This is a genomic window from Streptomyces mutomycini (assembly GCF_001700505.1).
Classification (GTDB): Bacteria; Actinomycetota; Actinomycetes; order Streptomycetales; family Streptomycetaceae; genus Streptomyces; species Streptomyces mutomycini.
In genome coordinates this window covers 1-57,671 of record NZ_MAPV01000062.1, presented here as the reverse complement: position 1 = coordinate 57,671, position 57,671 = coordinate 1, and the positions used below count along the sequence as shown (strand labels likewise).

At 70.0% G+C, this 57,671-nt stretch carries 38 protein-coding genes and 2 pseudogenes (1 of these 40 running past the window's edge); 27 read left to right on the top strand and 13 right to left on the bottom strand.

The features are described 5' to 3' along the window. Nucleotides 1–239: the 5' end (the start) of a hypothetical protein gene (locus BFF76_RS33650; protein WP_244167247.1), read on the bottom strand. The gene continues 286 nt to the left of window position 1, outside the view; 239 of the gene's 525 nt are visible here — the first part of the coding sequence; the start codon lies at nucleotides 237–239; its stop codon lies off the left edge, out of view. Between the two features lie 1,115 nt (nucleotides 240–1,354). Here BFF76_RS33650 and BFF76_RS10375 point away from each other — a divergent pair. From BFF76_RS10375 to BFF76_RS10365, 3 genes are read left to right on the top strand one after another with little or no spacing between them, the layout of a single operon-like run. Then, nucleotides 1,355–2,482: an ABC transporter permease gene (locus tag BFF76_RS10375; protein WP_031089598.1), complete on the top strand. Its 1,128-nt coding sequence runs from the start codon at nucleotides 1,355–1,357 to the stop codon at nucleotides 2,480–2,482. Next, a complete protein-coding gene (locus BFF76_RS10370; protein ID WP_031089600.1) occupies nucleotides 2,479–3,195 on the top strand; it encodes an ABC transporter ATP-binding protein in 717 nt (238 codons plus the stop codon). Before BFF76_RS10375 ends, BFF76_RS10370 begins: the two co-directional genes overlap by 4 nt. A 60-nt stretch (nucleotides 3,196–3,255) precedes the next feature. Then, nucleotides 3,256–3,867 (top strand): TetR/AcrR family transcriptional regulator, encoded by a 612-nt coding sequence (locus BFF76_RS10365; RefSeq protein WP_031089602.1) that lies wholly within the window; start codon nucleotides 3,256–3,258, stop codon nucleotides 3,865–3,867. Between the two features lie 32 nt (nucleotides 3,868–3,899). Here the strand turns inward: BFF76_RS10365 and BFF76_RS10360 are convergent, their stop codons facing one another. From BFF76_RS10360 to BFF76_RS10345, 3 genes are all read right to left on the bottom strand, one after another. Then, nucleotides 3,900–5,291, bottom strand: a complete 1,392-nt coding sequence (locus BFF76_RS10360; protein WP_234316636.1) for an FAD-binding oxidoreductase — start codon at nucleotides 5,289–5,291, stop codon at nucleotides 3,900–3,902. Between the two features lie 578 nt (nucleotides 5,292–5,869). Continuing rightward, nucleotides 5,870–9,217: a hypothetical protein gene (locus BFF76_RS10350; protein WP_234316637.1), complete on the bottom strand. Its 3,348-nt coding sequence runs from the start codon at nucleotides 9,215–9,217 to the stop codon at nucleotides 5,870–5,872. A gap of 605 nt (nucleotides 9,218–9,822) precedes the next feature. After that, nucleotides 9,823–10,344 (bottom strand): YcxB family protein, encoded by a 522-nt coding sequence (locus BFF76_RS10345; protein WP_065848056.1) that lies wholly within the window; start codon nucleotides 10,342–10,344, stop codon nucleotides 9,823–9,825. 293 nt (nucleotides 10,345–10,637) lie between these two features. Here BFF76_RS10345 and BFF76_RS10340 point away from each other — a divergent pair, with 293 nt between their 5' ends. The 4 genes from BFF76_RS10340 (at nucleotide 10,638) to BFF76_RS10325 (ending at nucleotide 16,756) form a co-directional block, all read left to right on the top strand. Further along, complete coding sequence (locus tag BFF76_RS10340; protein ID WP_065848055.1) at nucleotides 10,638–11,264, top strand: RNA polymerase sigma factor; 627 nt, start codon at nucleotides 10,638–10,640, stop codon at nucleotides 11,262–11,264. Nucleotides 11,265–11,278: 14 nt separating this feature from the next. Beyond that, a complete protein-coding gene (locus BFF76_RS10335; protein ID WP_065848054.1) occupies nucleotides 11,279–11,995 on the top strand; it encodes a KAR9 family protein in 717 nt (238 codons plus the stop codon). Nucleotides 11,996–12,215: 220 nt separating this feature from the next. Further along, nucleotides 12,216–14,933 carry an N-acetylmuramoyl-L-alanine amidase gene (locus BFF76_RS10330; protein WP_065848053.1) on the top strand — a complete coding sequence of 906 codons (2,718 nt, stop codon included), beginning with the start codon at nucleotides 12,216–12,218 and terminating at the stop codon, nucleotides 14,931–14,933. 794 nt (nucleotides 14,934–15,727) lie between these two features. Beyond that, nucleotides 15,728–16,756, top strand: coding sequence for a hypothetical protein (locus BFF76_RS10325; protein ID WP_053931097.1), 1,029 nt, complete (start codon nucleotides 15,728–15,730; stop codon nucleotides 16,754–16,756). A 50-nt stretch (nucleotides 16,757–16,806) separates the two neighbouring features. Here BFF76_RS10325 and BFF76_RS10320 read toward each other — a convergent pair whose 3' ends face one another. After that, the gene (locus BFF76_RS10320; protein WP_031089613.1) at nucleotides 16,807–17,367 is read right to left on the bottom strand and encodes a hypothetical protein; all 561 of its coding nucleotides are present in this window, start codon (nucleotides 17,365–17,367) and stop codon (nucleotides 16,807–16,809) included. A 133-nt stretch (nucleotides 17,368–17,500) separates the two neighbouring features. Between BFF76_RS10320 and BFF76_RS10315 the strand changes: the two genes are divergently transcribed. Both BFF76_RS10315 and BFF76_RS10310 read left to right on the top strand, forming a co-directional pair. After that, a complete protein-coding gene (locus BFF76_RS10315) occupies nucleotides 17,501–22,219 on the top strand; it encodes a DUF6531 domain-containing protein (RefSeq protein ID WP_065848052.1) in 4,719 nt (1,572 codons plus the stop codon). 22 nt (nucleotides 22,220–22,241) lie between these two features. After that, on the top strand, nucleotides 22,242–22,778 hold the full coding sequence (locus tag BFF76_RS10310; protein WP_031089618.1) for an SMI1/KNR4 family protein: 537 nt from the start codon (nucleotides 22,242–22,244) through the stop codon (nucleotides 22,776–22,778). A gap of 103 nt (nucleotides 22,779–22,881) precedes the next feature. On the opposite strand, the gene BFF76_RS31210 is transcribed toward BFF76_RS10310, so the two are convergent. Next, complete coding sequence (locus BFF76_RS31210) at nucleotides 22,882–23,754, bottom strand: transposase (protein ID WP_079122356.1); 873 nt, start codon at nucleotides 23,752–23,754, stop codon at nucleotides 22,882–22,884. A gap of 311 nt (nucleotides 23,755–24,065) precedes the next feature. Here BFF76_RS31210 and BFF76_RS10305 point away from each other — a divergent pair. Continuing rightward, nucleotides 24,066–24,679 (top strand): annotated as a pseudogene (locus BFF76_RS10305) (IS110 family transposase); the annotation flags it as partial. A 53-nt stretch (nucleotides 24,680–24,732) separates the two neighbouring features. Here BFF76_RS10305 and BFF76_RS31205 read toward each other — a convergent pair. Further along, nucleotides 24,733–25,269: pseudogene (locus BFF76_RS31205) on the bottom strand (GNAT family N-acetyltransferase); the annotation flags it as partial. 142 nt (nucleotides 25,270–25,411) lie between these two features. After that, nucleotides 25,412–25,984 carry an ArsR/SmtB family transcription factor gene (locus tag BFF76_RS10300; protein ID WP_053931099.1) on the bottom strand — a complete coding sequence of 191 codons (573 nt, stop codon included), beginning with the start codon at nucleotides 25,982–25,984 and terminating at the stop codon, nucleotides 25,412–25,414. Between the two features lie 77 nt (nucleotides 25,985–26,061). On the opposite strand from BFF76_RS10300, the gene BFF76_RS10295 reads away from it, so the two are divergent. Continuing rightward, nucleotides 26,062–26,796: a hypothetical protein gene (locus BFF76_RS10295; protein WP_053931100.1), complete on the top strand. Its 735-nt coding sequence runs from the start codon at nucleotides 26,062–26,064 to the stop codon at nucleotides 26,794–26,796. Nucleotides 26,797–26,949: 153 nt separating this feature from the next. Beyond that, nucleotides 26,950–27,489 (top strand): SMI1/KNR4 family protein, encoded by a 540-nt coding sequence (locus BFF76_RS10290; protein ID WP_065848051.1) that lies wholly within the window; start codon nucleotides 26,950–26,952, stop codon nucleotides 27,487–27,489. Here BFF76_RS10290 and BFF76_RS10285 read toward each other — a convergent pair. Together BFF76_RS10285 and BFF76_RS10280 are read right to left on the bottom strand one after the other, a co-directional pair. After that, nucleotides 27,483–27,710 (bottom strand): hypothetical protein, encoded by a 228-nt coding sequence (locus tag BFF76_RS10285; RefSeq protein ID WP_053931102.1) that lies wholly within the window; start codon nucleotides 27,708–27,710, stop codon nucleotides 27,483–27,485. The two genes, BFF76_RS10290 and BFF76_RS10285, sit on opposite strands and share 7 nt — an antisense overlap. Beyond that, nucleotides 27,707–28,057: a hypothetical protein gene (locus BFF76_RS10280; protein ID WP_053931103.1), complete on the bottom strand. Its 351-nt coding sequence runs from the start codon at nucleotides 28,055–28,057 to the stop codon at nucleotides 27,707–27,709. Before BFF76_RS10280 ends, BFF76_RS10285 begins: the two co-directional genes overlap by 4 nt. 177 nt (nucleotides 28,058–28,234) lie before the next feature. Between BFF76_RS10280 and BFF76_RS10275 the strand changes: the two genes are divergently transcribed. Together BFF76_RS10275 and BFF76_RS10270 are read left to right on the top strand one after the other, a co-directional pair. Next, entirely contained in the window at nucleotides 28,235–29,077 is an 843-nt protein-coding gene (locus BFF76_RS10275; RefSeq protein WP_053931104.1) for a helix-turn-helix domain-containing protein, read from the top strand. Next, entirely contained in the window at nucleotides 29,059–29,274 is a 216-nt protein-coding gene (locus BFF76_RS10270; protein ID WP_053931105.1) for a DUF397 domain-containing protein, read from the top strand. The genes BFF76_RS10275 and BFF76_RS10270 overlap by 19 nt, the downstream gene beginning before the upstream one ends. A gap of 49 nt (nucleotides 29,275–29,323) precedes the next feature. Here the strand turns inward: BFF76_RS10270 and BFF76_RS10265 are convergent, their stop codons facing one another. Beyond that, complete coding sequence (locus BFF76_RS10265; RefSeq protein WP_244167246.1) at nucleotides 29,324–31,300, bottom strand: glycoside hydrolase family 84 protein; 1,977 nt, start codon at nucleotides 31,298–31,300, stop codon at nucleotides 29,324–29,326. Between the two features lie 314 nt (nucleotides 31,301–31,614). Further along, entirely contained in the window at nucleotides 31,615–32,604 is a 990-nt protein-coding gene (locus BFF76_RS10260) for a mannose-binding protein (protein WP_053931107.1), read from the bottom strand. A 523-nt stretch (nucleotides 32,605–33,127) separates the two neighbouring features. Between BFF76_RS10260 and BFF76_RS10255 the strand changes: the two genes are divergently transcribed. The 4 genes from BFF76_RS10255 to BFF76_RS10240 all read left to right on the top strand — a co-directional run bounded on the left by BFF76_RS10255 (nucleotide 33,128) and on the right by BFF76_RS10240 (nucleotide 39,844). Then, complete coding sequence (locus BFF76_RS10255; RefSeq protein ID WP_065848057.1) at nucleotides 33,128–33,928, top strand: type VII secretion system-associated protein; 801 nt, start codon at nucleotides 33,128–33,130, stop codon at nucleotides 33,926–33,928. Next, the gene (locus tag BFF76_RS10250) at nucleotides 33,925–35,139 is read left to right on the top strand and encodes a ricin-type beta-trefoil lectin domain protein (RefSeq protein WP_031098272.1); all 1,215 of its coding nucleotides are present in this window, start codon (nucleotides 33,925–33,927) and stop codon (nucleotides 35,137–35,139) included. Before BFF76_RS10255 ends, BFF76_RS10250 begins: the two co-directional genes overlap by 4 nt. Nucleotides 35,140–35,288: 149 nt before the next feature. Beyond that, nucleotides 35,289–38,600 carry a right-handed parallel beta-helix repeat-containing protein gene (locus BFF76_RS10245; protein WP_065848049.1) on the top strand — a complete coding sequence of 1,104 codons (3,312 nt, stop codon included), beginning with the start codon at nucleotides 35,289–35,291 and terminating at the stop codon, nucleotides 38,598–38,600. After that, a complete protein-coding gene (locus BFF76_RS10240; protein ID WP_053931109.1) occupies nucleotides 38,597–39,844 on the top strand; it encodes a S8 family serine peptidase in 1,248 nt (415 codons plus the stop codon). Before BFF76_RS10245 ends, BFF76_RS10240 begins: the two co-directional genes overlap by 4 nt. A gap of 66 nt (nucleotides 39,845–39,910) precedes the next feature. Here BFF76_RS10240 and eccCa read toward each other — a convergent pair whose 3' ends face one another. Further along, nucleotides 39,911–43,921, bottom strand: coding sequence for a type VII secretion protein EccCa (gene eccCa / locus BFF76_RS10235; RefSeq protein ID WP_053931110.1), 4,011 nt, complete (start codon nucleotides 43,919–43,921; stop codon nucleotides 39,911–39,913). 458 nt (nucleotides 43,922–44,379) lie between these two features. Here eccCa and eccD point away from each other — a divergent pair, with 458 nt between their 5' ends. The 9 genes from eccD to BFF76_RS10190 form a co-directional block, all read left to right on the top strand. Then, nucleotides 44,380–45,789 (top strand): type VII secretion integral membrane protein EccD, encoded by a 1,410-nt coding sequence (eccD, locus tag BFF76_RS10230; RefSeq protein ID WP_031098262.1) that lies wholly within the window; start codon nucleotides 44,380–44,382, stop codon nucleotides 45,787–45,789. Nucleotides 45,790–45,835: 46 nt separating this feature from the next. Continuing rightward, a complete protein-coding gene (gene eccB / locus BFF76_RS10225) occupies nucleotides 45,836–47,446 on the top strand; it encodes a type VII secretion protein EccB (protein WP_065848048.1) in 1,611 nt (536 codons plus the stop codon). A gap of 469 nt (nucleotides 47,447–47,915) precedes the next feature. Continuing rightward, nucleotides 47,916–48,251: a hypothetical protein gene (locus tag BFF76_RS10220; RefSeq protein ID WP_031098256.1), complete on the top strand. Its 336-nt coding sequence runs from the start codon at nucleotides 47,916–47,918 to the stop codon at nucleotides 48,249–48,251. 91 nt (nucleotides 48,252–48,342) lie between these two features. Beyond that, entirely contained in the window at nucleotides 48,343–48,651 is a 309-nt protein-coding gene (locus tag BFF76_RS10215) for a WXG100 family type VII secretion target (RefSeq protein WP_031098253.1), read from the top strand. 131 nt (nucleotides 48,652–48,782) lie between these two features. Further along, a complete protein-coding gene (locus tag BFF76_RS10210) occupies nucleotides 48,783–49,247 on the top strand; it encodes a type VII secretion system-associated protein (RefSeq protein WP_031098251.1) in 465 nt (154 codons plus the stop codon). A 121-nt stretch (nucleotides 49,248–49,368) separates the two neighbouring features. Next, nucleotides 49,369–53,178 (top strand): AAWKG family protein, encoded by a 3,810-nt coding sequence (locus BFF76_RS10205; RefSeq protein WP_065848047.1) that lies wholly within the window; start codon nucleotides 49,369–49,371, stop codon nucleotides 53,176–53,178. Between the two features lie 157 nt (nucleotides 53,179–53,335). After that, the gene (locus tag BFF76_RS10200; protein ID WP_065848046.1) at nucleotides 53,336–53,791 is read left to right on the top strand and encodes a YbaB/EbfC family nucleoid-associated protein; all 456 of its coding nucleotides are present in this window, start codon (nucleotides 53,336–53,338) and stop codon (nucleotides 53,789–53,791) included. 2 nt (nucleotides 53,792–53,793) lie between these two features. Next, entirely contained in the window at nucleotides 53,794–54,162 is a 369-nt protein-coding gene (locus BFF76_RS10195) for a hypothetical protein (RefSeq protein ID WP_031098241.1), read from the top strand. Nucleotides 54,163–54,243: 81 nt separating this feature from the next. Next, nucleotides 54,244–57,671: WXG100-like domain-containing protein (locus BFF76_RS10190; RefSeq protein WP_478077015.1), on the top strand; the 3,428-nt coding region annotated here is incomplete at its 3' end.

The following is a 57,671-nucleotide window of genomic DNA, read 5'->3' as shown; positions in this document are numbered from 1 at the left end:
ACCGTGCCCGAACCGCGGACCTCGTAGCTGACGGCGGCGGTCGGCACCGGCTGCCCGGGTTCCGGCCCGTCGGGGGAGGCGAGGATGCCGTAGGTGACCACGCCCCCGGCGAGCAGGAGGGCGGCGGCCGCGCCGATGAGGGCGCGGCGGCCGGTTCCGACGCTCCTGGATCGGAGTTCCGCCGGTTGCGTCCCGGAGGGGTCCTCAGCGGTTTCGGTGTTCAGGGTGTCGGTGTTCATGGGACGGGAGATGTCTCCGATCGAGAGGCGGCCAGGGCGGGAATTGCTCGACCGGTCGCACGCGGAGCCCCGCATTCGAAGGGACGGGCCGACGATCCGAGTTCCGGGTGTCTTCCCACGGTGGGTCCGTTCAGGAGCGAATGAGGGCTAAATCCGGCTGGTTATACCTCACGCCGCGCACTGAATGAAACCGCACGGACAATTCGCCCATCGCGGGCCGTGATATTGCGGTGAACTGGGGGACTTCGGGTCGCGCTCGGTGAATAGTCCTGATCGTCCGCCCTGTTGACGCCGCGTCATCGATGCGTGTAGGGCCCGCCTGGATTCATCGGCGGCGCTCCGATCCGCACCCGATTGCGTGATGGGTGCGCCCGAAAGAAAGTTCGAGCGTCCGGAAAATGAGTAGCGGTGTTCTTTGGCCCGCTGCGCCCGGGGTGCCCGCCCCTGGCACCCCGTCCCGAACGCGCTTCTTCGGAGGGTGAGAACTGATGGGATTCCATTGCGCATGCGCCGCGTTGGCGCGGAACCTTTTGAGAATGGCGTGCTCGAAGCAGGGTTCGAGGCAACTCTCGGCAATGACGTCTGCGGCGCCGGGATCTCTGTCGGGGTGTTCTGCGGCCTTGCGATGAATGGCGGGCGGTCGGGACCGTGCTGACCGGCCGGGCCGGTGTGCAGGATCTCGTCGGGGACCTGCCTGTCATGGGCGGCGCGTTGCCGGGGCACGTGGGCAGACCGCCGGATTCCGGCCCAGGGACAAGGCTGAGCGGCGAAGCCGAGCGGGGCAGGGAGCCGCCCCGGCGGAGAGCCGGGGGCGACCCGCGCCCGCCGGGGCGGCCTCGACACGGACGATCGTCGACCGAGCCTTCGGCCGGCTGATGACCCACCGCCCCTTGGGCCGGGACCACGAAACCCTCGGCCCGCTCCGAAGCCGTGATCGACGGCTCGATCACCAACCTCGTGACCCGCCGACCGGTCGGCGGAACCGCCACGCGCGATGTGCCGACAGTCGCGTCGGTAACATTCGATAGGATGCCGACACGCACGTCGTCAAGTTTGAGTAAAGGGCCGTGCGGCCAGTCGTCGTGCTCCCATCACCCTCATCGCTCGGAGATTCCGTGTTCCTTGCCCTACGCGATCTGCGCTTCGCCCGCGGTCGCTTCGCCCTGATGGGTGCGGTGGTCGCGCTCATCGCCGTACTCGGCGTACTCCTGTCCGGACTCGCTTCCGGCCTGGCGGATGCCGGTATATCCGGTCTGCGCGCGCTGCCCATGACCCACATGGCTTTCGACGAGAAGGCGACCAGCGAGCAGTTCTCCCGTTCGACCGTGGAGCAGGAGGACTGGCAGGAGTGGTCCAAGGCCCCGGGCGTGGAGCGGGCGGAGCCCTTCGGGAACACCCTGGCCAACGCCCAGGTGACCCAGGGCGCCGAGAAGGGCGAGCAGGTCAACCTCGCCGTCTTCGGCATGGCGCCCGATTCCCCCCTGGCCCCCGACCCCGCCAGGGGTGAGAGTCTGAGGGAGAGCGGCGCGGGGATCGTCATCACCCGGGAGATCGCCGACCTGGGCGTGGAGATCGGCGACATCCTGACCGCGGACAGGAGCGAAGTGCGGCTGGAGGTCGTCGGCCTGGTCGACGAGACCATCTCCTACGGCCACATCGGCGTCTCCTACACCGACCTCGACACCTGGCGTCACCTGCACTACGGCCTGCCGGGCGACCTGCCCGAGGCCGCACGCCAGCAGGCCACGGCCGTCGCCCTGACTCTGGAGCCGGGTGCCGACGTCGCCGCCGTGGAGAAGGCGACCGCCACCCGCGCCGACGCAAAGCAGGCCACCTTCGACGCGTCCCCGGGCTACGCGGCCGAGTCGAGCACCATGGCCCTGATCAAGGGCTTCCTGTATGCCATCTCCGCCCTCGTCGTCGGTGCCTTCTTCACGGTCTGGACCGTGCAGCGAAAGGCCGAGATCGCCCTGCTGAAGGCGCTCGGCGCTCCCACCGGATACATCCTGCGCGACGCACTGGCTCAGGTCGTCGCCGTGCTCGTCGGCGCGACGGCTGTCGGCACCGCCGCCGGCCTGGCCCTGGGGAGCGCAATGATCGGCAAGGCCCCGTTCTCCCTCTCCGCCCCCGCCATCGCCACCTCCTCCGGTCTCCTCATCGGGCTCGGAACCGTGGGCGCCATCGTCGCCGTCCGCCGCATCACCGCCGTCGACCCCCTGACCGCTCTGGGAGCCACCCGATGACCACGCCAGCCACCGACCACCGGGTCGCCTCGGACGCCGCAGGCTCCGGTGGTCTGCGACTGCTCGACATCACCCTGACCCTGGGAGACGGCGACACCGCCGTCACCGCCCTCGACGACGTCGGCCTGACCGTCGCCGCTGGAGAGTTCGTCGCCGTCGTCGGCCCCTCGGGCTCCGGCAAATCCAGCCTCCTCGCCGTGGCCGGCGGCCTTCTGAAGCCCACCTCGGGCACGGTCCACATTGCCGGCGCCGAGCTGACCGCTCTGTCGGACAAGGAGCGCACCGCGGCCCGACGTCGCCATATCGGCTTCGTGTTCCAGCAGTCGAATCTGCTGGCCTCCCTGACCGTCCGGGAACAGCTCCTGCTTCCCCTGCACATCGACGGCCGCCTCGACGCCGCAGCCCGGACCCGGGCCGACGAGCTCATCGATGCGGTCGGGCTCTCGCACCGCGCCGGGTCCCGCCCACACCAGCTTTCCGGTGGCGAACGCCAGCGCGCAGGTCTGGCCCGCGCACTCATGACGTCCCCCGCCGTCCTGCTGGTGGACGAACCCACCTCCGCGCTGGACCGGGTACGTTCGGCCGAGGCGGTACAGCTGATCGCCGAGCAGACCCATGAGCGCGGCACAGCCACGGTCATGGTCACCCATGACACGGCGATAATGGATGCTGCCGACCGGGTGTACGAGATGGTCGACGGCCGCCTGACCTGACCGGGGTCGCAGGCCGGCGCCTCACTCCCGGCCCCGTCGCCACCCAGGAGTTTGTCCCGCATGCCGAAGATCAACGCCTCCACCGTCGCCGAACACCGCGCCCAGCAGCGCGAGGCGCTGATCGGGGCAGCGATCGACATCCTGGTGAGCGAGGGCGCCACCGCCGTCACACCCGCGGCGGTCGGCGCCCGTGCGGGCCTGGCCCGCTCCAGCGTGTACCAGTACTTCGACTCTTCGGCGGCCCTGCTGGCCACCATCACCGAGGAAGCCTTCCGGCGCTCCAACCAGGCACTCACCAACGCCATGGCTGCCGCGAAGGGCCCGGTGGAACGCGTCGAGGCGTTCTTCAGGGAAAGCCTCCGCCTCGGCGCCGAAGGCGCACACCGGCCCGCCGCCGCCCTCATGAGCGCCGGTCTCCCTCCCGCCTGTCAGGAACGGCTGATGGAACTCCATCTGGAACAGGTCGAGCCGTTCCGTGCGGCTGTCCGGCAGATCGGTGCTCCCGACCCCGCGCTCACGGCGGACCTGATCGCCGGAATGCTGCACACGGCCCTTGCCGCCGTCGACCGCGGTGCCCCGCTCGATACGGTCACGGAGCGCACTCTCGTACTGGTGCGCCGCTGTCTTACTCCGGCCGACCGTGTGCTCCATGAGCCGGAGGAAGGTACGTAGGGTGCCTCAGGGTTCTGCGCCAACAATGCATGTCACACCCGGGTGAGTCCCTGCGCGAAGTCGAACACCTTGTCCGGGTCGTAGTCGTGTGCGATGGAGCGCAGCCGCCCCAGATTCGGCCCGTAGTAGGACTCCTGCCAGTCGGGGAGGGCCGGGTCGATGTAGTTGATGTACCCGCCACCCACACCCTGGGCCGCCAGCCCGTCCACCACCGCGGCAACGCTCCGCCTCGCCTCGGCTTCGGACGCCGCAGTCGCAGAGGCGTAGACCTGCGCGGTGGCGAAGGCGTTCCGGTGAGGGAACGCGGTCTGCTGGACGCCGACATCGGCCACCGCACCCCCGAGGGGATCGAGGATGAGCGCCATGCCCGTGCGCCCGGTGAGCAAGGCCGTCACGGCGGCGGGGCCGGTGACGGGCGTGTTCAGCACGCGCGAGGAGGCGACGAACGACTCCCGGTCGGGACGGCCCGCGAAGAAGCGCATGGCGCCGAAGAAGTCGCGGTCCTGCACCGTCCTGCGACTGGGCAGGACACCGCTCCGCGAGACCAGGTCGTCCAGCAGGGGGTGGCAGGCGCTGCTCGGTCCGACGAAGCAGCCGGCAACCCGGCAGCCCGGCGGATCGCCGCCAGAGATGTTCAGGTTCGCCCACAGCTCCCGGGGCGCGGCCGAGATCCACTGCTGCCATGCGCTCAGCACCTCGGTCACCTTTCCCGCCGGGAAGCCCACCACGAACACGGTCGGAGCCGGAGCCGGATCGGTCGCGAAGGTGAACTGCGTGACGATCCCGAAGTTGCCGCCGCCGCCCCCACGCAGTGCCCAGAACAGGTCCGGGGTGCGTGCGGCGGAGGCCGTGAGCCTCCGCCCGTCCGCCGTGACGACCTCGGCGGCCACGAGGTGGTCGGCGGTGAGCCCGAACCGGCGCTGGAGTACGCCGATTCCGCCGCCCAGGGTCACCCCGGCCACGCCGACGGTGAAGCAGGACCCGGCGGGCAGGCAGCGGTTGGCCTGTCCGAGTGCGCCGTAGACGTCCCGCAGCGCCGCACCGGCGCCGACGGTCGCGGTCCCGTCCGCCTGGACGGCCACCGCCGACATGCGGCGCAGGTCCACGACGAGTCCGTCACGCGGCGCCGAGTAACCGGGGTAGGAGTGTCCACCGCTGCGAGCGGCCAGCGGAACCCGGTTCGCGGCCGCCAGTACCGCCTCGCTGACGTCCGACGCCGACTCGCACTGCGCGACCGCGGCAGGTATCCGGTCGTCATTGAGCGGGTTGAACAGCTTCCGGGCATCTTCGAATCCAGGATTCCCCGGACGCAACAGCGGTCCGCGCAACGCTCGGCGCAGACCCTCCCAATCCACCTGTTCGCTGCCTGAACCAGTGGCTGGTTGCGCGGCCCGAGAGGCGTGGAAGAGGGATTCCCGCGCCATGCTCACCATCTCCTCGGGGAGATCGAGGACGGGGTGGTGCGGACGAATGAACGCTGGGGCGCGACTCCTGGGTCATGCGCCGCACGTCGCCCCTGTGTCCGCGTTACGTCGGACCGTCATCCGGGCGGGGCCGCCTCACCAGACGTCGTGCACGCCCATGCGATGGCCGCATTCGCACCGGAGTGCGGTGTCGAATGTGTAGGCCCGGCAATCGCACCGGAGGCAACGGCTGCTCGCCTCTTCTCCGTCGAATCTCATACCGGCAGCCAGCAGGTCCGCCCGGCTCTCTGTAAACGCCTGGTCAAGTTTCTTTCCCGCGTCTTCCAGAGCTTCCTGCTGCGTTCTCGAGAGTTCCTTCTGCGACTGCATCTCCGGTACCTCCTCGACCGTGCGACGACGCCGCACGCGTGGGAATGGCACTCCGTCCCCCCACTCCCTCCTCTATCCATGAGACCACCAACCGAGTTCCGCGCAACTGCCGAAACCGCGCGCCACGCGTGGACGGCGTGTACCCCCGGATCGGACGTCAGCCGGGTGTAGCGCCCGGCAGGCGGAGAACAGCGCAGGGGGCAGCCGTGTCAGTGGCGTGAGTCGCTCTGTGCCCGCCGCCCCATCTCCTCCCAGAAGGCGCGCAGTCCGGTGATCCCGGTCCGTCTCTGCCAGGCGGCCTTACGGAAGTACCTGGACAGCGAAGGCGACAGCAGTGCGGACTGCGCTCTGCAGAAGGCCTCGCTCAGCTCCACCCGGTGCCCGTCGACCCCCTTCGGCGGATAGGGGCACAGCCCGAAGGCGCAGTCGTCCCGGCAGTTCGAGCCGGCCTGGGAAGCCGCCATCCGCACCACGGTGCGGCTGGGGTCCAGAGGGCTGCGGTCCCGGGTGAGGCAGGGAGGCAGATCGGGCCGGTCGGTGTGCTGGAGGCGACGGATCCGGTCCTTGGGCCAGTCCCCCCGCTCGGCGAGATTGAGCAGCAGGAGCACGTCGCCCAGGAGCTGTTGAGCATGCGGATGCAGGGCGCTCCAGCCGGTCGAGGGCGGAACCCACAGATTGTGCTTACGCGACTCTCCCCGCGCTGCCGTCTGCGAGCCGACGTGGGCGGCGACCCCGGACTCGTCGATCCACAGGAACCGCTCGGGCCGCTGCGTCTCCATGGCCCGCACCGACAGCTTCGCAGCCGCCACCACGAAGGGGTGCTCCCGCTCACCGGCGGGAAGGACCAGCCACTGACGTACCTGCTCCGCCGGGTCCGAGCCGGGGCCGCGCCGGGGGTGGACCGCGCGGACGTCGTCGGTCAGCGCCCACAGGGTCAGCGCGTGCAGCAACGTGAGGCGGGAGAACCAGAACCGGGTGCGCCGAAGCATGTACCAGGCTTGCTCGCTGAGGTACTCCCTGGCCTCCGGGCGGGCGTGCGGATGGCGGCGTCTGCGGTTGGCCGCGTATTTGAATCCCTGGGCCAGGGCCACTTCCAGTGCCAGGTCCAGAGGCGGTACGTCGGGCTGCTCCTGGGGGCCGACCCGGCGAACCCACCCTTCCAGGAACGCGTACGGAGTGTCCTGGTGGCGCTGGGTGGTGACCGAGCCGACGAGGAGGGGAAGCAGCCAGGCGCAGAGAACGTTGTCCCGCCAGTCCTGTTCCGCGCTCTCCCGTTCCCGTCTCTCCCGGTTGCACTCGTCGCGGCGATGCTGCTCCCGCTCATCGTGCTCCCTCTGCAGCCGGCCGACCCCGCCCTCCGCGTGGTGGTGCTGCGTGCCTTCCCGCTCGCCGATCTCCTCAGGCTGCTGATCACTCCACAGCTGTTCCCGCCAGTCGGGCTCACGCTCCATCAGCCGGTCACCCTGCAGGGCCCTAGGCACACGCAGGCGGGGATGCAGCTCCTCGAACGCGGTGTCGCCGCCCGCCCCGATCTCCTGTGCGATCGCCAGCCGGACGGGGTAGGAGGGTTCCAGGCGAGCGATCTCGAAGAGTTCGAGGTAGGCGGGCCTCAGGGTCTGTCTGCGGGCCACGCCACGCATCGCGTCCCCGAAACGCGACACCAGTTGCGTCTTCGCCGCGCGCATGGCCAGCGGATCCCGTGCGCGCAGGTCCGGCCAGGACGTGCACAGCTGCATCGCGATCAGATGCTGCTTCGGTTCCTGCTCCACGCTGTCGATCTCCATGGCGGCCGCATACAGGTCCAGGGCCTTGGTGTGCAGGCTGCGGCCCAGGAGGAGGTGACCGTCGTACCGTGGCGCACCAGGTGTCCGCGACCGGCTCCCTCGCGTGTTCTCCGCCCGGCTGGCGGCGTTGAGCAGCAGATCGCGCGCGGCGGCGACAGGGCACCAGATGCCCTCGTCGCCGGCGTGGTCCGCGTGGAGGCATGATCCGCGGGGTGTTCGGGAGTAGAGCACCATGGCGATGAGCAGCTCCCTCCCGGGGCGTCGCAGAGCGGCCGGGAAATAGACGCCCTCCGCGGGCTTCGAGGGGATGCCCGGGTGGATCACGGCGTTCATGAAGCGAGCCCCGAGATGCGCCTGGACCACACTGTGCTGGAAGCGGACGCGGTCACCGCCGATCTCCACCAGCCCCAGGCGGGACCCCCAGTAGGCAGCCAGACGGATGTCGAGCCGGCTTCCCTCGACCCGCCGGGCCAGTTCGCGTACGAGCTCCGGATAGCGCGGCCGCGCCGGGTCCTGCTCGTCGACGAGGTCGGCGAACCGCACTTCGGCGGAGTCCGCCGCCAGCCCGACACAGGCCAGGGCGGAGAGGTGGTCGACGGTCGCCCGCCGCTCCTCCTGACTGAGCGGCAACCCGGGATAGAAGCGCCCACTGACGAGTGCGCCGATATAGGTGTCGAGCAGGTGGAAGCGCAGTGCCGCCCGGTCCCCGCCCCGTGTCTCCACGGTCTCCTCGTCGGAGTGTCCGGTCATGGCCCGTTCCAGCAGCCCCGCCCTGTGGAGTTCGGCGGCGATCTGCAGATACGTCGGCGCCTCGGTGATACCGGCCATCTCGACGATCCAGTCGAGCCGTTGGCGGTCCTCCCAGTCTTCGCCGGAGGAGATGTACGCGAGCGCGGCCTCCTCACTCAGCGGCTCCAGATCGGAGAGGGAGACCTCCATCCCCCTGAGCGAGTCGTGCGGGCGTGAGGTGATGATCAGAGGCAGTCCCTGTTCGTTGGCCCGTCGGATGGCAAGCCCGATGATGGTGTCGCGCTCCTCCATCAGGCCTTCGCCCGTCAGGGCCTCCTCCAGGCCGTCCGCCAGCACGACGATCCGTCCCTGCTTGCCCAGGCGCCGCCACACCTTCTCCGCTTCGGCGTCGGAGCGGAGGTTTCCCTGCACCTCCTGGGAGAACCGGGCGAAGGCGAGCTGCCGGAAATCCAGATCCTTGTCCGCGTTGCGCAGGCGCAGCGGTACGGGGACCGCCTTCTGCCGGGCGAGGGTCGCCGTCAGCAGCACGATCAGAGCCGTCTTGCCCGTTCCCACCCCGCCGACGACGACGTGGGTGCGCCGGGTCCGGCAGTCCCGGAGGTCCTCCATGAGGACGGTGGACAGCTGATCACGGCCCACTACCGTGCCGAAGATACTGCCCGCGGTCTCCACCAGTGCGTGCGGTGTCTGCCTGGCCTTCCTCTGATACGTCCTGCGGACGCGGCTGAACCGGAAGAAGAGGTAGGCGACGGTCGCGAGGGAGAGGGTGAGCAGCGGCATGAGAATCGTCTGGAGGATTCCGCACGAGAGCGAGTGGTTACTGCACCGCTTCTCCGCCTGGTGGATCAGCGACCAGAAGCCGTCGTGCGGCGACTTCGCCAGGGTGACGACGGCCAGCAGGGCCAGGAGGACCAGGACAACCGCGCCGAGAAGCGTGAGAACGAGTGCGGGCACGTACCAGCCCGTCTTGCGGACCCGCCAGATGCGGGGGTCGCGTGTCGCACCCTCAGGCTTGCGGCGCACGCCGATCCGTCGACGGAGCCGCTGCGACGACCGCCTCAGCCATGACCCCGTCCCTCCTGCACGCAACCGGCTCCGATCGCCGGAAGCACCCGTGTCCCCGCTCACACACATCCTCCTCCGGACATCACGCAGTCGCCTTCGCCCGCCCTTACCTGATTCCGCGGCGGGACGGCTTTGCGCGCATGCGCCCCGGCAACCACCTCATCGGCCCAGCGGCCCGGTACGCCGACCGCGGCGTCCGGTCGCCCGGACAGGGGATGGCCGGCCGGCGGTTCTCCACGAGGGGCCATGGACCGCATGCCGGCGGGGAGCATCTCGCGGGTGACACCAACGGTCTGTCCGCGCAACCGGCGACGAGAGCGCTGCTACGCCGAGCCGGCCGACGGTGGAGACCGGGATCACGCGACGTCTGCGGACAGCCGTCCAACGGGCCCTTCCCGACGACCAGTTGTCCTGTCGCCGATTCGGGAGCGACGACGACGTCCTGCGCACCGTGTGGCTTTGTCAGTGGGCCAGGACCGTCTCGACGGACGACAGGGGAAAGGCGAAGCCGGGGCTCCGGAGTCCCGCCCGGGGTCTCGGGAGCCGAGAGCCGAGCCCCGCGCTCACGCGTCTGCGAGGTGCCTGGTGATCAGCGACCGCAGTCGCTCCGAGTCCTGCGGATCTGCCAGACCCCGCTTCGGGAGGAGCAGCACTCCGGTGCCCCACACGTCCGGGGTGAGGAGCACGAACACTCGCCGGCCCTCGACGCTGCGCCCGTAGAACTTCCAGTCGATCTGAAGCGTGTGCCGGTCGGAAACGACGCTGATCCCGTCCTCATCGACCGTCACGCGATGTTCACCCAGATGCCGGGCGTAGGCGAGCAGGGCCAGAGCCATCAGCCAGCGGGCGACCACCATGAAGCAGAAGACGATCAGAACGAGCTTCCACGCCGCCAGGCCAACGAAATCAAAGCCCCTGAGCAGCAGGTTGGTCGCGCTCACCAGAGCGAGCAGGGCGACGAGTCCCAACAGGATGCGATAACACCACCGCCCGACCGGACTGTGTCGCGCCTGCATCTTCAATCCGTCAGATATCTCCCGCCATGTCACCACGTACGTCAGCTGCACCGGCACGTCAACGGCCATGCGTCCTCCCCGGATCCGAACAGCGGGGACTGTACCGGTAGGTGATCGACTCAGCGGACGCCCGCTGCGCGCACGCGTGATTCGCTTGCTCGGTGGCTGTCGGGCCGGCGTGGTCCGCGCAACTTCCAACTGCACGGCCGTGTGCCGGTGAAGGCGTCATGAGAAGGCGATCTCGCATGTGCAGGGGAGCGGCGAAGCGAGGGTCCGCTCGCTGTGACATTCCTGTGTGACATTTCCGTGTGTCGTGGCGCAGATGGAGGGGGGAAGAAGGTTGGACGACCGAAGAGGCATGTGTGGTCAGGGGCGGGGATCAGCAGCGTGTGCAGGCCGACTTGGAGCTCGGGAAGGCTGTATCGCTTGCTCAGCAGGGGGACGAGGGTGCTTTCGAGACGGCGTACCGACTCGTCCATCCAGGGCTCCTCGGATATCTGCGTGGCCTGGTGGGGGCCGACGCGGATGATGTCGCCTCGGATACCTGGCTGGAGATCGCCCGGGACCTGAGGAGATTCCGGGGCGACGGCACGGGATTCCGCGGCTGGACGGCGACCATCGCACGGCACCGGGCGCTGGATCACCTGCGGAAGCAGAAGCGAAGACCCCGCACGTCGCTGATCGAGGAGAGTGTCCTGGACCTGCCCGGCTCGGCGGACACGGTTGAGGCTGTGCTGGAATCGGTGTCGACGAAGTGGGCGGTCGCGCAGATATCCGGGCTGCCGCCGGACCAGGCGGAGGCTGTGTTGCTGCGGGTGGTGGTGGGGCTGGACGGACCCGCCGCGGCACGAGTGCTGGGCAAGCGTCCGGGCGCTGTGCGGACGGCTGCCCATCGAGGGCTGAAACGGCTGGCCGAGCAGCTGACTTCCGCAAGCAGGGGGAAGAACGCGGTAGGTGCGGCGCAGGGCACGTTGAAGGATGAGGCATGAGGCGCAAGGCGCAAGTGACTGACGCGGCATTCGTCACGCCTGAGATCGAGAGGCTCGCAGAGGCCGTCCGCGGCGGTGCCGAGCCCGAGGGAGCCGAGCGGGCGCGCACGGCGTTCCGGGAGGCGTTCAGCGCCCCCGAAGCCGTCGGCTCGCAGCGTCCCCGCAGGCGCGACGACTGGCGTCCGGTCCGCGTCCGGTCCTCCGCCCGAGTTCCGCTGAAGGTGGCGCTCGGTGCCGCTCTCGCGAGCATGACGCTCGGTGGTGTGGCGCTGGCGGCCGGCACCGGGATCCTCCCGGGGCCGTTCGACGACGCCGACACCCCGGAACGGAGGCCGGAGCCCTCTCCGGTCGTGGACGCTCCTCGCGCCCCCGCCGGGACAGCCCCCGCCGGGACAGCTACCGGTGGGACGTCCGAACCGACCGGCCGGAGCCTCCCGTCTCCCACATCCTCGGCGTCCGGGACGGCCCACGATGCTCTGCCCGTCCAGCACGTGGCGCTGTGCCGTGTGTGGAGCAAGGAGGACCACCGGCACCAGGGTGCCGCCTTCCGGAAACTGGCGGACGCCGCAGGAGGAGAGGGTGCTGTGGACGCCTACTGCGCGACGCTGGATCCTCCCAGGCCCGCGAAGACGACCAGATCGGCCCCCGACCGGTCGAGGGAGCGCCCGGTGGCTTCCCCGTCGAAGGGCCGTAGCGCGGAGCACGCCAACGGTGGGAACGGGCAGTCCTGAGCCGCCCGGTAGCGCGGCAAGGAGGGGCAGGGCAGGCCGCGGCCGCTCACGCACTACGTGCTGAACTCTGATGGCCGGGCGTGATCCACCTGGCACAGCGTTACTCCGCTGACGAGATATTCAGGGGCGGTGTGACGTTTGAGGCAGGGCGTGCGCTGGGTATGTGACGGCCCTTGCGCGAACGGTGGGCCGGTAGCGAACTTCGTGAGAGGTAGCCCACTTGAGCACCCGCAGAACACACGCATACACGCCCCTGAGCCTGAAGCGAAGAGCCTGGCTGACGGTCGCCACGTTGGTTGTCGGCGGGGCGGGCGTGGTGACCTATGCCGTGGCCGTTCCGGGAGAGGCGCCCGGCAATCGCGCTGAGGTACGGGAACCGTCGGTACGCAGTCTCAAGGTCACTGACCGGTCCGCCACCCGCAAGGCGACCGACCGGCAGAACACCGAACGTTTCAGCGGTCTGATGCTGACGTGGCGCGATCCGAAGGCAGTGCTGGACGGCACGGCACAGGCCCGTGCGCGCAGTGTCGAGACCGGGCAGTGGTCGGAGTGGACCCCGCTGGCCGTCGAGCAGGCGGCCGACGGCGCGGAGGCGCGGCGCCCGGGCGTGCTGGGCGGCACCGAGGTGCTGTGGACGGGCGGCTCCGACGCCGTCGAGGTACGGGTGACGGCCGAGGACGGAACGGTCAAGGACCTGCCCGCGGGCATCAGCGTGAAGCTGATCGACCCCGGCACCGACCCCGAGCGCAACCGCCACCTGGTCACGGAGCCTGCGGCGTACGCCGCCGAGACCGTCACCCCGGCCCCCAGCGGCTCCGGGTCCGAAACGACCGACCCCGCGGCGACGCCTTCGTCCTCGGACGACTCCTCGCCGAGCGGCACCGCAGCGCCCACCGACCCGTCGCCGACCCTGCCGGTGCCGGAAACGACCGCACCGGCCACGGAAACGACCTCGCCGACCCCGAGTCCCGAGCCCACGCCCACCGTTCCCACGGCCCCGCCGTCCACCGTGGTCGCGCCGCCGGTGCTCTCCCAGGCGCAGTGGGGCGCGTCGACCACGTACAACGGCACCCCCGAGTACGCCGAGAAGGTCGACGCTATCGTCGTCCACCACACGGGCGTGGACCTGGACAACTCCAAGTCCTGCACGGACTCGGCCGAGCGCATCCGCACCATCCAGCAGGGGCATCTCGCCAAGGGCTGGTTCGACATCGGCTACAACTTCCTCGTCGACCGCTGTGGGCGCATCTTCGAGGGCCGCAGCGGCGGCACCGACCTCCCGGTCCGCGGAGCGCACGACTACGGCTTCAACACGAACACCATCGGTGTCTCCTACCTCGGTAACTTCGAGAGCGCCAAGCCCACCAGGCTCGCCCTCGAGGCCATCGCGCGGATCGCGGCCTGGCGGCTCGGCCAGTACGGGGTCAGCCCCGCGGCCCAGGTCACGCTGACCTCGGCCGGGGACGCGGGCGTCGACGGGAACAAGATCGCCAAGGGCACGCAGGTGACCCTGCCGGCCGTCTTCGGACACCGCGACACCAACAACACCGCCTGCCCGGGCAGGAACCTCTACTCCCAGCTGCCGCTCATCCGGAAGCTGGCCGCGACCCCCGGCATCTCGCACGCCCTCAGCACCACCGACCTCGACCGCAACGGTGTGACCGATCTGGTCACCGGTACGCCCCGGGCCCTTTCCGGCGCCGGCTCGGTCACCGTCGTACCGGGCGCCTCCGACGGCCCGGTGGGCACCTCGAAGAAGAGCGTCAACCAGAACAGTGCCGGCGTCCCCGGCTCCTCGGAGTCCGGCGACGGTTTCGGTACGACCACCGCGTACGGCGACCTCAACGCCGACGGTCACGCCGACCTCGTGGTCGGTGCCCCCGGCGAGGACGACACCAGCGGTGCCGCCGACCGCGGATCGGTGACCCTGCTTTACGGCCCCGGCCTCTCCACGGGCACGTCCTACACCACCGGTGCGGTCACCAGGGCGGGAGCCAAGCTCGGTTCGGCCCTGGCCGTCGGCGACTTCAACGCCGATGGTCAAGCGGACGTCTTCAGCGCCGGAGTGGGCAAGGGCGGAAGCTGGAACGTCCGCCTGACCGGCGGCGCCACCACCGCCGGCACTCTGAGCACGGCGACCGGAGCCATCGCCTACACCGATGCGGCGGCCGGTGACTTCAACCGCGACGGCTACGGCGACATCGCCCTCAACTGGCGCGACACCGGCGGCACGGCCCGCATCACCTGGTTCAAGGGCGCCAAGACCGGCCTCACCAAGGTCGGGAACCTCTCGGTGAAGGGTGGCCGCAGTATCGCGTCCGGCGACCTCAACGGTGACGGCTACGCGGACATCGTCGTCGGCCAGCCCGACAGCAAGGAGGCCGGCACCACCGTCCCCGGCGGCTCCATCATGGCCGTCTATGGTGCCGCCACCGGATTCTCCGGCGTCACCCGCCTCCACCAGGACTCCACCGGCGTCCCGGGCGGAGCCGAGTCGGGAGACGGCATGGGCACCGCGGTCTCCATCGGGGACTACAACCTCGACGGTTACGCGGATGTCGTGGCCGGAGCGCCGGGCGAGGACCTCACCCGGGACGGCGTCGCACGCAATGACGCCGGATCGGCAGTGCTCTTCGCGTCGACGGCGTCCGGGCTCTCAGGCAGCGGCTCGGTGGCCTACTCGCAGGACACCGCTCAGCTCGCCGGATCCACCGAGTCCGGAGACCGGTTCGGTTCCTCCGTCAGCCTCACCGACCTGTCGGGCTGGGGCCGTGCGGACCTGACCGTCGGCGTGGACGGCGAGGACACCGGTAACGGCGTCCTGCTGCACATGCCCAGCGGCAGCGCCGGCATCAGCGTCGGAGCGAGCTTCTACCTCAGCCGTACTGTCCTCGGAACGGAGAGCGGCGGCCGCCTGGGCCACAGCTTGACGCCCTGACACCTGGGGCGGAGGGGGTGGCCGAGCGCGCTGCGCTCGGCCACCCCCTCACCCATGTCGCGCACGTTCGTCTACCGGCTGGCCGGCCGCGACCGCCAGACCTCCGCCTCGTAGTACACGCCGAACTCGCTGACCGAGGTCACGGTCGAGCTCGAGTCGACAGGGAGGAGTACCTCCGGACGGCCCTGGCCCGTCATTGCTCGGAGGCTCAAGACGCCCCTCTCCGGCCTGGAACTCGCAAAGCCGGTCGGGGGCCAGGTCATCACCGGTGAAGTCATCCAGGACGAGGACCGCCCGGCCGCGGACGAGGCGAAGATCCCCGAAGCCGGGCCGTGAATGGCGTGCCTCGAAGCGTCGGCAGGCCGCGGCTCAGGCCCTGGATGAGGACGGTCAGGCGTCGTCGAGTTCACCGCGACGCCGTCGTGGTGGTGCGGTCGTCCTTCCGGCGCTCGGGTCTCGAATCTCGGGGTTCGAGCGTCGTGGAACCCTCATTCACTCGTTCGGGGGACCGGTGAGGGGTCCCGGGCCGACGCTTGAGCTTCGAGTCCCGAGGGCCGAGCTTCGGGCTCCGGGATTCGAGCCGTGTCGTTCATCCGGGAGGTAGGTAAGGGATTTTGGGGAAACCTCCCCTCCCTCCCCACCCCGCCACGGGCCGCAAGTATGACTAATCGTGATCGAGTTGCAGCGGAGAGTCGCGACTGCTTACGGTGCCCACAACGAGACGACCCCGACACGGTGTTAGGCGCACCGGCCGGGGTCTGACCCAAGATCGAACACTTAGAAAGACCGATCTCGTGGCTATCCAGCACCCTAACTCCGCGCTGCCCGCCCCCGCAGCCTCGCGCCCCTACCGCAAGGCCGGCACCGGCTACGGCAAGCAGTCCGTCCCCGGCCAACACCAAGCGCATCGCGCCGACTTCGCCCTCCTGCCGGAGCGCGAACGGTATGTCGCCGGGTATGTCGACCACCTGCCCGACGGTGCCGCCATGGACATCAAGTCGCTGGCCAAGGACCTGCCCCTGTACGGGCAGATGGCCATCGGCACCGCGCTGCGCGCCCTTGCCGTGGCCGGACATCTGCGCCGTGTGCGCTGCCGGGTCGAAGGGGACGGCCAGTGCCGGTGGGTGACGCTCACCTACTGGTCGCGCGCCGCCCACGACAACGAGTGGTGGACGGCCAGGCTCGCAGAGGGAGCCGCCGCCCCGGAGCAGGCACCCGCACCCTCCGCCCAGCCGGTCGTCCCCCGACAGCGCACCGCACAGGCGGGCATCACCGTCCTGCCCTCTCCGAACCCGCCGCAGTCGTCTCCGGCACCGGAAGGCGAGCCGGGCACAGACACCCCACACCCCGCCGAGGCGCCTTCCCCCGCCTACCGCGCCCTCGCCGAGCTGGGCCGCCGCGAACCCCGCCTGGCACTCTCCGCCGCCGACTGTGGCGCGCTGGAGCCACTCGCCGCCGCCTGGTTCACGCGCGGTGTGAGCGCCGCCTACCTGACCTCGGCGCTCTCCGCCGGGCTTCCCGAGCAGGTCGGATCACCCGTCGGCCTGGTACGCCGCCGCCTCACCGACAAGATGCCGCCCTGCCTCCCCGCCGCACCCTCACCGATCCAGGGCCTGCCCGGCACTCCCGTCCGCGGTCTCATGGTCGAGTGCACCGAATGCGGACGCCCCGGCCCGGCCGAGGCGCTCCCGGACGGTCTCTGCAGCCACTGCCGCACCTCGCACCAGCCCCCGGTGTCGCCCGAAGGCGCAATCCGGGACGAGGCCGAACGCGACGTGCCGGCCCTCGTCGCAAGCCTCCGCAACCTGATGCGCACTCCCTGAGCGGTACCGTGGCCGGAGTCCTCAAGTCGCTGCGACAGAGGGCAGGCGGATCAGTAATCGGCGAAATTCCAGAAAATGCCCACCTCGGTGCCCGTGACGACGATGAGGCCGTAGTCCTCCGTGTAGACGCTGAGCGGGCTGTAGGCCCAGTCCGACGTCGTGAAATCGAGTGAGCCGCACACGTGGCCAGGCCTGTTGACGTTGGTCTGATAGCTGGCGCAGTCCCCGAAACGCGCGAGGATCGTCTGTGCCATCATCCTTAGCTCCTCCCGGCTCTCCGCGAAGCGCCCCAGGTGGGAGTGGGTGCACCCATCGTCCGTGAGGGCCAGGAGCAACTTCTCGGCACTGTTCCGGTCGATCTCCTGGAGGCGCCGCGCGACGTACTCGGGCGGGTGGGCGACGAAGGGATACATGGGGGACGCCTCGCGCTCCGGGTTCTGGGCCGCGTCGTCGAGACCGGCCCAGCCGCGTGGGTCCGTTACCCGCGCCATCAGCGCGAGGACGTCGAGGACCCAGTCCTCGTGGCGGCATGGGCCCGTGGCGTCGTACGGGTACGCGTCCTCGAACAGGTGGCGCACCGCGCTTTCCCAGGACGTTTGGGTGACGGACATGGGGCCGGCCTTTCCCGGAGAGCTGGTGGGTGCATCGGCGGGCAATTCTGTCCGTCTCTCCGGTCGCGCAGGGACATGGCAGCCAATCGTATGGTGGGACGAGCTGATGATCCGTTAACCGGGGGGTTGCATCGTGGGGTACACGATTCCTGAGGGCGTCGACACGATGCTCGATGTGGTCGGTGTGGGCTGGCCGAACGTGGACGAGGACGCGTACCGCGATATGGCGGACGCGTTGCGGGAGTTCGGGGACGACGCGGACGACGACGCGTACGCCGCCTACCAGCACATTCAGAAGCTGCTCGCGACCGGGCAGAGCGAGTCGCTGACTGCTCTGGACGCGCACTGGTCGAAGGTGCAGGGCAAGCACAAGGACCTGGCGAAGGCTGCACGGCTCGTCGCGGGCGCGCTGGACCGGGTTGCGGACATCATTGTGGCCCGGAAGATAGCCGCTGTTGCCGAACTGGCTGACCTGTGCGCGACGGTGGGAATCACCCTGGCCTTCGCCCCGGTGACGGCCGGTCTGTCGGCGCTCCTGGCAGGGGCGAAGATCGCGGCGACCCGTATCGCCTTCAAGCGGATCCTGAAGGAGATGGCCGAGGCGGCCGTCAGTGAGATCGTCGCGACGCTCACCGAGCCGGCAGTCGCCGCGATCGAGAACATAGTGGCGGACCTGGCGGTCCAGACGGCGCTGAACGTCGCGGGTGTGCAGGACGGCTACAACACCGGCCAGGCGGCACAGGCAGGCAAGGACGCGCTGCAGATCAACTCTGCGGGCGGGCCCGGAGGCCCAGGTCCCGGGGGCGGCCCCGTGATCGACCACGACGCTCACAACAAGGCGGGGATGCACCTGGCTGGTGTGCAGATCACCATGCGCGAGAAGACGGGCGGCAAGCTCGGCAAGGCCAAGGGGCACCATGGCCGGGCCAAGGGGAAGGACTCTTTGACCGCTGTACTCGACACCACGATCGAGGGGGTGGTGGAGAAGCTCGGCAAGGCGCTCGGTGACCTCGGCGACCACGTGGGCAAGACGGTACCCGACCGCATCACCCAGAGCTCCAAGATCCACAAGGACACCGATCACGATATTCGTGATCAGGTGCATCGAGTCAACGCCGGCAAGGACTCCGAGCCGGGGGACCGGCGATCGGACCGGGACGGTGCCGGACGAGACCGTCGATCCCCTCCGAAGCGGACTGAGGGGCGGGACAACCTCAGAATCAACTCGGCACAGCTGTCCAAGCGGGCTCGGCCGTTGGACGTCAAAGAGACCTGCGGCGATCCGGTCGACATGGCCAGCGGACAGATGATCCTCGCCCAGACCGATGTGCGCCTGCCCGGCTCCCTCCCGCTGACGCTGCGCCGCACCCATCTGTCGGGCTACGAAGCCGGAGCTTCCTTCGGTTCCTCGTGGGCCTCCACCATCGACGAACGCCTGGAGGAGGACGCGCAGTCGGGCGGGGTGTCGTGGTACCGGGAGGACGGCTCTGTCCTCGTCTATCCGCGCCTGCCTGACATAGTCGGCGACCGGGTCCAGCCGGCCGAAGGCATGCTTCTGCCGCTGACCTACATGTCTCGTGACGGGGCCTATGCCCTGACTGTGCAGGACCCCTGCACGGGGCTGATCCGGCACTTCGAAACTGCCCCGCTGCGCTCCGGAGTGTGGTGGCTGACCGAGATCGAAGACCGCAACGGCAACACCCTCACCATCGAACGAAGCGAGGCCGGCACCGCTGCCGAGGTCATCCACAGTGGCGGCTACCGAGTCCAGGTCGAATCCGACCCCGAGCTCGGCCGCGTGCGCGCTCTGCACGTGCTCGCCGACGACGGACCCGTCCGGATACGAAGTTTCCGATACGACGACTCGGCCGCCCTTGTCGAGGTCCGTAACGCTGTCAATGCCCCCTTGCATCTGACATACGACATCGCGCAGCGCATCACCGGCTGGCGGGACAGCACCGATACCGAGTTCGTGTACATCTACGACGCATCCGGACGCGTCGTAGAGACCAGGGGCACCGACGGCATCCTCAATTCCCGCATCACATACGGAGTCCCGGACGAGAGCGGCACCAGGACCGTCTCCTACACGGACTCCCTCGGCCATACCACTGTCTACCGTTCCGACCGCCACGGACAGATCATTGCGATCACCGATCCCCTGGGCCACATCACCACCCAGACCTGGGATCGTCACGACCACCTGCTGACCCGCACCGACCCTCTGAGCCGTACCACACGCTGGGACTGGAACGACTCGGGTGACCTGGTCGCCTTCACCACACCCGACGGGGCCTGTACCCGCATCGCCTACAACGACTCGCACCTGCCGGTAGAGCTCACGAACCCCGACGGGACACAAACGCTTCAGGAGTTCGACGGCTGCGGTAACCGCACCCGTCTCACCACAGCCGACGGTGCGGTGCACCACTTCACTTACCACTCCACCGGCGCCGTCGCCACCGCCACCGATCCTCTCGGCTTCATCACCACCATCGAGTGTGACGCGGCAGGCATGCCGACTGCGGTCATCGACCCGCGCGGCGCACGGATGCAGGGCCGTTACGACATGTTCGGCCGCCTTGTGCGGCGCACCAACGCGCTGGGAGACACGACCACCCTGGCCCGGAACGGCGAAGGGCACCTTGAGCGCCGTACGGCTCCAGACGGCACGGCCGAGACATGGACGTGGGACGGGGAGGGCAACTGCACCAGTTACACCGACCCGCTTGGCGGCGCTACCTGCCTCAGCTACGGAGCCTTCGGTCTACTCCGAGCCCGAACCTCGCCGGACGGTTCCTCACACCGCTACCGTCATGACACCGAGGAGCGTCTCACCCACGTAACCAACGCGCTGGGGCAGACCTGGCACTACGCCTACGACAGCGCAGGCCGGCTCGCCGCCGAGACCGACTTCGACGGCCGTACCACTGCCTACACCTACGACGCCGCCGGGCAACCCGCCGCGCGTACCGCCGCAGGCGAGACTGTCGCCTACGAGTTCGACGTAGCAGGCCGTCTCAGTTGCAAGACAGTAGATGGTGCACGAACCGAGTACCGCTACGACGAGGCGTCTCGCCTGACCACCGCCACCTCCCCGTCCAGCTCGCTGGGGTTCTCCTACGACGCGGCCGGACGTCTGCTGACCCAACACACGGACGGTGCCGCGCTGAGTCTCGCCTACGACCTCGCCGGCCGGCGCACCAGCCGCACCACGTCTTCCGGTGCCGTGACCACTTGGGCACATGACGAAGGGCACCGCCCGGCAAGCATGGCAGTGTCCGGTCACACTGTCGCCTTCGATTACGACGCCTCGGGGCGAGAGCTCACCAGGGATGTCGACGACTTCGTCTCGCTGTCCCACATCTACGACACCTCCGGCCGCTTGACCGCACAGTTCGTGACAGATGGCGTCGGCCGTGACCCCCTTCAGCATCGATCCTTCATTTACCGCGCCGACGGGCATCTGACGGGAGTCGAGGACCAACTCGCCGGAACCCGACGCTTCGATCTCGACGCGGCCGGCCGCGTCACCGCCGTCCATGCGGGGAAGCGGAGCGAAAGCTACGCCTACGACGCCATGGGGAACCAGACCTCAGCGTCCTGGGCGAGAGGCTTTCCGGGCCATGATGCGACCGGTCCACGCGACTACGTCGGCACCCGTATCACCCGTGCGGGCAACGTCCGCTACGAACACGATGCCCGCGGGCGCATCACCGTACGTCAGAAGACGCGCCTGTCCCGGAATCCGGACACCTGGCGCTACGAATGGGACGCAGAAGACAAGCTGACCGCCGTCACCGCCCCCGACGGGACCCGCTGGTGCTATCTCTACGACCCTCTCGGACGCCGGACAGCGAAGCTCCGCATGGCTGACGACGGCATGACAGTCCTCGAACGAACCGACTTCACCTGGGACGGTGTCACCCTGTGCGAGCAGACCACGCGCGTCGCAGGTGCACCGGAACTTGTCACTCTCACCTGGGACCACGACGGCCTCACCCCCCTGACGCAAACAGAGACCAAGCACCTCGCTGACGCCCCCCAGGAGGTCATCGACCGACGTTTCTTCGTGATCGTCACCGACCAGATCGGCACCCCCACGGAGTTGGTTGACGAGGCCGGGCACATCACGTGGCGCGCCCGAGCCAGTCTCTGGGGTGCAACTTCCTGGAACCGTGACGCGACCGCCTACACACCCTTGCGGTTCTCCGGCCAGTACCACGACCTCGAGACGGAACTCAACTACAACTACTTCCGTCATTACGATTCCGAGACCGCCCGATACGCCACACTCGACCCACTCGGGTTGGTTCCGGCGCCCAACCCCGCCGCCTACGTCGACAATCCGCACGCCTTGACCGACCCCCTCGGTCTCAAACCCTGTGACGAGAACGATGTCACCTGGGGTGGACGGGTCCGCTACGGCGCGCCGGGGCCGCACGGTCGTGCCACCAGCATGCACGCCACCATCAGCGGAGACATGCTCGGGGGAAAGACCAAGGCGCAGGTGGACCCAGCCGGCTGGCAGTCCGGTATGGGATACAACCGAGCGCACCTCCTCGCCGCGATGATCGGCGGATCCAACAAGGACTCGCGCAACTTCGTGACCATGCACAGCTATGCCAACTCGCCGATCATGCGGCAGGTCGAACTGCAAGTACGCAACGCCGTCCGTGACGACGGCGAGACCATCCAGTACAGCGTCACGCCCATCTACGCGGACAACAATGCCAAGATTCCTCTCGGCGTGACGATCGAGGCCCACGGTGACAATGGGTTTCAGATGCATCCCCACGGAAGTACCGAAGGCGGAACCAACGCCCTTACCATCTGGAACCGCAAGCGATGACCAGTGCAAGGAGTGACAGTCAATGAGTCCAGAACTGAATCAGCTCGCCGAGCTCCTGCCCAGGCCTCAGACGCAGCAGGCTGTCCCGGACTGGGACGCGACCGAGGCCGCACTGCAAGCTGTCCTGCCGACCGACTACCGCAACCTCATCGAGGCATTCGGCGCCGGTCTGATCGATGACTACTTCCTCCTGCTGGAACCCGGGTGCAGCAATGACGTCTACGATCTGATCAAGATCAGTGGCGAGCGCGAACACGCCAATGAAGCCCTCTGGAAGTTCGAGGACAAGCCGGTCGAGATGGAGCCCGCGGCCAACCGTCTGATCTGCTGGGCAACCACCGACAACGGTGAATACCTCTACTGGCTCGTCCAGGATGCCGATGTCCCCGATTCCCGCCCCATCCTGCTGAATAGTGAGTCCGGAGAGGAGTGGGAGCGGTACGACATGACCGTGACACGCTTCCTTACCCTCGTGCTCCGGGGAGAGATCCGGTCACATGTGTTCTGGGACCGGTTCCCTCTGCCGGTACACGAATTTCGCCCGGCCCAGGACATGTGACTCCTGCCCGGGATGACAGTTGCTGCCTTGACGTGCCACGGCTGGTTTGGGGCGCTATTGAGTGGGCTGCCGCTGCGGAGGTCATTCACGGGCTACGCCGGAGTCATGCCGGGATGAAGCTCGGCCACCAGGGTGGGACGTTGCCCGGGCACAACGGGGCGGGGTAGGAGTCCGGCATGCCGAGCCATGTGACAAGGAACCAGGTGAACCACAGGGTGAAGATGAGCCCTGCAGTAAGGGCTGTCCCGCGATGACGTCTTCCGAGGGTGCTGTGCAGGATCACACACGAAACCGCAGCGGCGATCCATATGAGAGGGACAAGAAACAGCAAAGTCGTGCCATTGGTTACGCCGTTGCCGATGTCACAAACAGCCCATACATTCCCAATGGCAGCAGTGGACACCACTGCGGTCAGTCCACCGAAGAGGACACCAAGGCCAGTTCCCCTGAACCAGCGGCTCGGAGGACTCGACGGCTCAGTTCCCACGATCATCTCCCCTCCTCGCTGTAGGTTCGGAGAGTACCAACGTTCTGAAGTAGCCCGCTGGGGCCCTGGCCTGCCCTGACACCGGTCAGTCGTTTTGTGCTTCCGAAGCCGTCGCCAGCAGATGAGACTGCAGGCCAGGGAGACGAAGGCGTCGTGGAGTTCGGTGCGGCGTTCCCAGCGGACCGCGAGGCGTTTGAAGTGGTGGAGCAGGGCGAAAGTCTGCTCGACGACGTAGCGGAGCTTGCCCATGCCCTGAATGTTCGGTGATCCCTTGCGGGAGATGACGGGCAGGATTTGTCGGCGACGCAACTCGTCGCGGTGGGCGTTGGCCTCGTAGTCCTTGTCGCCGAGCAGGGCTTCGGGCCTGCGGCGGGGCCGGCCGGGGTGGCCCGCGACCGGCGGGATGTCGTCGACCAGGGCGAGGGTCTTGGTGACGTCGTTGACGTTGGCCGCAGTCGTGATGACTTTGAGCGGGGGTGCCGCGTCCATCGCAGATCAGGTGGTGTTTGCTGCCCGTTTTCCCCCGGTCGACCGGCGGCGGACCCGTGTCGGCCCCCCCGTTACTGTTTTCGTGGCCCTGCAACGGGGCTCCCGGCCTTCGGGCCCGGCATGACTGAGCCCCCTTGTCGATCATGATCGAAAAAGTGGTGTCACCGGGCGCGGAGGCATTGGCAGACCGCTGATTAGGGGCACGAGCGCTGATCCCGAGCTTGGGTGAGGCAGTCTCTTCGTAACGTGGATGCCGGCACGCTGATGCCGCAGGTAGGGCCGGGGAGAAGTTCGAGCACTGGAGCTGGGACGTGACCAACGACGGCATCGACGTCTACCTCGGCCTGGACGTGGGTAAAGGCGAACACCACGCCACCGCGCTCACCCTCGCGGGCAAGACAGTCCTGGACAAGCGCCTGCCCAACACCGAGCCGAAACTGCGCGAGGTGTTCGCGAAGCTGCAGGCCAAGCACGGCACCGTGCTGGTGGTCGTCGACCAGCCCGCCTCCATGGGCGCGCTGCCGCTGGCCGTGGCCCGCGCGTTAGGCTGTCACGTCGCCTACCTGCCGGGCCTGACGATGCGCCGCATCGCAGACCTCTACCCAGGAGAGGCGAAGACCGATGCCCGCGACGCGTTCATCATCGCCGACGCCGCCCGCACCATGCCGCACACCCTGCGGGCCGTCGAGGCCGCCGACGAGACAGTCGCTGAACTGGAGATGATCGCGGGCTTCGACGACGACCTCGCCACCGAGTCCACCCGGACCAAGAATCGGCTCCGCGGCCTGCTCACACAGATCCACCCCTCGCTGGAGAAGGTCCTGGGCCCGCGGCTAGACCACCCGCAGTCCTGGCCCTGCTCGAACGCTTCGGCTCTCCCGCCCAGCTCAGGAAGGCCGGCCGCCGTCGACTGGTCACACTGCTGCGACCCCAAGACAGCTGGCACACCGCCCCTCTCCAGCACGGGCTCAAGCGCGGTGTGACCAGGGGCCACACACCGAACCACTGTTCGACACCCCACTCCTCGAACCGTTGCACCTCGGTGAACCCCAGCTTCGCCGCGAGGCGCATCGAGCGGTCGTTGGCAGTCTGGGTGCAGAGCACCACAGGCTCGCCGGGAAGCGCATCGGCGAACCAGCCGAGCGCCGCCGCGCACGCCTCGGCGGCATACCCGCATCCCCACGCCTCCGGCAGGAACATGTAGCCGAGCTCCGCCTCCCCGGCATCCGGAAGTACGTGCCCCGGACGCTCCGCGTCGCGCCGATCGAGCGTAGTCATGCCGATCATCACGCCGTCGAGCTCGACCACGAAAAGGCCAGGGCGCCGCCCAGGCAGGTCAGGCACCGCGCGTTCGAGCTCGTCACGGGGTCGAGGGCCACCGAGATAGGTGCGCACCTCCGGCGAGGCGAACAACTCGATGAACGCCGCGCGGTCCCGGGCCTCGGACTCACGGAGCACGAGCCGCTCTGTCGTGATCGGGGCAGGTGGCCAGGTGACGGGCCCGAGTTCAGTCATGGCGGGCAACCTATCGCGCGCCCCCAAACGTGCTTTAGCAACTCAGGCTCTGGCTCATCGCCCGTGAACGGCTGACTGCGCGTGACGGCATCGACCCGTACGGCAAGCCGGCCGATCAGGCGGTTCGCCGGCGGGCTGCCGGTCAGTCGGCGGGCAGGCCGAACCAGCGGAGGAGTACGGGTCGTGCGTCGTCGGGGGCGTCCTCGGGCCCGCGGGCATAGCGCGCGAGCAGGGCCAGATAGTCGTCATGGAATGCGTCCAGCTCACGCCTCGTAAGGTGGATGAGGCTGCGGGAACCCCGCATCCAGCCTTCGGACTCCGCCTGTTCGGCGGTGAACTGCCGCGCGAGCTCGACGTCCTCCTCCATCCTCATCCGGTCCAGCTCGGCTGACAGGGCACGCTCGGCCTCCGTCAGCTCACCCTGCGGCGGTCTGCGGATGTCGAGCCCACGCACCCCGCGCCACCAGCGCTCCCGCCCGGTGGAGCGCTCGGGGATGTCCTCGATGAGGCCACTGCGCTCCAGCATGCGCAGGTGGTAGCTGAGCGTCCCGGTGTTCTCGCCGAGGGCGGCGGCCAGCGTGGTCGAGGTGGCCGGGCCTGCCGCGCCGAGGTGGCGCAGGATACGCAGGCGCAGGGGGTGCGAGAGGGCCTTGAGTACCTCGGGGCTTTCGACGGTGCGCCGCCCTGCGGCTTCCGCTCTCCGCTCTTTCGTCATGGCAGCAGTCTATCCGGATAGCAGCCATTTCTCTGCAGACCTTCCTCTGCAGAGAAATCTCTGCAATGCTGAGGTGTATGACGCCGAACCGAGTGACCTGGAATCGCACAGTCCGCCGCTTCCCAAGTGCTGCTGCGGGGGCCCTGATTGTCGGACTCGCCCTGGGTGCCGCACCCGCGCATGGAGCTGAACGGGGCGCAGATCTGCCCGAGTTCGATTTCTCCACCTGCCCGACCGTCGATGAGCTGCCCGCGGGGGCGGACCCCGGTACCTGGCGCTGCGAGGTCATGCACGCCACGGGGCATCTGCGCATGGGCGCCGTCGACGAGCCGCTCACCGAACCCATGGGGATCACCTTTGCGGAAGGCCGTGTGGACGGTGAGTTCCGCCAGGTCTTCGGTGAGATGACCGCTGTGCCCATCCGGGTGGGAGGCACTCCGCTGACCCTGACTCCGCAGTACGGCGGCTACTCGGACTTCCTGTCCGACGACACCCGCCGCGGCGAGTTCGACATCAAGTTCGCCATAGGCTCGGCACACGGGCTGCCGGCCCGGCCGTCGTCGGGCTGCTCGGTGGGCAGCGATGAGGATGCGGTCCACCTGGTGCTCAAGGACACCGATCCCACCCGGGTGATATCCAGGGACCCCCTGGTCGTCGCCTTCGGTGCCCAGGACGCGGAGTTCGCCGCCCCGGGCACTGGTGGCTGCGGCCCCCTGAGTCGCGTGCTCGACCGGGCCCTGGGCCTGCCGTCCGCGGCGGGGGCGAACACCTTCAACATGGATGTCACGGTGGCCATCCGGTCCTACACGTAGACCCGTTTCACGGCCGGTTGCGGGACCACCGACCTGACCGACGTGGAAGCCATTCACCTGACGGCAGGGCCCCAAGGTGGCCTGCTTTTCACTGCACCCCCACGAAGACGGCAGTAACTGCAGCGCCCCGCCCCGGAAGGAAGAGGCAATACCATGCACCCCGCGGTGGAACGCCTCACCGAACTCGTCGCGCCCGGTCCGCCACGCTTCCGGGACTGGCCGGCTGCCGAGCGGGAACTCGGTACCACGCTGCCAACGGACTACCGGCAGCTCGTCGAGACGTATGGAGGTGGCATCTTCGACGAAACCCTCTGGCTCCTGGATCCTGCCTGTCCCGATGACGATTACCACCTCCTGGCCCAAGCCGTGCGAAGGGCCGAGATCCTCGAGAGGCTGTGGGAGTTCGAGGCCAGGCCTGTCCAGCTCGAAGAGCCCGGCACCAAGGTCCTGCCTTGGGCTTACATCGAGGGCACTGGAGCGATGCTGTACTGGCTGGTGAAACCGGAGCAGGAGCCCGATGAATGGACAGTCATGTTCAACGAGGGCAGGGGTCCCTTGTGGGAACATCACCACGCCCATTGCGCATCCTTTCTCCTGGCTGTCCTCACCGGGCAGGGGGGAACCGAGTACTTTCCGGAACTCCCGGCCGCACAGCACCAGTTCGATTCCAACGACGCGATCCTGGGTCAGTAGCCCTTGTGTCGACTGCGCGCGTTCACTTCGGCGAGCTGAGCGCTCAGGAACTCATCCCGTGTGGCCGGTCGTACGTGGGCCGGGTTCGCGTCCCACTCCCGGCCTCCGCCGAGCGGGCGGAGCTGGAGGTAAGGACCCTGGCGGCCCATCACCAGCCCCACCCGGCAGCTCCCGCTGTCGTATACGGCCGCCCCGGTGTCGGGGACGCCCGCATCGGTCACTTGCCCGTTCCGTTCCTGATCGCCGCTGCCAGGGCCAGCGCGACGGGGGCGGAGCAGATGCCGAGGTGGACCAGGGCGTAACGCTGCGGCTGGGCGTTTTCACCGTCGCCCGGCCCGGAGTTCGGCTCCGGCCACGGCGTGCGGATATCCATCGCGGGCAACTGGACGCCCGCGGCGGTCAGCGCGGCGGCGAGAGCGTCCCGTGCTTCGACGGCCTCCTGGACCTTGGTCGTTCCGTTGGGCGGCACCGACTGCGGGAGATCGGTAGAGGCCGGGTGGACGGTGCTGTGCCGAGGTGTTCGGCGGGGGAGGGGCGGCTTCTGCTCCGATGGCGGCGGTGGGGTCATTGGCATGTTCCTTCGGGTCGTTCTTCGTGAACTTCCTGGGCGTGACCACACGCGCTGGATTACGTTGCGTGATGGGCTCGTTACGAGAATGGCCCTGGTCGGGGGTGCCGCACACCGAGTGCTGGTGGTGCCTCCCCGGCAGGTCACGCAAGTTCCACACGTTCCACGGAGGGCGAGATGCCGACGAGGCGCGCGGTCACAGGCCGCAGCAGAGAACCACGGGCACGGTTCGCGGAGGAGCTGCGCCTGCTGCGCACCGCGCGCGGCGACAGCCTGCGGCAGCTCGGTGAACGGCTGGGCTGGGACTGGTCGCTGTTCGGCAAGATGGAGAAGGGTGAGACTGTCGGCGGCCCCGAGGTGGTGCAGGCACTGGACCACTACTACGGGACGCCGGGGCTGCTGCTGGCGTTGTGGGAGCTGGCGATCAGCGATCAGACACAGTTCAAGGAGCGGTACCGGCGGTACATGGCGCTGGAGGCGGAGGCGACGAGCCTGTGGCACTTCGCGGTGAGCGTGCTGCCGGGGCTGTTGCAGACGGCAGGGTACGCACGGGAGCTGTTGGCAGCGGGCGGTCTCAGGGGTGAGGCCCTGAAGCAACAGATTGAGGCGCGGATGGGGCGACGCGAACTGCTGGCTGGTACGGAGTCACCTCAGTTCAGAACAATCCTGTCGGAAGCAGTGCTGAGGACACCGCTGCGCGATGCGGGCGAGTGGCGTCGGCAGTTGGAGTATCTCCGGGAGATTGGAGAGCGGCACGATGTGGTATTGCAGGTAGCACCGTTCAGCGCGGGGTTGCACGGCCTTACCAATGCTGACGTGATGTTTCTCCGAATGCCCGAAGGGCGTACCGTTGCTTATGCCGAGAACGGGTACAGGGGCGAACTCGTCGAGGAAACTGCATCGGTTGAGCGGCTGCAACGTGCGTACGATTCGGTGCGCGACCTGGCGCTCTCACCAGCCGAGTCGCGGAAGTTCATTCTGCGCATCCTGGAGGAAGTACCGTGCGATCTCTCGACCTGACCGCAGTGACTTGGCACAAGAGCAGCTACAGCAACCAGGACGGCGGCCAGTGCCTTGAGGTCGCCGACGGCTTCACCGCCGTGGTTCCCGTGCGGGACAGCAAGTACACGCACAACAGCAGCCCCACGCTGATGTTCACGGCAGACGGTTGGTCATCGTTCGTGTCCGCCCTGAAATGCGGTGTGATGGGTTCCTGAGTCACCGAGGAGCCACCCGGGCGCCGTCTCCCGGCGCCCGGGGCTCGTGTTACATCTTCGGTGCCTGCTCGATGAACGTGTCCAGCACCCCGTCCGCCACCTTGATCCTGCCCTGCGGCCGGGTCGTGCCCGGGATGGTGGTGAACGCGGCGGCCTGCTTCGCCAGCTCGGCTGCCTTGGCGAAGTCCTCCGGCCCACTGCCCGAGTGGAGTTGGGCCTGTAGTCCGTCCAGGGTGGCGTTCAGGGCGTCGCCCCATACGTCGAGGGCGTCCAGCCAGGGCTTCGTCTGCGCAAGGAAAGCCGGGTCCCGCACCCCGGCGCGGATCTGCTCGGGAGCGCCGGCCAGTACGTCGGCGTAGGCACCGAGCTCGCGCAGTGCGGCTTGGCGGCGGGCAGGGGATCCGCTGTTCCAGGCGTCTGTGAACTTCGCCAGGCGCGCATTCAGTTCGGGAGCCTGCGGCTGCCAGTTCGTGTCGCCGAAGGTCGGCGCGAGGTGTTCCGTGTCGAAGAAGGCCAGCAGGGCCCGGGTGGTGGCGGGGTCACCTCCGGCCAGGTAGTCGGCCGCCGCGCGCCAGGTGCGGTCCGGGTCGTAGTTCTCGTCGTTCCAGGCGAACGAGGCCCCGCCGAAGAGGGCGACCTTGCTTGCCGCGGCCTGGTTCATCGGGTTGAGCACGATGCCGCTCAGTGCCTCGTGCAGTCCGGCCTCCCGCTTGTCGTAAGGGGCCATCAGCAGCCGGCCCGTCGTCTGCCCGTAGTCGTTGACCGGGTAGTTGTCCCAGAGGAACACCTTGCGTCCCCACACCGTCGAGGCGGCCTGGGCGTCCGCCACGCTGATCGAGGGAGGCACGACGTCCGTGCCCGTCCACTGCACGACCACCTTCGGGTCCAGTTGCTCGCGCAGCACGGACTTGTAGGCGGAGTCGGCCGTGTCGGAGTACTCCGTGGGCACGAACTGGAGCGGCTCGGCGCCCGGGTGGGTGTCGATGAAGTCGTGCTGCACTGCGTTGAGCAGGTCGGCCTGGGCCTGTCCCGCGCTGCCCCTGCCCGGGGCGCCGTACTTCTCCTGGTCCGCGTCGCAGTTCCACTCGGTGTAGCTGATGTCGTCCAGTGCCACGTAGAAGCTGCGGGCGCCCTGGTCGTAGAGGGTGCCCAGCTTCGTCTTCAGGGCGCTCACGTCGTCGGGGTCGCTGTAACAGACGGACAGGCCGGGGGAGAGGGCGTACGTGAAGTCGACGTGGTGGGTCGCGGCCTGCTCGATCAGTTCACGCAGGTCGGCCAGTTTGTCGGCGGGGTAGGGCTCGCGCCACTCCTCCCGCAGATACGCGTCGTCCTTCGGCGTGTAGATGTAGGTGTTGGCCTTGATGTCGCCGTAGAAGGCGAGCTGGTCGAGTCTGTCGGTGTGCGACCAGGGGGCGCCGTAGAAGCCTTCGATGCTGCCGCGGAGCGGCATGGAGGGATGGTCGGTGATCGACACGGACGCCATGGTGTGCTTTCCGGTCACCAACTGTCGCAGCGTCTGTGCGGCGTAGTAGATGCCGTCCCCGTCGTTGCCGGCGAGCACGATGCTGTCGCCGCGGGAGGCGAGGGAGTAGCCCTCCGCGACCGGAGTGCCGGGCACGGTGCCGCCTGCGGCGCGCAGGGCGTCGGCCACCGCCTTGTTCCTGACCGAACCGGCCACGACCGTCAGCTCCGCTCCGTGGGCGAGCGGCGCCGGGCCGGAGTCCCCGGCCGTGGTCGTGTCGATGTGACTGGCACCGGCAGCGGTCAGTGTCTGCTTGATGTCATCGGCGCTCCGGTCGTCGACGTCGTCACCGAGGACGAGCCGTACGCGGGCGGGAACCCGGATGTCCCGTCCCGCCGACTTCATCCGCTGCGGGGTGGGGGTGACCACGGGTGGGGACGCGGACGGGGCTGCGGACGGCCCCGGCGCCGCCGCCGCGGACGACTCCCCGGCCGCCCACGCGGGAGCGGAAAGCGTACCGAGGGACAACAGGACGGCGGTGCTGAGAAGCGAGAGTCGGGACATGCGGGGAAGACAGTACGGATGACTTTCAGACATACGGGACACTGCGCCTCCACGGAAGTGGACTGCCACATTCAGGTGCTGGAGTGGTCTAAACCACCACTCGTGGGCGCCGGTGTCAAGGTCGAGCCGTCAGAAAGATGGAGCACTCGTGTGGCGACCGGACGGCATCGGTCCGCCACTCTCCCTTCCGGCGGGACCGTGGACTTCCGGAAGCACCCCCCCCGGGCGGACGTACGGTGCCCGCTCGCTGATCCGGTGGCCATGAGGGGACGTGACCGCCCCCCGGAGGCGGTCCGGCGCACCGCCCCTCGATGTCAGGTCGACCAGACGACCCGGCCGTTGTGCACGATGACCACCTTGGAGTCGGCCCGGAAGACCAGCTGGGCGCCGGCGTAGTCGTGGGTCTTGGAGGCCCAGATCGGGCGGTCGTCGCCGTTGTGGATGACGAGGTTGCCGTCGGGCTGGAAGATCGCCCGGTGGTTGGGGCCGAAGGTCATGGCCGCCCAGATCGGCTTGCCGTGCTCGTTGAGGACCACGAGGTTGCCGTCGGTCTGCATGACCATCTTGATGCGGTTGGTCGTCCAGGCCTGGTTGACCTCCAGGACGCTGGGCGCGGAGACGGTCACCGTGCTCCAGCTGGGCTTCGGGGCCGGCTTGGGCTTCGGCTTGGCCGTGGCCTTCTTCGTGGACGGGCTGGGCGTCGGCTTCGGAGCGGGGGCGACGGGCGGGGGCACGACTGCCTTGGGGGTCTCCACCGCCTTCGGCTTCTCCTTGCTCGGGGAGGCGCTGGGCTTCCCGGCCACGTAGTCCCCGAGACTCGCGGGGGCGGAGCCCGGGTTGAGTACGGTGTCGGCCCCCTCCGCTGCCGGCCTCATGGCAGAGGTGTCGTGTTCCTTGTCGTTCGCGCTTCCGACCAGCAGCAGGGGTATGGCGATCAAGGCTGCGCCCAGGAAGGCGGCTCCCGCCAGGACCGGGGTGCGGGGACGTCCGGCGTTGACTCCGGTGGCGGTACTGGTGCCCGGCGCCGTCGCGGCTGCCGCCGCCACGCCGATGCCCTCCTCGGGTGCCTCGGCGGTCGTCGTCGCAGCCGCGGGCGGGGCGGCTGCGGTGTCTCCGGCAGGGCGCTCTCCGGCAGGGGCGTCTCCGGCAGGGGCGGTGCCGGACTCCGCCTCGGGCTTGGCCGCGGAGGCCACCGGCGTCTCCTCGGCCGGCGCAGGTGACGGGGGCTGGGACCCGGCCTCCTTCACGTCGGGGGCGGCGGCCGCCGTCGTGTTCGCGTCGGGGGCTGGGTGCTGGGAGGGCATGCGATTACTCCTTCACGGTGGCGGAGCTGTCGGTGGGCAGCGGTGGGGCCGGATGAACACCTGCGAGCCCTGCAGGCGTTGGCGGATCTCGCACCGAGGGGGTCGGGTCGCCCCGGTCCTCGCCGTCGAATTCCGGGTGCCCCGGCGCGGTGGCGGCCGCTGGTCCGACGCCTTTCCGAGCTGTGAGGTACTGCCGTGCGGCCCCGGTCCGGACGTCCGGACCGTGAGGCGCTGCACGCCGAAGAGGCCGATGGCGTACACAACGTAGCCCGTCGTGGGGGCAAGGGCCGCTCCCTCCCTCGGACACTCCCTTCACTTTGTCCTCCTGTGCCTCACTGCTCCCGGAAAGTTCTCCATTCGGACAGTAAACGGGCACATCAGCGATCCAAACGGACCCCCTCCGAACTCCCATGGACAGAAGTCGTATGACATCCTGTTGGCTCCCCGATCTGATCAATGTCGGCGTGCGCGCATGGCGTTTCAGCACCCGAGAATTCGTACAGACCCAAGAGTTCAGGTGGAGATGCGGCCCGGAGAGCGACAAGAGGGCGCGAACGGCGCCCCGTTGGTCATGCCCGAAGCCTCGGATCCGCTCGCCGAACCCGAGGCGCCCGTCACCGGTGACACCGTCGCCTCCTACATCCCCGAGGTACCCGAGGCCGTGAAGGCCGCAGCCCGCAGGGCGCCGGGGCACTGGGTCGGGGTGGTGGACCCGGAGTGGACCGAGGAACGGACGCCGGCCGAGTGGGCGGTGCTGGGGGAGTGGCAGTCGGACGAGAGCGGGAGCGTGGGGGAGTACCGCGCCAATCCGGCGTACCGGCCCTCGGCGCGCATGCTCGGCTGGCCGGACCCCACCGACCCGGTGGACGCTGCGGCGCAGCGGGCCGCCACCGGCTACGGCTCGGTGGAAGCGGCACTCGCGGCGCTCGCGGAGGCGGACGTCACCGTGGTCCGCGGACCGGACGGCGGGCCGCTCACGGCCGCCGGGCTGGACGGGGCGCCGGTGGTCCTGTTGTTCACCTCGCCCGCACACGAGTTCATGTCGGCGGCACTTCACCATGACACCCTGCCGGTACGGGAACTGGCCCGCTCACTGGAGGGTGCCGGCACCATGCTGATGGTCAACGCAGGCGCCGCGGCCCCGCTGCTCGTCCCGGCGGACGGCCTTCCCGGCCCGGCGGGCGACGCATGGGCGTCCGCGGCGGAGTACGGCCCCGGCGCCGGTACCGCGGGTCCTGCCGGGGCCACGTCGGCGGCCCCGGCCGCGGTCCGGACCGACAGCTCACCCGAACACAGGCCCCACACCACCGGGAGGACCCCGTGACGAGTTCGTCCCAGCAACCCCCCGCCTCCTCGAAGGCGCGCGTCGAGTCCACATCCGGGGGCGAGGAGCCGGCTGCGAGCACCGCACCCGGCACCACGACCGCGCCCGGGAGTGCCACGGCACCCGCCACCCCCGCCGAGCCCGGATCCGAGCCCGCAGAGGTGAGGACGGGGACGGCCGCAGGAAAGGCCGGCACACAGGCCCCGGAGGCCGCGGAGGAATCCGGAGCGGCCGGGAAGACACCCGAGGCCGGGAAGGAACCCGCAGAGGGCGGGACTGCCGGGCCCCAGGCCGGTCCGGGCGCCCGGACCGAACCCGAGGCCGACCCCGGCGCCGCCGCCGCCGCGCAGAGCCGGCTTCCCGCGCTCGTACGGACCATGACCGCGACCGCGATCGGCAGGCCGGAGCACGAGGCCGGGCCGGTGGGCAGGCCCGGCAAGGCGGTACTGGCCGGGGCGGCGGTCGCCGGGGCACTGCTCGTGTCGGTGCCGTTCCTGATACTCGTCGGGAACGACGACAAGGGCCCCGAGCAGCCGTCGGTGGCCGCGGCAGGGACCGTGCTCGACGGGAGTGGGCAGGAGGCGCCGGGTGATTTCGCGGTGACCCCGGCCGAGACATCCGGTTCCCCGGCTGCCGAAAAGAAGAAGAAGAACACCGAAGCGCCGGCGCCCGAGAAGCCGGTGCAGAAGGCCCCGGCGCCGGACAAGTCGAAGGACGTGCCGAAGAAGGCCGCCGAACCGGAGGACCGGCCGAAGAAGGAGAGCGAGGAGCAGAAGCCCGACGGCGCCAGGAAGCAGCCGGCGAAGGCCGCTCCGGCCGTCACCCTCAGCGGCCCCGTCTCCTTCCGCAGTCATCTCTCTGGCCGTTGCATCGACGTACCGGGCCACGACTTCAGCGACGGCAAGGCACTGCACGTGTGGGACTGCAACGGCGCCCCCGCGCAGAAGTGGCAGTTCGCCTCCGACGGCACCATCCGCATCCAGGGCAAGTGCCTGGACGTGGCCAACGCGAACTTCAGCGACGGCACCCCCATCCAGATCGCCTGGTGCAACGGCAACGCCGCCCAGAAGTTCGCTCTGAACGGCGCCCACGATCTGGTCAACACCGTCGTCGGCATGTGCGTCGACATCGCGGGCGCCAACCGGAACAGCGGGGCATCGCTGCAGTTGCTGCACTGCTCTGGCAACGCCGCCCAGAAGTGGAGCACCTGACCGCAACGCCCCGACGCCGGGAGCGCCGCTCCCAAAACCCCTCGCGCCCCCGGGGACGAGGCATGATGACATCGTCGGCTCGCCGACACGCGCCCCCGGCGAACGGGGGCGTCCGTTTGCAGACGCCGTCGTAGCAAGGAGGTTGGTGCGTGTCGCGCCAGGTACTGTCGGTCGGCCCCGCGGACCGCTATTCGACGATCGGTGAGGCACTCGCCGCAGCCCGCACGGGGGCGCTCATCAGCGTCCGGCCCGGGACGTACGCCGAGAACCTGGTGATCCACACCAGGGTCACCCTCACCGCCGCCGAAGGCCGCGGCACGGTGGAGATCCGGCCGCGCACGGGCAGCGTGGTCGCGCTGCGTGCCGACGCCGTGATGCTCTCGGAGCTGACCCTGCGGGGTGGCGACGCCGAGCTCCCGGCCGTGGACGTACGGCGCGGGCAGGCCGCGTTCGACGGCTGCGAGGTCATCGGCGCCGCATGGACCGCGATGCTCGCCGGCGGGACGGGTTCCCTCGCACTGCGGGACTGCCGGGTGAGCAACCCGCAGGGCGCGGGCATCGTGGTGACCTCCACGACGCCCACCACCGTGGAGTCCTGCACGCTCGAACACCTGGGCACCAGCGGCCTGGTCCTCGCCGAGCAGGGCGAGGCGCGCATGCGTGACTGCACGGTGCGCGACGCCCGCGGCAACGGCCTGCTCGCCAACGGCGAGACCCGCGGCAGCGTCGAGGACTGCGACATCTCCTCCACCGACAAGCCCTCCATCGCCCTGGAAGGGAACTGCGCCGTCTCGGTGGTCCGCACCGTGGTGCACGACACCAGCACGGGCGTGCACCTGAGCAGTTCGGGCCGTACGACGCTGGAGGACGTCCGCGTCACCGGCGCCTCCGGGAACGGGATCGCACTGGCCGGGGGCACCGACCCGGTGCTGCGCCGCTGCCGTGTCTCGCGCGCCCGCGGCCACGGCGTCCTGGTCACCGACCGGGCGCGCGGCACCTTCGAGGACTGCTGGGTGGACGGCGCGCAGGGTGCGGCGCTGCGGGTCGCCGGGGCCGCCTCCCCGGCGCTGACCGGCCTGACCATCCGTGACTGCGACGGGGCCGGGCTGCTCCTGGAGGAGGACTCGGCGGCGGAACTGGACCGCCTGGAGGTGATCGGCGGCTCGCCCGCGGTCGCGATCCTCGCCGGTGCCAACCCGCTGCTGCGCCGGGCCCGGCTGGTGGAGCCGAACGGCGACGGCATCGCCGCCGGCAGGGACGCCAGGGGCCGCGTCGAGGACTGCGAGATCGTGCGGCCGAAGGGCGCGGGTGTACGCGTGGCCTCCGGCAGCACCCTCTACGTGGCCGGTGGCGGTGTCTCCGACACGGCCACCAGCGGTCTGATCGTGGAGGACGGCGGCAACGTCACCGTCCGCGACTTCCGCGTCGAGATATCCGGCGAGGAGGGTGTGGTGGTCGCCGCGGGCGGCGAACTGACGGCCAACCGCACTGCCGTGCACGCCCCCAAGGGTCACGGCTACCTGATCCGTGAGGGCGCGCTCGCCTCGCTCAGCGGATGCGAGGCCACCGGTGGTGCGCAGGACGGCTTCCGGGTGGAGTCCACCGCGCCGGTCTCGCTCGTCAACTGCCACGCCCGGGAGAACGAGGGCGCCGGCCTGGTGCAGACCGCGCCCGGCGAACGGCTCGCCGTGGACGGCCTGAACAGCGTGGGCAACGGCAAGCGGGACGCCTGGGGCACCGGCAGCGCCGAGAACACCGACCCGGCCGGCTCCGGCGCCGCGGACGCGCCCCCGCCGGACCGCGCGGACGGCCCGCTCGGCGCCCTCAACGCGCTGATCGGCCTGGAGAACGTCAAGCAGCAGGTGCGTACCCTGGTCAACCTGACCCAGCTCGCCCAGCGCCGCGAACAGCTCGGCATGTCCGCGCCGCCGATGAGCAGACATCTGATCTTCGCCGGCCCGCCCGGCACCGGCAAGACCACCGTCGCCCGCCTCTTCGGCGCGATCCTGGCCGAGCTGGGCTCCCTGCGCAGCGGGCACCTGGTGGAGGTCTCGCGCGCCGACCTGGTCGCCCAGGTCGTCGGCGGCACCGCGATCAAGACCACCGAGACCTTCCAACGGGCACTCGGTGGCGTGCTGTTCGTCGACGAGGCGTACACCCTCACCTCCGACAGCGGCAACGGCGGAGCCGACTTCGGCCGTGAGGCCGTGGACACGCTGCTGAAGCTGATGGAGGACCACCGTGACGACGTGGTGGTGGTCGCGGCCGGCTACTCCCGCGAGATGGACTCCTTCCTCGCCTCCAACCCGGGCCTCGCCTCCCGCTTCTCGCGGACCGTAGAGTTCGAGAACTACTCCGTGCCCGACCTGGTCGCGATCATGGAGAGCATGTGCACCCAGCACCAGTACGAGCTGGGCGAGGGCACCGCGGAGGCTCTGGCCGCACACTTCGGCGCGATGCCACGGGACGCCGGCTTCGGCAACGGCCGCGCGGCGCGCGGGGTGTTCGAGGAGATGGTGGACAGACAGGCGGTCCGGCTCTCCGCGCAGCCCCAGGTCAGTGAGCGCGATCTCCGGCTGCTGCTGCCGGACGACGTCTCCGCCACCGCAGCGGCGGCGGCCACCGACACCGCCGCACCGGCCGACGACCCGCTGACCCGCCTCGGCGACATGATCGGCCTGGCCGGGGTGAAGCGCGAGGTCGCGGACCTCGTCAACCTCATCACCACGGCCCGCCACCGTGCGGCGGCCGGGCTGCCGGTCCCCTCGCTCAGCAACCACCTGGTCTTCACGGGCCCGCCCGGTACCGGCAAGACCACCGTGGCCCGCCTCTACGGGGAGGTCCTCACCCAGCTCGGGGTCCTCGACCGGGGCCAGTTGGTCGAGGCGGCCCGCGCCGACCTGGTCGGCCGCTACATCGGGCACACCGCACAGCTCACCCGCGAGGTCTTCGAACGGGCCCGCGGCGGCGTCCTGTTCATCGACGAGGCGTACACCCTCACCCCGCGCGGCGGCGGCGCCGACTTCGGCCAGGAGGCGGTGGACACGCTGCTGAAGCTGATGGAGGACCACCGCGACGAGGTGGTCGTGATCGTCGCCGGCTACACCGACGAGATGGAGCGCTTCCTCGGCTCCAACCCGGGCCTCTCCTCACGCTTCCCGCGCCGGATCGCCTTCGCCGACTACTCCTCGGAGGAACTGGTCACCATCGTGCGCGCGCAGGCCGCGAACATGGGGTACGAGTGCGGACCCGGCACCGGCCCGCTGCTCAAGGAGTACTTCGACGCGATGCCGAGGGACCGCTCCTTCGGCAACGCCCGGCTGGCCCGTCAGGTGGTCGAATCGATGGTCACCCGCCAGGCGGGACGGCTCAGCGCGGTGCCCGCGCCCACCCTGGACGACCTGCGCGTCCTCCTCCCCGCCGACGTCACGGCCGCGGCACCGAAGGTGGCACCCCGATGAGGACGCCCGCCCTCGGGGCCGCCCGGCTGCTGTCCGGTGCGGGCCTCGCCGCCGCACTGATGCTGCCCACGGCCGTCCCGGCCCAGGCGGCGCCCCCCTCGCGGGCCCCCGCGGCCGACGGGAAGAAGGGCCAGGAACTGCCCGGCATGCCCTCCGCCCTCGACCCCGAGGCCGCCGAGGTGATCTGTACGCCCGCCTCGCGTGAGAAGGCGAAGAAGCAGGACTGGTCGCGCCAGCGCCTCGACCTGGACCGGCTGCACCGGCACAGCACCGGAGAGGGCGTCACCGTCGCGCTGATCGGCACCGGCGTCGATCCGGACGCGGCCGGGCTCGGCGGCCGGGTCACCGCCCCGGGCACGGCCGGTGACGACTGCGTCGGGCACGGTACGTTCCTGGCCGGGCTGATCGCCGGGACCGGCGGCAACAGCCCACGTCTGGCCGGGGTCGCCCCGGCCGCGCGGATCCTGGCCCTGCGCGGCACCGACCGGCGCGGGCAGGCGGACACGGCCCTGGTCGTGAACGCGCTGCGCGAGGCGACCGAGGCCCAGGCCGAAGTGATCGCCGTCGCGGTGGCCCTGCCCCGCAAGGACCCGGCGCTGAGCGGTGCGGTGGCCGAGGCGCGCCGCGCGGGCGCCGTCGTGGTCGCCGCGGCGGCCCCGGACCCGCCGTCCCGGGGCGGAACCGACGAGGTGCCGTCCCGCACCTACTGGCCGGCCGGTGAACCCGGCGTCCTCTCCGTCGCCGACATGCTTCCCGGCGGCGCACGCCCGGACGGCTCGCTGCCCACCGACGGCATCGACCTGGCCGCCCCCGGCGCCGGGGTGGTCTCCGGCGGCCCGCGCGGCGACGGCCACTACCTCGGCGGCGGCGTCCCGGTGGCCACCGCCTACGCCGCGGGGGCCGCCGCGGCCGTCCGCGCCGCCCACCCCGACGACTCGCCCGACGACGTCGTCCGCCGGCTGACAACCACCGCCTACCCCGCCGACATCCCCCAGCTGGACGCCTACGCCGCCGTCACCACGGTCCTCGGCGATCCCGCCGCGGCGGGCGGACCCGAGCGTGCCGCGGAACCCGTGACCGTCCGCGACACCTCCGCCGCCGAGCGCGCCACCGGCCGGGCCACCCTCTTCGTCCTTCTCGGCTCCGCCGGCGTCCTCGCCGTCCTGTGGGCGGGCTTCGCCCTCTCCCGGGCGCGCGCCCGGGGGTGGCGTCCGGCGGGTACGGCCGGAACAGCGAACCAATGAGCTGACGTGGTGACGACGACACCCTCCTGAGGAGTACCTCAGGAGGGTGTCGTCGTAGTCGTCCTCTCAGTCCTGCTGCACCGGGCTCTCCTCCACCAGCGCCGTCTGTATCAACCGCGGCCGGCGGCGGGCGATGTGCAGGGCACGCCCCGGCGGAAGGTTGAGCGGCTTTGCGTCGCCGAAGAGGCGGCCCTCCGTGGGCGGGCAGGAGAGCAGCACGGCGGGATTGTTGGCCTCGTCGAGACGGCGGACGAGCCCGTCGCTGAGGCCGCGGCCGGCCCCCATGGCACTGCGGGCGACGACCAGGTGCAGACCCATCTCGAAGCCGAGGGTCAGACTCTCGAAGAGCGGCTCGAACGGACTCTGGAAGGAGTTGCCGGAGACCATGTCGTAGTCGTCGACCAGGATGAACAGACGCGGGCCGGTCCACCAGTCGCACCGGCGCATGCGGGCAGGGGCGATGTCGGCGCCCGGCACACGGTTCTTCATCGCGCGGGCCGCGCCCTCGATGGTCTCCTTCAGGTTGTCCAGGGAGATCACGTGCCCGATGCGGTACTCCTCCGGGATGGCGCCCACCAGGGTGCGGCGGTAGTCCACCGCGATGATCTTCGCCTCTTCCGGGGTGTAGCGGGCGGTGATGTTCCTGGTGATGCCGCGCAGCAGGTTGGTCTTGCCGCTCTCGGTGTCGCCGACCACGATCAGGTGCGGCGTACGGCTGAAGTCGTGCCAGACCGGTTCCAGGGCGTCCTGGTCGATGCCGAGCGGGATACGCATCCCGCCGCCCTCGGTGGGCTCGGGCGCGGGCAGTTCGGAGACCGGCAGCCGGTGCGGCAGCATCCGGACCTGCGGGGCGGATGCGCCCGTCCAGTGCCGGGATATCTCCGCGACCAGGTGCGTGACGCCGTCGCCGAGGTCGTCGAGGGAGCCACTGCCGTCCAGCCGCGGCAGGCCGGCGAGGAAGTGCATCTTGCTGTCCGCGGTGATGCCGCGGCCACCGCTGCGCGGCACCGCCCGGGCCTTGCGGGTGTCGATCTCGGAGTCCATCGGGTCACCCATCCGCAGTTCGAGGCGGGTGGCCGCCTGGTCACGGACCTGGGCGGACAGCTCCACCCAGCGCGTGGTGGTGATGATCAGGTGGATTCCGTAGTTGAGCCCCCGGGCCGCGAGTTCGTTGAACTTCGGGATCAGGTCGTCGTAGTCCTGACGGACCGTGGACCAGCCGTCGACCACCATGAACACGTCGCCGAAGGGCTCGTCGGGGAACTCCCCGGCGGCCCGGCGGCGGCGGTAGGACTGCATGGAGTCGAGGGTGTGGTCCACGAAGAACTGCTCGCGGCGGGCGAGCAGCGTCATCACCTCGGCGACGGCCCGGTGCACCCGCTCCGGGTTGAGCCGTGCCGCGACCCCGCCGACGTGCGGAAGGGCGGCGAGCTGGGAGAGGCCGCCGCCGCCGAAGTCGAGGCAGTAGAACTGGATCTCCGCCGGGGTGTGGGTGAGGGCGAGGGCGGCGATCAGCGTCCGGGCGAGTGTGGACTTGCCGCTCTGCGAACCACCCGCGACGGCGACGTGACCGCCGGCCCCGGAGAGGTCCACGACCAGCGGGTCGCGGCGCTGCTCGAAGGGCTTGTCCACGAGGCCGACCGGGACCCGCAGCCTGCCGGTGCCGGGCCACCCGGCGGCGGTGAGACCGCGCTCCGGATCGGGGGCGATACCGGGCAGCAGGACGTCCAGCGGAGAAGGTTCGTCCAGCGGCGGCAGCCACACCCGGTGGGCGGCGGGGCCGGAGCCGCGCAGCCGGTCGAGGGCCACGTCGAGCAGGGCCTCCTCCTCACCGGCCTCCTCGGTCTCCGGCTCCGGCTCGGTAGCGGGGTCCAAGGTGCGCGGCACCACCCAGCCGCTGGTCCACGGCACCACCTGGCTGGCCACCCGGGCCTGGACCACCGCGCCGGTACGGCGCCGGTACGTGCCGGAGGAGTAGGCGGCGCGGAACCGGGTCAGGGACTCCACGCCGGACTTCAGGTAGCCGCTGCCGGGCTGCGCCGGCAGCTCGTAGGCGTCCGGGACACCGAGCACGCCGCGGCTCTCCATGGCGGAGAAGGTCCGCAGGCCGATGCGGTACGAAAGATGGCTCTCGAGCTGGTGCATCCGGCCCTCGTCCAGCCGCTGCGAGGCGAGCAGCAGGTGCACCCCGAGGGAGCGGCCGAGGCGGCCGATCATCACGAACAGGTCCATGAACTCCCGGTGCGCGGAGAGTAGCTCGCTGAACTCGTCGACCACCACGAAGAGGCTGGGCAGCGGGGTGAGGTCCGTGCCCCCGGCGCGGGCGCGCTCGTACTCCAGGGCGGAGGTGTAGTTGCCGGCCGAGCGCAGCAGCTCCTGGCGGCGGATGAGTTCACCGTGCAGGGCGTCCTGCATACGCTCGACCAGGGCGACTTCGTCGGCGAGGTTGGTGATGACGGCGGAGGTGTGCGGGAGTTCCTCCAGGCCGAGGAAGGTCGCGCCGCCCTTGAAGTCGACCAGGATGAAGTTGAGGGTCTCGGAGGAGTTGGTCAGGGCGAGACCCAGGACGAGGGTGCGCAGGAGCTCGCTCTTGCCGGAGCCGGTGGCACCGATGAGCATGCCGTGCGGGCCCATCCCGCCCTGCGCGGACTCCTTGATGTCGAGGTCCACCGGGCGGCCGTCCACACCGACCGCGATCGGCACCCGCAGCCGGGTGGAGCCGGTGTGCCGGTTGAACAGGGTGTGCGGGTCGTGCCGGTGCAGGTCCGGGATGCCGAGCAGCGTGGTCAGCTCGACGTCGGTGTCCATCGGCTGCGCGATGTCGGTGCCCAGGCTCATCCGGCGGGGGGTGAGCAGCCGGGCCAGTGACTCCGCGCCGAGGAGGCCGAGCCGGTCGGGCCGGCCGAGCGGCACGGAGCGCTCCTTGCGGCTGCGGTCGGTGCGCACCAGGTTCACCTGGTCGGTGCCGACTGTCAGCCTCAGGGTGTTGCGGCCGGGGCGCCAGCGCAGCGCCCCCGATATGTCGAGGGCCAGGGCGTTGCGGTAGCCGTGCCCTTCCCACCGGTGGCCCTCGGGCACGGTGACGCCGTCCAGGACGACGATCGTGTAGGGCTCGTCGCGGCCGGGGCGCGCTTCAGGGTCGAAGCCGGGGCGTTCGGCGAACTCGGCGCCGAGCAGGTCGTCGAGCTCGGTGAGGTCGGCGGTGATCCTGCGTGCCTGGCCCGCACCGTCCTCCTCGTACGGATCCAGCGTGTGGGGGAGCCACTTGGCCCACTCCCAGTCGGGCCGCCGCTCGTCGCTGACGCAGAGGGCGATCCACAGCTCCTCCGGCGCGTGGAACACCGCGAGCTGCCCGAGCACGGCGCGCACCAGGGCGCGCACCGCTTCGGTGCCGGGGTCCTCGCCGCCGCTCTCCCCGGGCGGCGGGACGACCGGTTCGGCGGCGTCCTGATCCGGTGTCTCCTCGGGACGCAGCAGGATCCGGGCCGAGGAACGCAGATAGAGGCCGAGGGGCTGTCCGGGGATGGTGGAGTAGGCGCGGACGAAGCGGCGCAGGGCGTGCGCGCAGAGGGGTTCGAGGTCCTCGACCGGGCGGGTGGAGACGGGGTTCAGGGTGAGGGCGAGCTGCTGCTCGCCGACCGCGAGCCGGACCTCCCCGAAGTCCTCGTCGGCCGGGCGGCGTTCCCACAGCCGCGAGGTACGGGCCAGTGAGCGGAGCGAAGCGGGCTCCGGGTGGCGCCAGGCAAGCGCCCGCTGCTGCTCCGCGATGGTGGTGCGGACCCGCTTGCGGATCTGCGCCAGGTAGCGCAGGTAGTCGCGGCGTTCCCCCTTCAGGCGCTGCTTGCGCTCGCTGGAGCGGCGCATCAGCTGCCCGAGCAGCATGGCACCGGCGGAGAGCGCCATGACGCCCATCGCCAGATACATGAAGACGCCGTTCCCACCGCCGGGACGCAGGAACATCAGCATCATCGACACGGACATCAGCGCCATCGGCAGATAGGTCCATATCGCCGAGGTGTCGGGCACCGTCTCGGCGAGGACCGGCGGCTCCTGGAGGGTCAATTGCCCTTCGGGCATCTCCGGCCCGCGCCGGCGGGCCGGGCGGCGAAACAGCACGACACTCAAGGGAAGAGAACCTCCGGTTCACTGACTTCCGGTCCACGCCGCAATTCCGGCGCACCCGGTGGTGGAAAAGGCCGCACCGCGCCGATTCTCCGGGTGCCGCGTGACACGCGGTGAACGCCGAATGAATGTTTCGAGCGGATGGCGGGGGGCGGTCAATTTCCTTGCTGGCCAACCACATACCGGATATATGGACTCCGGTCCGCAGCACGACCCGGTGGTCGTAGGCAGTAGTGTGCATTCACGGAACGCGACCTGTCCACGCGGGAGGGGTCGTTGCCGGGCCCGCGGACGCAAATTCCGCGCCCGGCCCCCCGGTTCGCGGCCGGACGGACCTTCCGTACTCTTCGCACATCCCCCCTCGCGGGGGAAGTCCTCCTGTCAGAGCCTTCCGGAAGACGAGAGTTCAGCTGATGACCGACAGCGCGGTGGCCGAATCGTGCCGCCTGACCGTACGTGCACCGAGCGTCAGTATCGATCTGGCGGTGCCCGCCGACGTGCCGGTCGCCGATCTGCTGCCCACACTTCTGCGTTACGTCGGCGAGGAGGCCGAGGAGGCCGGACTCGACCACGCCGGCTGGGTACTCCAGCGACTGGGTGACGCCCCGCTCGACGAGGAGACCACCCTGGCCCGGGCCGGGCTGGCCGACGGTGCCGTGCTCTACCTGCGCCCGCACACCGAGGCACTGCCCGAGGCACGCCTCGACGACCTGGTGGACGGGATAGCCGAGACCGTGGGCAGACGCCTGTACACCTGGTCACCCGCGGCGGCCCGCGGGCTGCTGGTGGGCACCGCGGTGGCGACCGTGGTGGCCGCCCTCGTGCTCGTGTTCTGGCCTGGGGTGACGACCAGCTCCGGGGCCTCCCGGGCGGCCTGTGCGGCCGTGGTCGGGCTGCTCCTGCTCGCGGGTGCGGGCTCCGCCAGCCGAGCGGTCGGCGACCGCCTCTCCGCGACCGCGCTCGGCCTGCTGGTCGCACCGTGTCTGGCGGTGGTCGGCTGGGTGCTGCCCGGCGGCGACCTGACCGGCCCCGACGCGGGGCAGGTCGCGGGTGCCCGGCTGCTGGCGGCGGGCGCCGCGGGTGCGGGCGGCGCGGTCCTCGCGCTCGCCGCCACCGCGGTCGGCGCCCCGGCCCTGCTGGCCACCGCGATGGTCTCGGTGGCCGCCGCGATCGCCGGGGCCCTGATGGGGTACTCCGGCCTGGGCGTGCCGGCCGCCGTGGCGCTGGTGTCCACGGTGGTGACGCTCGCCGCCGGGGCGGTGGCGCCGTTCGCCTTCAAGCTGGCCGGGATGCGGATGCCGGCGCTGCCGTCGACCGCCGGCCAGCTCCAGGAGGGCATCGACCCCTACGCGGGCGACGAGGTCGCCGAACGCACCGAACTGGCCGGGCGCTGGGTCACCGCGCTCTTCGCCGCCACCGGCACCGTCGCCTCCGCCGCCCTCGTCGTCCTCGCCGAGAACGCGGACCTGCCCGAGGTGCTGACCGGGCTCGCGCTGAGCCTCCTGCTGCTCCTGCACTGCAGGGGCCTGGTGCACATCGGCCAGCGGCTCACCCTCGCGGTGCCCGGCGTCCTGGGGCTGCTGCTGATGGCCCGGGCCTGGGCCGTGGACAGCGACGCGGACGGTCGCGTGGTGGTTTTCGGGGTGCTGCTCGCCGCGGCGGCCGCACTGGTGACCGCCTCCTGGACGGTGCCCGGCCGCCGGGTGCTGCCGTACTGGGGCCGGGCGGCGGAGCTGGCGCACACCGGCCTCGCCGTCGCGCTGCTGCCGCTCACCCTGTGGGTGGTGGGCCTCTTCGGCTGGCTGCGCGGCCTGTTCGGCTGAGCACAGCCGTACGCCGGGTCCATGGAGAACGAGTTGAGGAGAGGCTGTGCAGTCCAAGCGCGACCAGGTACAGGCCCACGGATTCATGATGGGCAGGCTCAGCTCGGGCCTGCTGACGGCCGACCCCGACGCCCCGGAGAGCCCGCTCGGACGCACCACCCGAGGTGTGGTCTTCGGCGTGCTGGTGACCGTCCTGATCGGCGCGGGCGCCACCGTGTACGGGCTCCTGCGCCCCGGCGGCAACGACGGCTGGCGTGACGCGAGGAACCTGGTGGTCAACAGGGACACCGGTGCCCGGTACCTGTGGACCGGTACCGACGGCGTGCTGCACCCGGTACGCAACTACGCCTCGGCGCGCCTGATCGGCGGCTCCGACCTTCCCACCGTGGACGTCGCCACCGCCTCGCTGCAGGACATCCCGGTGGGGTCCCCGGCCGGTATCCCCGGAGCGCCGGACACCCTGCCTGCGTCCGGCCAGCTCGACGAGGGTGCCTGGCACATGTGCGTCACGGGACCGGACGGTGCGGTGGCCAGCACCTCCGGTGCGGTGACGGGCACGGGGGTCGAGAAGCCGGGGGCCACCACCCTGGTCACCGGGGCGCCCCTGGACTCCCGCGGCGTCGGCGCCGACCGCGGGGTGCTCGTCAGCGGCCCGGACCGCACCGAGTACCTGGTGTGGCGGGGCAGCAGGCTGCCGCTGGACCGCACCTCCGACGCCCGTAACGCCCTCGGGTACGGCTCCGAGCAGCCCATGCCCGTCTCGGCGGCCTTCCTCGACGCCCTGGCCCCCGGCCCCGCTCTGAAGCCGCCCGCGGTCCCGGGGCGCGGCAAGGAGGGCCCGGTGCTCGGTGGTGAAGCCAGCCGGATCGGCCAGCTGTTCAAGGTCGGCGTGCCCGGCGCGGGCAGCACGTACCACCTGCTGCGCGAGGACGGCCTGATGCCACTGACCCGGCTCGGCGCCGCGCTGGTGCTGGGCGACCCGGCCACCCAGAAGGACGCCTACCAGGGGAAGTCGCCCGAGGTGCGTGCGGTCGGCGCGGACGCGCTGCGCGAGCACCGGGCAGAGGACTCGGGCGCCGCAGGGTCCGCGGAGCTGCCGGAGACCCCGCCGGTCCCGCAGTCGGCGCAGCGCGGCACCGCGCTCTGCGCGCAGGTGGACGGCGACAACGGTGGCGCGCGGATCAAGTCCGTGCTGGTGCCCCTGACCGAGCTCGCCCCGGTCGCCGTGTCGGAGGGAACCGCCCAGCCGCTGAAGGCGGCCTGTGTCAGGACGGACGCCACGGTGGTGCGTCCCGGGCACGGAGCCCTCGTCCGCGCCCTGCACGCGAGCGGTGCCGCGCACGCCGGCACCACCTACCTGGTGGCGGAGAACGGCGTGAAGTACCGGGTTTCGGCCAAGGACTCCCTGGCGGCGCTCGGCTACGCGGAGGGAGACATCAGCTCGGTCCCCGCACCCCTGCTGGCAGCCCTCCCGACCGGCGCCGACCTGGACCCGGCAGCCGCGTCCGGTGCCGCGCAGACCAAGGTCACAGCGCCGCGGTGCGGTGGCGGCGAACCGGAGGAACAGGGCGGCGAGAGGGCCGAGGAGAGCGAAGCGGAGCGGGTGGACCAGGCTGCCGCGGAGGGTGCGTCCGGGGCGGCCGGCTCCACGTCCTGAACACCCCGGCAACCAGCTCCTGCGGCGTCGAAGAATGAGACGGGGTGGGCAGTTGTGACTTTATGCTGTGTTCCCGTCGCTCTGAGGTGGATTGGCCGCGCATCGAGCGCGGCGGGAAAGCTCAGAATTTGCTCAAACTTTTTCGATCGCCGCGCTCTCGGAGGCCCGGTCCGGAGCCCCGCCCGCTTCACCGGAAACGGGCGGCTCCGATGACCGTTCACGGCGTGGGCGCGCCCGTTTCCTGACCGCATGATTCGGAACGGGGCGTTGACGGCCCGTCGCTCCGGTCGGCCGGGCAACTCTGGTTCATTTTGCGGAAACATTTCGACAACTCCATTGCCGTGCAAGGATTCCGGCGAGCTGACCTATGCTCAAATCTTGCCTGCATCCGTTGCGCCGGGTGGTGGATTCTCTTTAGCCTCAGCGGGCAACGGTGCGAGGAGACTCGCCTGAACGAAGGGAGCGTGACATGGCGGACGGTTCCGGCAGGAAAGCGGAATATGCCAAGGGCTTGGGAGGTGTCTCCTCCCTGGAGTCGGCCCGGGCCGCGGTCGAGAAGATCCAGAACAACGTGGCCGAGGTCGCGGCGCGTTCGGGCGTCGGCGGTGACGAGGGCCAGGCTCTGCTGAAGCTCTTCCGCAGCTGGAACTCGGAGGCGCAGAAGGTCGTCGTCCAGATCAGCAAGATGATCGACGCGCTCCAGGAGAACGTGACCTCGGCCAACCGCCTGGCGAAGGAGAACCAGGACCTGACCGAGGTGCTCAACAGCAAGACCAGCCAGGGTGTCTTCGAAGCGCTGCGCTGACCCACCCCCCTGCGGCACCCGGCCCCCTTCGGGGAGCCGGCACCCGTGAGCTTCCCGGGCCTTGGCGCCCGGACACCCGAGAGGAGATGTCATGGCCGACGGCATCATCGATGTGCAGTACTCCACGGTCCGGAACGCGATTGAGGAGCTGAAGGGCCAGACCCAGCAGATCATCACGACCCTCAACAACCTGGAGGACGAGCTGAAGCCGCTCGTGCTGTCCTGGGAGGGTGAGGACCAGCAGATGTACCGCGGAGTCCAGGCGGAGTGGGACCAGGCCACCAAGAACATGGCCCTGCTCCTGGGCGACAGCGGTGACCTGGTCCAGAGCATCCACGACAACCACTCCCGTGACGAGCGCAGGAGCGCCGACAACTGGGGCAATGTGCGGGCTCGCTGAGGTCCGCCGTGCGGGTCGTGCCGGGGCGTTCCCCGGCGCGATCCGCACGGCAGGTCCCCCGGGCCGGCCGGACTCCTCTTCGTCCGGCCGGCCCGCGTTCCGTCCGGTACCGAACGGCAGGAGGACGTCCCATGGCCGGTGAGAAGGCCGACGTCAAGCATTTCGACCTCAAGCAGATGGAGAACTTCCGGGACAACGAGGTGCAGCCTGTGTACACCAAGGCGAAGAAGCACCGGGAGGACGGCGAGGCGCCCAACATCCGGCCGCTCGGTGACCTCATCGACGGGCACACCAGCCCGGACAACCTCGTACAGGGCCAGCAGCTTCTGCGTATCGGCAAGATGGCCACCGAGGCCCTGGTCTCGGGCCCCAAGCTGATCGAAGGTGTCCGGACGGCGGCCGAGGCCATCGACAAGCTGCTCGGCGACCAGATGGAGCTCTTCAAGGAGCTGCAGGAAGCGCTCACCGACACCATCGAAGAGGCCAACAAGACCAAGAACAAGAACCTGGACGCGATCGACGCCCAGACGCTGCTGCAGACCTTCGACGAGGTCGACACGCTCACCAGCGGGTCCTCGGAGACGAACGAGACCTGATCCCGTGCCGTGCGAGGCATCGGCGCCCGCCCGGCACACGCTGTGAGAGAGACCCGGCTGCACGTCCACACGACGGGGCGGCGCGCCGGCGCGGACGACAACAGACCAGAAAGGGTCCCCGGTGCCCGATAGGTACGATCCCACATCCGTCGGCAACGTCGACAAGTACGAGGACGTCGGTGGAGCATCGTCCGACACCTGGGCCGGCCTGGTCACCCACATCACCGGCTATCCGGTACCCGACCGCGCCACCATCTTCGACAAGCTCCGCTCCGACCACGGCGGCAAGCTCTTCCGGATGGACATCAAGGAGCGCAGCCTCGGCCTGCTCGTCAAGGACTCCGGCTTCCTGCAGAACAAGGGCGAGGACTACGACATATGGTTCTTCGACAGCGGCAAGAAGCGCTCCATCATGCAGGCCCGCATCGTCTTCGAGGGGCGGGTGAAGGCCGGTGAGGAGATCATCTTCGCCGGGACCGACTCCGACGACGTGAACAACGTCCAGGTCCGTGAGGGAAACGAGTTCACGGACTACAACAAGGACAAGATGAGCACCATCCCGCTCGCCCAGTACATGAACGGGCCGCGGGCGGCGCTTCTCGAACTGCTGACGGGCGACACGAAGAACGCCCGGTTCAGCAACCTCGGTGTGGCCGACGAAGCCGTGGTGGACCTGAACTCCTTCAACCGCACGGGGGAGTCCTTCGACTTCGCGGCCAAGTTCTTCAAGGACCAGGCGCCGCTGCTCAAGGACTGGGAGGACCGCTTCGGCCGGGAGGACGCCAGCTGGAAGGGCGAGGCCGCGGAGGTCTTCCGCAGCCTGCTGAAGAAGGTCCGCGAGAACTACGACAGCTACGTCGAGACCTTCAACTCCTCGCCCGGCACGGGGGACGAGGCCGGAACGGGTAACACGCTCTACTCGCGGGCGCTGTCGCTGGGACGCTCGTACCTGGTGGACGCCGCCAACACGCTGTTGGCGGCGTGGCTGAAGTGGGCGAAGTCCCCCTACTACGACCCGCACCGGGTGCTGCGCTACGTCCTGGACGACCTCGCCCAGTGGGTGGACACCGAGAACGTGGCCAAGACGGAGATCAAGTCCTACACCAGCCGTTACTCGACGACCGTCAGCCACAGTCCGAAGGCCGGGTTCTCCCAGGTGCACCCCGACTACGGGGACCTCACCGACATCGCCAACTGGGCCAAGGTCGGTGACAAGGCGGTCGAGATCTGGAACAAGGGCGTCGACGATCTGCTGATCACCCCCGCCCGTCAGGTGCAGTCGACTCTGAACAACCATTTCCTCGACCTGGGCAAGGACTTCGCCGAGAGCGTGCCCAAGCCCAAGTCGACCAGCACGGCCTCCGAGGAGTACGAGAAGAAGAAGCTCGAGGAGGAGAAGGAGGAGATCAAGAAGGAGAACGAGGAGAACAAGAAGTACCAGGACGAGCTGCGCGAGGAGCAGAGGCTTCAGCGCGAGGAGGACAAGAAGTACCAGGACGAGCTGCGCGAGGAGCAGAGGCTTCAGCGCGAAGAGGACAAGAAGCTCCAGGACGAGCTGCGGAACGAGCAGAACCAGCAGCGCGAGGAGGACAAGAAGTACCAGGACGAGCTGCGCGAGGAACAGAAGCGCGAACAGGAGGAGGCCAAGAGGCTCCAGGACGACCTGCGGAACGAGCAGAACCAGCAGCGCGAGGAGGACAAGAAGTACCAGGACGAGCTGCGCGAGGAACAGAAGCGCGAACAGGAGGAGGCCAAGCGGGAGGCCGAGGAGCAGCAGAAGATCGTGGAGGAGAGCCTCGGCGGCCTCAACGATCCGAACGCGGTCAACACGCAGAACCTCGACGAGTTGTTCAACGTGCCGGTCACCGAGAGCAACGGTGATCTCGGCAACCTGAACAATCCGGGTGGTCCCGACGACCTCAACAACACGATCACCGAGGAGCTCGGCAACCTCGGCGACGTGAACAACCCCGGTGGCGACAACCAGACGCCTCTGGGTGTCACGCCGCCCGTGTCCCAGAACCTCGGCAGTCTCGGCAACCTCAACAACGGCCCGGGCGGGACGAAGAACGCCACCGACGCGGCCAACGAGGCGATCAGCCAGAACCTGGGCAACCTCGGCGATCTGAACAGTGGTGCCGGCGGCTCCCTGGACACGCCGACCGGGGGCAGCACCCAGCTCAACGACGCCGGACTGACAACGGACTTCCCGGACGGCAGCACCACGCAGTTCGACCCGGACAGCGGTGTGCTGACCACCACGCACCCGGACGGCAGTGTCACCACGCAGAATCTGGGCGACGGCGCACGGGTGACCAACCCGGACGGGTCGGTGACCGCGCTCGGTGACGACGGCAAGCTGACCACCACGTTCCCGGACGGAACCGAGCAGGTCGTGGACCCGGCGACCGGGCAGGCCGTCTCCACCGCCCCCGACGGCACCGTCACGACCGAGAACCTCGGTAGCCTCGGCAACCTGAACGGTGGGAACGGCGGCCTCGGAGATCTCGGAGACATCAACTCCTCGCTGCCCACCGACTCGATCGGCGACCTGGGCAACCTCGGCGACCTGAACAGCGGTAACGGCGGTTCCCTGGAGACGCCGACCGGCGGCAGCACTCAGCTCGGTGACAGTGGACTGACAACGGACTTCCCGGATGGCAGCAGTTCGAAGTTCGACCCGGACAGCGGTGTGCTGACCACCACGCATCCAGACGGCAGTGTCACCACGCAGGACCTGGGCGACCTCGGGCAGGTGACCAATCCGGACGGGTCGGTGACCTCGCTGGGTGACGACGGCAAGCTGACCACCACGTTCCCCGACGGGACCGAGCAGGTCGTTGATCCGGCGACCGGGCAGGCCGTCTCCACCGCCCCCGACGGCACTGTCACGACCGAGAACCTCGGCAACCTCGGCAATCTGAACAGTGGGAACGGCGGCCTGGGAGACCTGGGTGGCCTGGGGAACCTGGACGGCCTGGAGACCCCGACGGGCGGGCAGACCGGGCTCGTCGACGGCGACTTCGCCACGATGTTCGCGGACGGTGGCTCGGCGCGCTTCGATCCGGAGAGCGGGATGCTCACCAGCACCGGCCCGGACGGCGCCACCGTGGAGACCGACCTCACCCACGGGGCGAGGGTGAACAACCCCGACGGCTCCACGACCTTTCTGGACGACGGCCAGCTGACCACCACCTTCCCGGACGGCAGCAAGCAGGTCATCAACCCGGACACCGGCGTCGCCACGGTCACCGATGCCCAGGGCAGGACCGAGACGGTGGACCTGAAGGACCTCAACTCGTCCATTCCCACCAACAGTTCGGGCATCTTCGACGAGCTGGGCGGACTCGGTGACCTTGGTGGCGGTGGCGGTGGCGGCGGTGGCGGCACCACCAGCCGGGACGTACCACTCTCCGAACTGGGGCTCAGCGGTGGCCAGGTGACCGCCGGTGCGTCAGGCGGCGGCATCCCGGGAGCCTCTGTGGACGGCATCGGGACGGGCCAGGTCGCGCCCCTCTCCGACAGTGTCACCGCCGGCGCGGGAACCCCACTCACCGCCGCCGGGGGCGCCGGAGGAGCCCCCGGTGCCCCCGGCACGCCCGGCACGCCCGGCATGCCGATGGGCGGAGGCATGGGCGGCATGGGCGCCGGCGGAGAGAAGGGCAACGGCGAGCGGGTGCGTTCCGTCCTGGTCGACGCGGCCGAGGAGAGCGAGCGCCGCACCCGCCGCCGGCGCAGCCCGTGGAACCGGCAGGAGGACACCGACACCTTCCTGGCCCCGGCCTCCCGCGTGACGACCACCGGCGGAGACACCCCCGCGGAGGAGACGGAGCAGGGCCGCAGGCCCACCACGTCCGCCGACTACCTGGAGGAGGACTCGGACGTGTGGGGCACCGAGGAGGGCGGCACCCCGGCCGTCATCGGCCGGTGAACACCGCACGGGGGCGGCGGATGTCGCACGCGGACGGTGCGCACCCTGCCCCAGCTACCGCCAAAGGGCCTTCACCAGGCATGATCAGTAGAGCAGTTGGGCTCCGGGTACCGGAGCCGGACGCACGGAGAGACCGACGGAGAAAGGGGGAGCGGGCATGACGGAACCGCTGGAGAAGCGCCTGGAGAAGGCCATGGCCGAGCTGCAGGCGGCCCAGGAGGCGGTCGCACGCACCGAGCGCGAGCTGCGGACGGCTTCGTTCGCGGCGCTCTCCTCCGACCGTGCGGTCCGTGCCACAGCGGGCCCGCAGGGTGAGCTGACCGGGATCGACTTCCTGGAGAACAAGTACCGCGACATGTCCCCGCAGGAGCTGGCCGCCAGCGTCCTGGAGGCGGCGGGCGCGGCGCGCCTGAAGATGAACCGGCATGTGATGAAGGCGATGGCGCCCTTCGCCGAACCCAGCAGCAACGTGCCGGAGCTGAAGGGCTTCGAGATGGACTGGGAGCGCATCTTCGGCCCCGAAGTGCTGCGCGAGGACCCCGAGGACTCGGCACGCGCCGGTCAGGCCGCTCCCGCATGGCGGGACGCGATCGGCGAAGAGGGAGAGGACTGACGATGGGACAGCGGTACTACGTAGACCCGCATCGCATCGAGGCCCTGGCGAAGCAGCTGGAGGAGATCGGCACCCTGACCAGGAGCATGACCGAGGAGTTCCTCGACGAGCTGGCACCCACGGTGAGCTGGCCGGGCACCGAGGGCGAGTTCGCGGAGAAGGCCAAGCCGCAGGAACAGAAGGAACGGCAGACCACCAAGGACACCATGCTGTCCATCCGCGACGCGCTGGTGGGCATCACCGACGCCACGCTCGGCAATGTCCGGATGATGAAGGACACCCGCGACCGCAACATCGAGAACGTCGAGCAGGGCACCAACCGCATCAACACCGATGGACTCGACGGCCCGGGCGGGCATGGGCGCCGCTGACCTCCGCGCCGCAGGCCGCTCCCACGCCATAACGGGAGCGGCCGCTCCGTCCTGCCCGCGCGGGCTCCAGGACGGCCCCCGATGAGCATCCAGGTGTCGCCCGAGGTCAACGCGATGATCTTCATCCTCACCGGGGAGAGGCTCATGGACGCCGACGAGGATCTCGCCTTCGAGAGCCGTCGGCCCTACTCCGGCCTCGGCCGGAAGCTGGACAGGCTGTCCTCGCTGATCGACAAGTCGGTCCACGACATCGGCGAATCCATGCCGGACGACCTCGCCAAGTCGTACAGCAAGGCGATGGGCATGCTCATCGACGACGGCGGCAAGAACTACCTGCGTGACTTCGCCGAGCAGCTCGACAAGATCGCCGAAGGCCGGCGCAAGACCTCCATGGACATCATGGAGTCCAAGTGGCAGGTCATCGCCGAGATCATCCGGCTGCTCATCGAGATCGCCATCTACCTGGCGATGTCCTTCTTCACCGGTGGCGCCTCGGCCAGCCAGATCATGCTGGCCAAGATGCGCAGCCGGTTCTTCATCCTCACCACGCTCAGCCACCTGCTCCAGCGGCTGCATCTGGCGCCCTCGCTGACCGAGGCGTTCGCCGAGGCGTTCACCACCTTCGCGGTGCGGCTGGCGATGATGAACTTCGCCCCGGACGGCCGTCGTCCCGACGGCATCGACTGGAGCGACATCGGCAAGGCAGCCGCGTTCGGCGCCGCGGCGGGCTTCCTCACCAGCGTCTTCGACCAGTTCGCGCGGAGCATCGTCAGGAGCTTCGACAACAACTTCCTCAAGAACGCCCCGGACCTCGATTTCAAGAACAACCCCAACCTGAAGAACAACCCGAACCTCGACCTCACGAACAACCGCCCGAACCCGACCCCGAACCCCGACCGCGACAGCGTCGTCAACGACCGCCCCGGCCCCAACCCGTCCGGGAGCGGCCCCAACCCCCCGAACAGGCCGCCGGTCACCTTCCGGGACAATCCGCTCTCCTTCCGGAACAACACCGAGCTGTGGCGGAACAACGAGCTCCTGCGCTACAACGCCGACCGGCCGGGTGCGCTGGCCGGGCACTACGGGCTGAAGGGGGTGACCGACTTCCTCGCCGCAGGTTCCGGCGAGGCGATAGCGGAGATCCTGATCAAGGGTGCGTTCGACGGCGACTGGTCCACCAGCTGGTCCACCTTCGTCGGCGCGGGCATCAGCAGTCAGGTCGAGGCGACGCTCAGCGACACCGCCGTGAACAGTGCCGCCGAGCTGCGCCACGCCATCGACAAGCTGCGCAACCCGCCGCCCACCGTGTCGGGCGGCACCACGGACTCCGACGACGGTTCCTCGCGCTCGGGCGGCGGCCCGGACCGCACCGACGGTCCCTCGCGTCCGGACACCACGGGCGGCGACGGTCCCACGCTCGCCTCGCCCCCGCCGGTCACGTCGCAGACCACCGGACCGGGGGAGGCCACCGGCAGCCAGTCGCCTCCGCCGTACGTCTCCGAGAACCCGCCGCCGTACACGTCCCTGGACCCGCCGCCGTACTCACCGGGCTCGCTGCCCGCGACAGCCACCGAGAACGCGCTGTGGCAGCAGGTGCACCAGGGCCCTGCCGAGGTCCGCGAGCAGGCGCTGCGTGACCTCGCCGCCCTGCGCGGCGCCCAGCCGCCCGGCAGTGCCGAGATCGGTGTCCGCGACAGCCTGCACAGCAACTTGTCGCAGCTGCCCGAGGTCAGGGTTGTGCCTGCCGGGGGCAGCTCCGCCAACCAGGTCGACACGGACGAGGTCCGCCGTGCCCTGGACGGCTTCGGCACTCAGGTCACGGTCGACGCCCCGATCACGGTGGGCGCCGTCCCCGGCACGGTGGACAGCCCTGGCACGGTGGGCGAACCCAATCCGGTGAACAGTCCCGGCACGGTCGGCAGCCCTGGCGCGGCGGACGGCCCGGGTGCGGTGAACAGTCCCGGCACCTCCGGCAACAGCCCCACCACGACCTCGGGAAACCCCGCCGCACGTCCCACCGGGGACAATGCCGACCTCGTGGTGGACCACGGCCTGGACGCGCCGTCGGACGATGTGGCGGACGGGCCGGGTGCCGCGCTCGGGGCGTCGTCCCCGGAGAACGTCGCCGTGGACGTTCCGGCGGAATCTGCTGTGACGTCGCCGTCTCCGGAGAACAACGTCCAGGGTGCTCCGGAGAGCAACGTCCAGGGTGCTTCGGAGAGCAACGTCCAGGGCGCTCCGGTGAACCATGCACAGGGGTCTGCCGAGAGCGACGTCCAGGGTGCTCCCGAGAGCAACACGCAAGGGTCTTCCAGGAGCGACGTCCAGGGTGTCCCGGAGAGCAACCTCCAGACGTCTCCCGGGGAAGCGGCGGGCCGGAACGACGCCACGGCCACCGTGCCGGAGGGCCAGGGGAACCCCACTCCCGTCGCCACGGGCGGCAGCCCCGCGACCTCCTCCGCTCCCGGAGCGGGCAGTGGCGCCCGGCCGGGTGGCGTGCCCACGGCGGGAGGTGCCCCGGCTTCCTCCGCCGCGTCCCCGCAGGGCACCCGCGCCCCGGACGGCGCAGTCCCGGTGGACGGCTCGCCGACCGCGACGGACGACTCCCCGCAGACCACTCCCACGCCGGAGGCCGTCGACCCGGACAGGACCGACGTCACGCCGGACTCCGGCGGGAGCGTCCCTACCTCCGTCGGCGACAGCAGCACGGGCGACGCCACCACCGCTCCGTCTGCCGACCCCGCGACCAACACCGCTCCCGGCCCGGCCTTGGGCACCGACACCGACACCGGCACCGCCCCGCCGAAGGTGGGCACCGTCGGCTCGTTCGCAGACACCGGCGACGTACGGGATGTCAGCGGCACCACCGACGTGAAGTCCGACCCCACGCGCGCCGGAAACCCCGACTCCACCCCGGCACCACCCCTGACGATCGTGGTGTCGCAGGTGCCGCCGCCGGGGGAGGGGTCGCAGGAGGCGGCCGAACTGCTGGACGGAGCCGGGACCGACCGGGCCGTGGTGCTCGGGCCGGTGGTCGCGCCCGACGGGACGGGACGCCCCGTACGCGCCGCGGTCGAGCTGACCCGCGAGGGGCCGGGCGCCCCTGTCCAGGTCCGCACGCTCACCGGCCCGACGCCCGCCTCGACGGCTGACGGCACCGCGGACACCGCGTTCCCCGGCGCGGACGTGCTGCTGCCGCTCGCCGACGCCCTCGGCCCGATGCCCCGCCCCGCCACCGAGAGCACCACGGACACCGACGGGGTACCGGCCGTCACCTCCACCGCCACGCCCCCGACGGCGGGCACCGCGGAGAAGGCAACCCCCGTACACGGCAACCCGGTCGTCCCGGACTCCACCACCGCCACGACGCCCGCCCCCGACAAGCTCGCCACCCTGTCGCGGCCGTGGAGCGAGCCGGCCACCGACGTGTACCTGGAGCCGGGCGGCAGTGACGGCACCGGCGGGCGGGCTCCCGGCCCCGGCACAGGACACGGCACGGGGACCGGCGG

Coding starts and splice junctions, on each gene's coding strand:
- BFF76_RS10295 (WP_053931100.1), top strand. CDS start 26,062: ATGACGCCGAACCGAGTGACCTGGAATCGCACAGTCCGCCGCTTCCCA.
- BFF76_RS31210 (WP_079122356.1), bottom strand. CDS start 23,754: ATGGACGCGGCACCCCCGCTCAAAGTCATCACGACTGCGGCCAACGTC.
- BFF76_RS10310 (WP_031089618.1), top strand. CDS start 22,242: ATGAGTCCAGAACTGAATCAGCTCGCCGAGCTCCTGCCCAGGCCTCAG.
- BFF76_RS10300 (WP_053931099.1), bottom strand. CDS start 25,984: ATGACGAAAGAGCGGAGAGCGGAAGCCGCAGGGCGGCGCACCGTCGAA.
- eccD (WP_031098262.1), top strand. CDS start 44,380: ATGACCGACAGCGCGGTGGCCGAATCGTGCCGCCTGACCGTACGTGCA.
- BFF76_RS10255 (WP_065848057.1), top strand. CDS start 33,128: ATGCGGCCCGGAGAGCGACAAGAGGGCGCGAACGGCGCCCCGTTGGTC.
- BFF76_RS10365 (WP_031089602.1), top strand. CDS start 3,256: ATGCCGAAGATCAACGCCTCCACCGTCGCCGAACACCGCGCCCAGCAG.
- BFF76_RS10280 (WP_053931103.1), bottom strand. CDS start 28,057: ATGACCCCACCGCCGCCATCGGAGCAGAAGCCGCCCCTCCCCCGCCGA.
- BFF76_RS10210 (WP_031098251.1), top strand. CDS start 48,783: ATGGCCGGTGAGAAGGCCGACGTCAAGCATTTCGACCTCAAGCAGATG.
- BFF76_RS10215 (WP_031098253.1), top strand. CDS start 48,343: ATGGCCGACGGCATCATCGATGTGCAGTACTCCACGGTCCGGAACGCG.
- BFF76_RS10360 (WP_234316636.1), bottom strand. CDS start 5,291: ATGGCGCGGGAATCCCTCTTCCACGCCTCTCGGGCCGCGCAACCAGCC.
- BFF76_RS10265 (WP_244167246.1), bottom strand. CDS start 31,300: ATGTCCCGACTCTCGCTTCTCAGCACCGCCGTCCTGTTGTCCCTCGGT.
- BFF76_RS10260 (WP_053931107.1), bottom strand. CDS start 32,604: ATGCCCTCCCAGCACCCAGCCCCCGACGCGAACACGACGGCGGCCGCC.
- BFF76_RS10370 (WP_031089600.1), top strand. CDS start 2,479: ATGACCACGCCAGCCACCGACCACCGGGTCGCCTCGGACGCCGCAGGC.
- BFF76_RS10240 (WP_053931109.1), top strand. CDS start 38,597: ATGAGGACGCCCGCCCTCGGGGCCGCCCGGCTGCTGTCCGGTGCGGGC.
- BFF76_RS10290 (WP_065848051.1), top strand. CDS start 26,950: ATGCACCCCGCGGTGGAACGCCTCACCGAACTCGTCGCGCCCGGTCCG.
- BFF76_RS10320 (WP_031089613.1), bottom strand. CDS start 17,367: ATGTCCGTCACCCAAACGTCCTGGGAAAGCGCGGTGCGCCACCTGTTC.
- BFF76_RS10275 (WP_053931104.1), top strand. CDS start 28,235: ATGCCGACGAGGCGCGCGGTCACAGGCCGCAGCAGAGAACCACGGGCA.
- BFF76_RS10195 (WP_031098241.1), top strand. CDS start 53,794: ATGGGACAGCGGTACTACGTAGACCCGCATCGCATCGAGGCCCTGGCG.
- BFF76_RS10220 (WP_031098256.1), top strand. CDS start 47,916: ATGGCGGACGGTTCCGGCAGGAAAGCGGAATATGCCAAGGGCTTGGGA.
- BFF76_RS10200 (WP_065848046.1), top strand. CDS start 53,336: ATGACGGAACCGCTGGAGAAGCGCCTGGAGAAGGCCATGGCCGAGCTG.
- eccCa (WP_053931110.1), bottom strand. CDS start 43,921: ATGCCCGAAGGGCAATTGACCCTCCAGGAGCCGCCGGTCCTCGCCGAG.
- BFF76_RS10345 (WP_065848056.1), bottom strand. CDS start 10,344: ATGGCCGTTGACGTGCCGGTGCAGCTGACGTACGTGGTGACATGGCGG.